Below are 57,671 nucleotides of genomic sequence, written 5' to 3'. Positions count from 1 at the left end.
GGATAATCTACTGTTTGCTTTTAAAAATTCATATCCGCAAAAAATGCTCATCCACAGAAAATCGTGCGCTGAAGTCGTATAGATAAAAGGGGATGCAAAATTGATGAGATAAGATTTAATTAAATCATTCGTTAAAATCGCCGCACCATGCGTTCCCAAAGCTTTTCCATAGGTTACAACCGTTGCTGAAACTTTTTTCTGTAGGTTAAACTCACTCACCAAACCGTTTCCAAAAACACCGAAAGCATGAGCTTCATCCACAATTAACTGAGCATTGTATTTTGCTGTGATTTCTGCAATCTCTTTCAAAGGAGCAATATCTCCGTCCATCGAATACAGGCTTTCAACAGCAACATAGCAAAGTCCGGTTTGCTTTTTCAGAATCCTTTCTAAATCTTCAATATCATTATGTCTGAATTTCAGTTTTTTAGCATTTGACATACTATACGCATCATGAACGGAACGATGAATTTTTTCATCCACAATGATGATATCATGACGGGTCGGAAGCGTTGAAAAAAGAGCCAGATTGGCATTATAGCCCGAAGAAAAAAGCAAAGCCGATTCGTATTGATGTTCTTTGGCTATACATTCTTCTGTTTCAGCAACAGTTAAACTATTTCCGCTGATCAGTCTGGAACCAGTACTTCCTTTCAGTAATTCCGGCTTTTCGTTGATTTTTTTTAATAAAATCTGCTGAAAATCTTTATTTCCTGCCAATCCCAAATAATCGTTGGAATAAAAATCCACTCCTTCTTTTTGAGATTTTAAAACCCGTAAGGTTCCGCTTTCTTTTCTTTTTTCTAAAGCTTCCTGAAAATGGCGAAAATTATTCAGCATAATTTACCTGTAAAATCTCTTTTGAAATGGCATCAATCCATTGGTTATGAAGACCTTTTTCAATTTCCAAAATAATTTCTGCGTGAATTTTCCAGTCTTCTGAAAAATCGTCCAACTGATTAATCATTTCCTCCAAATGTCCTTCTTCCTCCAAAATAATTGATTTCACCATAATTTTTGAGGTATATTTTGTCAGAATTTCCTGATAAAACGGATACAGTTCATCGGCACGAACCTCAATAGCATAGGTTACAAACAGATACGCCGCATATTTTAATTCTTCTTTACTGAGATTGAAATTCTGCTGAAGATACTTACACGCTTTAATGTCAAGAGAATGAAGATATTGTCTCGTTGCCGTTGCGGCTAAAAGTTCATTGCTATTGTACGTTTTGCACATTTCGGGATCAATTTTCAGGATCTGCTTTTTAAGATAATAAGCATGGCGATGTTCTTCCGCAGCGTGTTTTAGCTGTATTAAACTCACGTTAGTCGGATGTTCGCAAGCTGAAATTTTTCTGGCTCCTGCATTTTCCATAAAGGAAAGCGTATTCAGCCATTTTGCGTGCGTTTCATTTTGCTGAACAATTTTTTCTAAAAGACTGTACAATTCCATTCTTTTTTGTTTTGGTTCAAAAGTAGTATATTGCCGGATGGTTGTATGGTGCCAGTTTTAAGATTATGGATAGTCCGGTTAAAATTCCTTATCAGAGTTTCATAAAAATCAATAGAAATTCCGAAGTTTCTATTTATATGCAGATTTCCAATCAGCTTATTAATGCCATTCAGCGCGGTTTTTTGCCATTCGGAACCAAACTTCCGGGAACAAGAATGCTGAGCGAAATTCTGAATGTTCACAGAAACACCATTGTTTCTGTCTACGAAGAACTGTTTTCTCAGGGATGGGTGGAAAGTCTTCCCAACAAAGGGACCTTTATCATCGGAAAAGACCAGTATCAGTTTTTGGAATCGAAAAATTTACAAAAAATTCAGCTCGAAAATTATCCCAAATCAACAGGATTTACCTTCAAAACATCCAATATTTTAGATAATCCTTTTGAATATTCCAATTGTGAATACATTTTTAATGACGGAATTCCCGACATCCGCTTAACTCAGATCGATCAGCATTCCAGAATTTACAGTTCTATCTTAAAAAGAAAAGCTCATAAAATCGGACAGTACAATCAGGATGGAAGTGAATTTTTTAAAGAAAATCTTTCAAAATATTTAAATTTATCCAGAGGACTGCCTATTTCTAAAAATAACCTTCTCATCACAAGAAGCACAGAAATGAGCATTTACATTGCTTCGGAAATTCTTTTATCCGAAGGGGATATTGTTTTAGTTGCAGAACTGAGTTATTTCTCTGTGAATATGATTTTTCAAAAAGCAGGGGTGAAAATAAAAGCAGTATCCATTGACAGTGATGGAATTAACACAGAAGAAGTCAGGAAAATTTGTCAACAGCAAAAAGTGAGAATGCTGTATCTTACGCCGCATCATCATTATCCTACAACGGTTACGTTGAGCGCACAGCGCAGATTAGAGCTGCTGAATCTTGCGAATGAATTTGGCTTTATTATTCTGGAAGATGATTACGATTACGATTTTCATTATGACAAGAGTCCGCTTCTTCCGCTTGCAAGCGCAGATACGAACGGAATGGTAATTTACATCGGTTCTTTCGGAAAATCTTTAGCTCCCGGTTTTCGGACAGGATTTATTGTCGCTCCCGAAAATCTGATGTCTGAAATGAGGAAACATTTGGGAATTATCGACAGACAGGGTGATATTTTAATGGAACACGTTTTAGGAGAAATGATTGCCGAAGGAGAAATTAACCGATATCTGAAAAAATCATTAAAAATTTATCAGGAAAGAAGAGATTATTTTATTCATCTCATTCAGCAAAATTTAGGAAATTATATACAATTCGAAAAACCGTCGGGCGGACTTGCGGTCTGGGCAGAATGGCAAATTCCCATCAATTTAATGCAGCTTTCTAAAAACTGTGCGCAAAACAATTTATTTATTCCTAAAACCTTACTTTATCAGAATAAAAATCTAACCGCCATGCGTTTAGGATTTGGAAACCTCAATACCACAGAAATGGAAAAATCGGTTGAAATAGTAACGGATCATGTGAAAAAGATGCTACATTAAAGATTTTTAAATATATTGGTTAGATTTTTGAATGTAAAAAATAACAAAATTGCACCATTGAAACTTATCACATTCACAAATAAAGGCATTTATTGTCCGCAGGGAAAATTTTATATTGATCCTTGGCGACCCGTTGATTTGGCTGTCATTACTCATGGACACGCCGATCACGCACGTTGGGGAATGAAGAAATACTTGTGTCATCATTTTACCAAACCTATTCTGCACAAAAGAATCAGCGAAGATCTTGAAGTTCAGAGTGTGGAATATGGCGAAATCATCAATATCAACGGCGTAAAAGTTTCACTTCATCCTGCTGGTCATATTATCGGCTCCGCGCAGATCCGACTGGAATACAAAGGCTATGTAAGCGTTATTTCAGGAGATTATAAAGTTCAGGATGATGGACTAAGTACCCCTTTCGAACTGGTAAAATGCAATGAATTCGTTACCGAAAGCACTTTCGGACTGCCGATTTACAACTGGCTGGAAGTTCCGGATCTGAATAAAAAACTCCAGAACTGGGTTCTCAGAAATCAGGAAAATCAAAAAACTTCTGTTTTCATAGGTTATTCTCTGGGAAAAGCACAACGCGTAATGAAGGCGGTTGAAGGAATGGGAAAAATCCACGTCCACTACTCGATCGGAAAACTGAATAAAGCCTTTGAAGAAGTCGGAATCATACTTCCGGATTACGAAATTCCCGATTTCAGGGAAAGCATCAAGCACGTTGCAGGAGATATCGTGATTGTTCCGCCTGCTTTGCTGGATTCCAATGTCATCAAAAAAATTCCGGATGCCGCAACGGCAATTTGTTCCGGATGGATGCAGGTTCGCGGTGCAAGACGATGGCGGAGTGCCGATGCAGGTTTCCCGATGAGCGACCACGCCGACTGGAAAGGTTTGTTACAGGCTATAAAAGCCACTGAAGCTGAAATCGTTCACGTCACGCACGGACAAACTGAAGTTTTTTCTAAATATTTGAATGAAATCGGGATTAAATCTGATGTGGTGGAAACGCTTTACGGCGATGATGATGAGGAAGAAAAAGAGAAAGAAATTATTAAAGACTAATAATTATAGCGATGCAGGAAAGCTCCGTAGGAGCTTACTGTTAATAGAAAAATTAAAGCGCAATAAAGCGGAGCTCCGTAGGAGCGACCTGTTAATAGCCCATCATAATTAACGCCGAATTGCACGCAGCCCGGTTTGAACGGAGCTCTTTTTGTGGAGCAAAGCGGAACAAAAAAGCGGGAGTGGAAGACGAATTAAGCTGCCCAAAAAATTGTTAACATACGTTTAAAAACGCCAATTAAAATTTATGAGACATTTCGCAGAACTAATCAATGCTCTCGAAAGCACCAACAAGACCAATGCAAAAATCGATGCCATTATCGATTATTTGGAACGTGCGCCTGACGAAGATAAAGTCTGGTTCATTGCTTTGTTTACAGGCAAAAGACCCAAGCGGAATGTAAACACCAATTATATGAAAGAATGGGCTTTGGAAATCACAGAATTACCGTTCTGGCTGTTTCAGGAAAGCTACTCTTCAGTCGGAGATCTGGGCGAAACCATTTCCCTGATTCTTCCACCACCAACGGAAAAAATCGAACGTTCTTTGTCGGATTGGATGAATGATATCATCAACTTAAAAACAAAAACCGACGCTGAGAAAAAAAAATTTGTCCTGAATTCTTGGAATGGTTTGGATTACACGGAACGGCTGATTTTCAATAAATTATTGGGTGGAAGTTTCAGAATCGGGGTTTCAGATAAAACACTGATTAATGCTCTGACGAAATTTTCCGGACAGGAATCCAGCGCATTGATGCACAGTTTAATGGGAAAATGGCAGCCAACAGAAGCTTCATTTCAGGAATTAATTTCGGCTGAAAATGTAAATCCGGATAATTCAAAACCCTATCCTTTTTGTCTGGCTTATCCATTGGAGAAAGATTTGGAAGAACTCGGGAAACCCGATGAATGGCTGATTGAATACAAATGGGACGGAATCCGCGGACAGATTATCAAGCGAAATGATGAAGTTTTTATCTGGTCGAGAGGTGAAGAATTGGTGACGGAACAGTTTCCCGAAATCGCAGAAACCGTTCAGCAAATGAGCGGAAATTTTGTAATTGACGGCGAAATTCTCGCGGTAAAAGACGATAAAGTTTTAAATTTTAACGAATTACAAAAACGTCTCAATCGAAAGACATTAACAAAAAAAATGCTTTCCGAAATTCCAATCGAAGTCTTTGCGTATGATCTTTTGGAACTGGAAGGGAATGATTTGCGTGAAAAACCCATCTCCGCAAGACGTACCATGCTTGAAGAATTATTATTGAATGAAAACCCTGAAAACATCAAAATTTCCGAATCAATAGAATTTGAAAACTGGGAAGAATTAAACCAGATCAGAGAAAATTCCAGGGACATCAACAGTGAAGGTTTGATGCTGAAACAGAAAAACTCACATTATCATTCCGGAAGAAAAAAAGGCGATTGGTGGAAATGGAAAATCAGTCCTTTAACGATTGATGCCGTTCTGATTTACGCCCAAAAAGGAAGCGGAAGACGAAGCGCATACTACACCGATTATACTTTTGCCGTGAAAAATGAAGATAAACTGGTCACCATCGCCAAAGCATATTCCGGATTAACGGATAAAGAAATTATGGAAGTCAGTAAATTTGTGAATAAGAATGCCATTGAAAAATTCGGTCCTGTTCGAACGGTGAAAGCTGAACTTGTTTTTGAAATTGCTTTTGAAGGAATCGGCTTCAGCAACCGTCATAAAAGCGGCGTTGCACTGCGTTTCCCAAGAATTTTACGATGGCGGAAAGATAAAACGGTGGATGAAATTGATGATTTGGAAGAAATAAAAAAATTAATACAGTAATAAATTAATCGCAAGGAGAAACAAAATTTTTTATACTTTGCTTACTAAATGTTAAACTAAGCCGCTTCGCTTATCAAGGAAACACAATTTGCATTTCCTTGATAAGTGAAATACCATCGTGTATCTTTAAAAAGATGAATTTTATAATCCTTTGTTTGACTTTGCGATAGATAAAAACAATAATTTGAGCAACTTCGAAAATACCAACGGCTTTAAAGTCATTCAGCAAGATGGAGAAAGGATAAAACGGTAGATGAAATTGATGATCTGGAAGAAATAAAAAAATTGATACAGTAATTATAAACGCTAAGATCGCAAGGATTTTATTTAAAACTTTGAAAACATATTTCGTTCGCAAAGGCGCTTCACTCAGCCACGGCTTGTGCTATCATTTGCTGAACGAAGTGCCTTCGCGAACGAAAATATAAAGAATTAGAAATCAAAAATCTTTGCGCTCGCTGCGTTAAAACAAAAACATCATTTAAAATTTGAGCAACTTCGAAAATACCAACGGCTTCAAAGTCATTCAGCAGTGGATGGCGGATAAAGGCAATTCCCCTTTTAAATTTCAGGTCGATACGTGGCAGAAATTCGAGAACGGCTACAGCGGAATGGTCATTGCTCCGACCGGTTTCGGGAAAACATTTTCTGTTTTCTTAGCATTGTTAACCCATTTTTTAAACCATCCTGAAAAATATGGAAAAGGCTTAAAAATGATCTGGATCACACCGCTCCGATCACTTTCAAAAGACATTGCCAAAGCAATGCAGGAAGCCATTGACGAAATCGGACTGGACTGGTCTGTTGGCGTAAGAAACGGCGACACAGATCCGAAAGTACGGCAGCAACAGGTAAAAAATATGCCTGAAATTCTCGTAGTTACACCTGAAAGCTTACATCTTCTTCTCGGGCAGAAAAATCACGAACGTTTTTTTAAGGAACTGAAAACTATCGTTGTTGATGAATGGCACGAATTGCTGGGTTCAAAACGCGGGGTAATGGTAGAATTGGGAATTTCTCAACTCACAAAATATGCTCCCAAAATGAAAATCTGGGGAATTACGGCAACCATCGGAAATCTGGATGAAGCGATGGATGTTTTAATTCCTTATGACATAAAAAAAACAAAAATTACAGCCAAAGAACAGAAGAAAATTGATATTCTTCCCGTTTTTCCGGACGAAGTGGAAATTCTTCCGTGGGCAGGACATTTAGGCGCAAAATTAGCTGATAAAATCGTTCCTATCATTTTAGAATCAAAATCTACGATTGTTTTTACAAATACCCGAAGCCAGAGCGAAATGTGGTATCAGTTGTTGCTTGAAGCCTATCCCGATTTTGCAGGACAGATTGCCATTCATCACAGTTCTATTGATGCACATCTGAGAATCTGGATCGAGGAAAATCTAAGTTCCGGAAAGTTAAAAGCCGTCGTTTCTACCTCTTCTCTGGATTTGGGAATCGATTTTAAGCCGGTTGACACCGTTATTCAGATTGGTTCTGCAAAAGGCGTTGCGAGATTTTTGCAGCGTGCAGGACGAAGCGGTCACTCCCCTTTTGAAACTTCAAAAATTTACTGTGTTCCGACACATTCCTTGGAACTGATTGAAGTTGCCGCTTTAAAAGAAGCCGTAAAACAGAAAGTGATTGAGCCGAGAGATCCGCAGGTTCTGTGTTTTGATGTTTTGGTTCAGTTTTTAATGACTTTGGCGGTCGGTGACGGATTTTATCCGCAGGAAGTTTACAAAAGAATTAAAAAAGTATATGCTTTTCAGGAAATGACGGATGAAGAATGGAAAAGCATCCTCGATTTTCTTACCATCGGCGGAAGTGTGCTGAAAAGCTATGAAGAATTCCATAAAATTGTGATTCAGGAAGACGGTTTGTATAAAGTGACGTCACGAAAAATTGCCATGCTTCACCGGATGAATATGGGCGTTATCGTAAGCGATGCGATGCTGAAAGTGAAATTTATTTCCGGCGGGTATATCGGAATGGTAGAAGAATATTTTATTTCAAAACTCAAAAAAGACGAAAAATTTATTTTGGCAGGAAGAGTTCTGGAAGTCGCGATGATAAAAGATATGACGGTTTTTGTCCGCGCTGCCAAAGGAAAAGCTTTTGCACCGAGTTATCTGGGAGGAAGACTGCCTTTAAGCTCAAATTTAGGACAATTTTTAAGAGAAAAATTATCCGGAGCGCTTAATCCGAAAGCTTCAGAAAAGGAACTGAAATTTCTGAATCCTTTGCTGATGAATCAGGAAGAACGTTCTCACATCCCGAAAGAGGACGAATTTTTGGTGGAACTCATTAAAAACCGCGAAGGATTCCATCTGTTTATGTATCCGTTTGAAGGTCGGCTTGTTCACGAAGTAATGTCGGCTTTAATCGCTTACAGAATCTCCAAACTGGCTCCGATTTCCTTTTCAATGGCGATGAATGATTATGGTTTTGAACTGTTCAGCGACAAAGAAATTCCGCTGAATGACGAAAATCTCCATAAAATTCTGAGCAGGGAAAATCTGATGACGGATGTAATTTCCAGCATCAATTCAGCAGAAATGGCAAGAAGAAAATTCCGTGACATTGCGGTCATTTCCGGAATGGTGATCCAGAATTATGCAGGAAAACAGCGTTCCAACAAATCTCTGCAAAGTTCGGCAGGACTAATTTTCAAAGTTCTGGAAGATTACGATCCGAACCATTTCCTTGTTAGACAAGCTTATACAGAAGTTTTTAATGCACAATTGCAGGAACAGCGACTGGTGGAAGCCTTTAAACGGATTGAAAAATCAAAAATAATCCTGAAATTTGCCAATACTTTTACCCCGCTGAGTTTCCCGATAAAAGTGGACAGTCTGCGGCAGACGCTTTCCAGCGAAGGACTTGATGCGAGAATTCAGAAACTGATTCAGCAGGCGAAAAAAGGGAAATAAAGCTAATTGTCAATAAGTCAATTATGAATTTTACGGCGTTGTGTCATTCAGAACATAGACAGAAAGTCTACGAACGCAGTTCAGAAGTGTAGTGAAGAATCTATTTCAAATTTGAGATTCTTCCTTCGTCAGAATGACAATTACAATGCTAACGTTTTTATATCAGATGAAAATAGTAACAAAAAATATCCATATTCAGGACGAAGTCTTTACGTTAACCAATCAGAGAGCATTATTCTGGAAAAAAGAAAAAGCCTTGATCCTGTCAGATCTTCATATTGGAAAAACAGCCCATTTCCGCAAAAACGGAATTGCGCTTTCCGATCATATTTTTGAAAATGATCTGCAGCGATTGTCCGTTTTAATCGAATATTTTCAGCCCGAAAAATTTATTGTTGTCGGCGATCTGCTTCACGCAGGAGACAATTCCGGAGTAGACAAATTCTGCGAATGGAAAGCCGAGTTTCCCAACCTTGAATTTCATCTGGTAGAAGGCAATCACGACAGAATTTCGAAAAAATTAGAAGCTAAACTCTGCCTTAATTTCAGGGACGAAACCCTACACATTGATGATTTTTTATTCGTTCACGATTTTCAGAAAAAGAATGAAAAATTTCAGATTACGGGACACATTCATCCCGGATTTGTCATTAATTCTGTGGTAAAAAAAATCAAACTGCCTTGTTTTGTTGTTACGGAAAATCAATTGTTGCTTCCCGCTTTCAGTGAATTCACAGGTTTAGATACAAAAAATCTCCCTAAAAAAGGAAGATTCTATGTATTTACGGATGCTGAAATTTATGAGATTTAAAATGTTGAATCTCACACCTTATCATCATTCTGAAATATTTACGAAAACAAAATTTTATTAAACGCTTCCGAAGCCAGATGAACCTGAACCGCCCAATCGTCTGCGGCATCGCTTCCAGCATCATCGGAAATATATTTCAGGCACAGGAAAGGAATTTCTTCCTTCATCGCTATCAAAGCCAAAGGATAAGCTTCCATATCTACAATATTATAAACCGCTTCCGAATGATTCATCTCGAAACTGTCGCCGCTTCCGCAGATTCCTTCCGGAAGATCGTGTCTTTTCAAACCATATTCCAAAACGGGCGGAATTCCTGAAAGCGGGGTTTCGTACAGGCTGAAACCAAGTCCTCTCACATCCATATCGCGCTGAATAAATTTTGTACAGCACACAACATCACCTTTATGGAAACTTTTGCTTCCTGCAGATCCCAGATTAACAATCAGTTTCGGTCTTTTGCGGTAGATTTCTTTAGTTAATTCCATCGCGGCATTTACTTTTCCGATGCCTGTAATCAGTTTATTTTTATCGTTAAATACTTTTCCTGCTTCAGAATCCAAAGCAAAAACAAAAAGAGTGTCTTCAACCGAAAACTGAAGTTCGTCGTTTATTTTTATCATTTAATTAAGCTTAGATTTCACAACTGTCTGTATCACACGAAGCTCCATTGTCTGAAAGTTTTTGCAATGGAGTGACCGTTTCATCGTAAGTCTGCTGCAATGCACTGGTAAAAAGTTCAACAGGCTGAGCTCCGGAAACCGCATATTTTCCGTTCAGCACAAAAAACGGAACACCGGAAACTCCATTATTCCTCGCTTCTGTAATGTCTCTGCTAATTTCTTGATGATATTCTTCGGAAGCTAAAACTTCCTGAGCTTCTTCCTGATTAATCCCCAAAGAACCGGCAAGATTAACCAATGTTTCCACATCTCCAACATTTTTACCATCTACAAAATGAGCGATGAAAAGAGCTTCTTCCATTTCGTTTGCCTTGTTGTATTTTTTGGCTAAATGCAACAGTTTATGAGCAGAAAATGTATTGGTAATCAATGCTTTTTCAAAATTAAAATCAATTCCGGCTCCGCTTCCCATCTGTTTTACCTGCGCGATCATCTGCTGTGCCTGAGCTTCAGGGAAACCTTTCTTTTCTTTAAAATATTCGGAAGTTGTCTTTGTTTCTTTCGGGTCTAAAGTAGGATCTAACTGAAAACTCTTCCACTCTATTTCTACCTGATCTTTAAAAGGCAGATTTTCCAATGCTTTTTCAAAATTGTTTTTTCCTATATAACAGAACGGACACATCACATCCGACCAGATTTCTACTTTCATTTTCAATATATTTTTATACTGTTTTAACGCAAAGTGCGCGAAGATTTTTTTAATAGCTATTCGTTTTTAAGTTCACAGAGTCGTTTCACTTAAATAAGCAAACAGAGTTTTTTTTATTTTTAAATTCTTTTTCTCCGGTTTATTTTGTAATTAAAAACAGCAGTACAAAAATACTCAATTTACTGATGAAAAAGTATTCATATTTATTGGTTTTGCTGATGAAAGGTATTGACGGAAATATTTCATTGTTTTATAAATAATCAGGAAATTTGCTCCATGAAAATCATACCACTGAAAGAAGGAAATTTTTCTACCAATAAAACCAAAGATTTTACGCTTTTAACTGAAGAAAATAAAGACACGATTAAAGGGATCAAGATGTCGGTTACTCCTTTTTTAATCATTACAGAAAAAGATACTATTCTTCTGGACGCGGGAATCGGATGGAAAAATGAAGAGGGAAAAACGGTGATTTCAGAAATTCTGGAGAAGGAAAATGTTCAACCTGATCAGATCACTAAAGTTTTGCTTTCTCATCTTCACAAAGACCATATTGAAACCACAATTACCAGAACTGAAAACGGATTTGAACCTACTTTTCCGAATGCCGAAATCTATATACAGAAGCGTGAACTGGCTTTTGCCATGGAAAAACGGGGAAATTATTCTTTTGATTTTGATACGCTTGAAAAAATGATCGAGTTCGAAAATATTGTCTGGATGGATGAAGATAGGGGAAATATTACGGATGAAATTTCGTTTGAAGTTGTCGGAGGTCACACTCCGTTTATGCAGGTTTTCTGGATTAAAGAAGGTAATGAAACGGTTTTTTACGGAGCAGATAATCTTCCTCAACAGTCTTATTTAAAGTATCATCTTGCCTACAAAAGTGATTCCGACGGAAAAAGAGCGATGAATTTAAGAATAAAATGGGAAAAAGAAGCTATTGAAAATCATTGGAAAGTTTTACTGTACCACGATCTGGATACTGCTGTTCTGGAATTTTAAACAAAAAAAATGGTTTAAAGATCATTAAACCATTTATAAATATCCATATCGGAAGCTATGCTCAGTTTTTTCCGAAGTCTGTTTTTCCGATTCTGTATTGCCTTTGGAGTTACAAACGTGTAAGTTGCAATTTCCTTCGTTGTTAAATTAAGCTTTAAATAAATACAAAATACAAGCTCTGAATTTTTAAGGTCGGGCTGGATTGCAGATAGTTTACTGAAAAAATCCGGCTCCACCAATCTGAATTTACTCAGCAGACGAGGAGAATTTTCTTTTGCCAGTGCTAAAATTTCGTCCTGTACAAAAATCTTTTGGTTTAAATCTTCTAAATTGAATTCAGTTTTTTCGTTTTTCATAATTTTCTCATCTCTTCTAATTTCTGAGGCTTTTCCGACAAGCTTCAGCATAAATCTCTTCGTTCTCTTACCTCAGTTTTTGTGCGATGAAGCTAATTTTCTGAGGTGTTTTTAAGTCTTGAATAATCTTTACTGTTCCAATAACATATTTTTGGTTACTTTTTTTCTTTACTTATTGTATTTATGCTTAAAATAATATCGTAAAAACAACGATTAAGATTTTAACCAAAGACAAAGAAAGAAAAAATGATTAAAATTTTACATAATAAAAATACCACATACATACCACGTTATTTCTGCTGTTGCCTTATTTTTCGGGATCTTTTTCTGATATTTCAATTATCTGAGAACAAATCTAGAAGTTTTTGTCATCTTTTTTTATGATTACGATCAATACAAATGAAATACAAGGTTCATTGTCACCAATACCATTCTAAAGCAATAAAAAATATCGCTTCAGGGACGTATGAAAAAAAAGCAAAGTATAAAATGGAATTTTAAAATGTACTTAATCCCAGATTCAGTTGTTTCTGGAATTCTTCAAAATATTGCGCGAGATGGAGACCGTCTGCCAAACCGTGATGCGCTTCTATAGAAACCGGAAGAAACTTCTTTCCTTCTCTGATACTGAATTTTCCGAAGGCGATTTTAGGAATGCATTCTTTAGGATCAAAATTTGTAGGATGCAGCAGTGCGCTGAAAGATGTCCACGGAATGGATGTATGTCGGATATGATTGATAGGCAAACCATCATTGCTGATTCCCAGTCCTGTAGAATTTTGTACGTTTTTTACCTGTTCCTGAAGTCTTTCATTGAAAATATCAAAATCTTCAGAAAAATGAAAGAATGAAAATCCAAAAGTTCCGTCTTCTCTGCCAATCGTGCTTCCCACATGAACCTCATCATATAAAATCACCTCATCATTTACAATTCTCAGTTTCAGGGCATTTACAGAGTTTACGGCAATCATAGATCTGTAAAGATATGCCGCAAAAAACGACTGTTTATTTTTTTTCGCCTCATCATAAGCTTTGGTACAGTCTACTTCAGAAGTAAATCCGAAATAAGGGCTTTTCATTTTAGAAAAAAATTCGAAATGCTCCTTCCTGTTCCAGCTTTCAATATCTATAATCTTCACTACTCTATTTTTTGCAAATGTCTGTAAGTTTTATCAATTATAAAAGTTCTGAAGAAATAAATGTAGTCTGCAACGTATTTTTGTACAGGATTTGCAGTAAAAAAACAAATTATTATTTAAAGTTTGTATAAACTAATTTTAAATTTAACTTCAAAAGATTTAAAAGACTTTATTGGATTTAATTTAAGTGTTTCAAAAGTCTGCTAAGAGAGAAAATCTTTGATTTTTCTTAACTTATGTGCTCTTTTTTCATTTAGATATTCAACTTAAACAACTAAAGTGTTACAATCTTTTGCATCTTTGGCAGTAAAAAAGTTTAAACAAGTTTTTCAGTAAAACGATTGGAAATGAAAGAAAAAATAGGATTTATCGGATTAGGAAATATGGGACATCCGATGGCAAAAAATTTAGAAAAAGCAGGAATTACACTGTCGGTTTATAACAGAACGCCCGAAAAAGCGGAAGATTTTAAAGAAAAATCTGTTGTTTGCGATACCGTTGAGGATGTGATAAAAAACAGCGATATTATTTTCACCATGCTTACGAACGATGCCGCAGTGAAAGATGTTTATCAGAAAATTCTTTCACTTGATATTTCGGAAAAGCTTTTTATAGATATGAGTACGATTTCGCCTGAAATGACGGGGGAAATTTCGAGTGCGGTAAAAATAAAAGAAGCCGGTTTTATCGATGCTCCGGTTGCGGGAAGTACAAAACCTGCTGCAGAAGGAACATTACTGATTATGGCTGGTGGCGAGGAAAAAGATCTTAAAAGAGCCGAACCTTACCTGCAAAAGCTTGGAAAAACCATTAAACATTTGGGAGAAAACGGAAAAGGAATTGCCGCGAAGCTTTCGGTTAATTATTTTCTTTCAGCGATTTATCAGGGACTTGCAGAAACGGTGCTGTTTTCGGATAAACTGGGAATCGACCGTAAAGATATGCTTGAAATCATTAATGAAAGTGCAAGCGGGAGTGGCGCTACCAAAGTAAAAACGCCGCTTTTAACAGAAGAAAATTACGATCCCGCTTTTGCTTTGGATCTGATGCTGAAAGATATTCTTTTGGCTAAAAATGCAGGGGCAGATTTTCCGCTGTCTGAAGCTTTAATTAAAACCTACCAATCTGCTCATGATGAAGGTTTTGGAAAGGATGATGTGATCGGAATCATTAATTATCTGAAAAAATAATCCAACAAAAATCTTCTGAAAATATATCGTCTTCAATTATTTTTATGTTGAATTTTTCAATTGTGGTCGGGTTTTTGAATAAACAAGAGTAATTAAAATTCAGTTTTAACAGAAAATCAATCACTAAAATATAATATTATGTCAACAGAAAATCTTACCCACACAGAAGCGGTTAAAAAAATCAAGGAATTATCTGAAAATGCAAGAATCTGTATGTTTTGTACAGAACTGGATAAACTTCCGATCAATTCCCGACCAATGTCGCTTCAGGAAACCGATGACGAAGGAAATTTATGGTTCATCAGCGGAGATACAAGCAACAAAAATTTTGAAATAAGAGACGATAAAAGAGTTCAGTTATTTTTCATGAATAATTCTGATTATCAATATCTTTCGGTTTACGGAGATGCTACTATCTACAAAGACAAATCGACGATTGAAGACAAATGGTCGCCCATGGCAAAAGCATGGTTTGAGGAAGGAAAAGATGATCCGAATGTATCCATCATCCGTGTAGAACCGAAAGAAACCTATTACTGGAATACGAAAGCCGGAAAACTGGTGAGTCTTTTCAACTTTGTAGCGGCAGCGATTACAGGAAATACGACCGATAATTCTGATGGCGTTGAGGGGACAGCAAAAGTATAATTACTTTCTATACAAAAACAAAAAGCAGCTTTATGAGAGCTGCTTTTTAATTGGTATTTTTTGATTATTTTTTAATAAATTTTTTACTTTGCGAAAATTCACCGTTAATATTGGATACGGTAAACACGAGAATATAATTTCCGGGCTGTAATGATGAAAAATCTAATTTCAGCTCATTTTTACCTCTTGAAAAATTGGTTTTGTCTATTTTTTTAACAATTCTGCCGGATACATCTAAAATCTCTGCACTTACGCCGGAAGTCTGAATAAGATTAAAGCTTACTTTTGCTTCATCCGCTATAGGATTGGGCGAAATGGTAAGATTGCTGAACTGACCTCCAGTCTCAAAACTTACATCATCCACTCCCAGTGTTCCTGCTACAAAAATATTTGCGGTTGCTGTATAACCTGCTGAAGTACTTCCCGAAACGGTCATAAGTTCAGAAGCATAAGAATCACTAAAAACCATATCATTTGTGTTTGTAACAGAATTTGTTCCGCTAGTCGCATAATAAGTATTTACTGTTGTATTGATTGCATCGGGAAACGCAAGCTGGGTTGTCAGTAAAAGGTTGTTGGAAGCATCATAGATCTGCACATGGATATGTGTAGCGCGGGGAGTATACCATCCCGGATAGATAGATGTAAAGGTTACCTGTCCGTTTGCATTGGTATACTGAATACCGCGAAGCCAGGTTTGTCCAGTAGTGTTCTGTGTTCCGTCAATTCCCGGCTGTCCGGAATAAGCGGAATAATATCCTCTTTTGTTACAATGCCAGATATCTACACGGTATCCCGATCCTACTGCAAGGCAATTGTTATTGGTATTCAGAACAGTTATCGTAAGAGTAAGCGCAATACCGGTTTGTGTTCCTTCGGTAATATTTGTTCTTACTAAGGTAGAAGTACTTACACTGCTTGGTGTAGGATACGGACCTGCCGTTTCCGAAGCTGTTGCAGTACAGGATAAAAGATCCTGATTAGAAGGTTCATCCATGATGTCTTCCATAATATTCTTACCGGTGAATGCCATTAACGGAACAGATGCTCCTACGATACCGATACTTTTTAGAAAGTCTTTTCTTTTCATGCGTGTTATTTTAAAATTAGTATAATGTGCAGACAAATAAAAAAAAGAGATTAAAGGCAGATAATTCCTTCCTTTAAATTCTACTTTTTTAATTCTACAAATATATTTAAATTTATCATATTTTTAAATATTTATGAATTTTTAATATTCTTATCATAATAAAAACAATGAATAATTGAATTTTATTATTAAGAAAACCTACAATCATTGAAATTTGCAAAATTATTTTATTAATTTGTTTATCTTGTTTTTACGTCAAATTATTAATTTAAAATTAACAACTGAGCATTCACTGTTTTTTTTACAGTTAAAAATTCTTCACAAATCCTATTCCTACATTTCCTTTCTGATAGTAAGGCATCATCATTGCCTGAGATTTTTCCGGATTTCCGCCTAACAGTTTATTGATTTTCGGATAAAGCCAGTACGGGTAATGTGGTCAAAAATAGTTGGTGTTTTTCACAAAAATAATTCGTAATATTTGGCTGTTGATTGGAAGAGGAAATGAGCAATGCTGAGGAGCAACTCATCAGCAATACAATCAACGCTGTAAACAATAGTTTAGAGGATGGCTTTTGCCATCCTTTTTTTCAAATTATTGGAATAGCACTATGGCTTAAAACCTTTTACGAACAACGCTTACTGTTTTGCTTTCCAAAAAAAATCACATCCATACTTTTTGAAACTCCAACAACGATATTTTTTGAATTTTCAGCTACAAAAAAAGTTTATTGAAACAAAGTTCAATAAACTTACTGTATCATTAGTAATAATAAGCGTTGCGAAGAATTTCACCAACTATTTTTGACCATTAAACCCCAGTACGCCAGTTCGGTAGATAAAATCCCGAATCCTGCGCCACCGATTACGTCTCCGAACCAGTGTTTATCGTTCAGCATTCTGTACACTCCTGTAAAAACCGCCAGAGAATATCCTGAAATTCCCAGCAAAAGATTGTGGTCTTTATATTCCCTGAACATAAACTGCGCCGATGCAAATGCAATGGCTGTGTGTCCGGAAGGAAAAGAAAGCCTGTTGGAATGATCCGGTCTTTCTTCTTTTACGGCGTGTTTCAGCGGAATAGTGATGGCAGAAGTGATCATCATGGAAGTTCCGTAGATAATGCTTCTCTCACGGAAATTATGTTTTCCTTTTACTCCGAAAGCATTGAGTCCGTAAACCAAAACTGCGGGAGCAAACTGGGTGTAATTATCGAGTTTGATATGATCCGGCTTATGTTCGCTAATTTCGTATTGTGTGGAAGAATTCAGTGTTTTTAGTTCGTCAATACTCAGACTGGCAATTCCGTAAGAAATTAATACAGTAGGAATAATCAGTTTTTTATAGCTGAACTGATGGATCTTATCTTTAGGAAGGCTTTTCAAAACCATTACAGAATCTGCATTGTCTTTAAACTGCAGACTGTCTGTTTCCTGAGCGTAGATAGATTGAAAACTACTTACAACTAAAAACAATCCTGCAAAGAATTTTCTCATAAGACAAATGATTTAATGGTCAAAAAAATAGATTTGTATTTTCTCTCAAATATAAAGGAATTACAGATAGTACTAATTCAAAAATTTAAAACTAAGCTTAATTCTTATCCAAGCTAAATAAAAATAACCCACACAAAAATGCATGGGCTAAATTGATTATTTTAAATAAGATAATGCTTTATCCATTAACAACGATTCCTCCATTGGGATGAAAAACCTGTCCTGTAAACTGAGCTGCCTCTTTACTTGCCAGAAAAAGAAAACTGGTGGCAATTTCTTCCGGCGTAGCATTTCTTTCAAAAGGTGGCTTATTTTTATCCTCCTTTTCCTCATCAAAGGTTTCTTTGGTTAAAGGTGTTGTTACCGGTCCCGGAGCAACCGCATTCACGCGGATTCCTTTGGGTTTTGCCTGTAACGCCAAAGATCTTGTAAAAGAAACAATAGCACCTTTCGTTGCTGAATAATCCAACAATTCAGGATGTCCCTGATACGCCGCTGCCGAAGTCGTATTAATAATGGAACTCCCCTCTTTCAGATACGGAAAAACAACTTTCGTTAATAAAATCATACCGATTATATTTGAATTGAATGTTGTCCGGATATTTTTTTCTTTGAGTTCTTCGAGGCTTTTTGATGGAAACTGCGTTCCTGCATTGTTCACAAGAATATCAATCTTTCCAAATTCTGAAACCACTTTGGAGGTTACCTCTTCACAGAAGTCATAATCATTAATATCCCCTTTGAAAACAGAGCATTTTCTGCCCAGATTTTCAATTTCTGACTTTGCTTCGCGGGCATTTTTTTCATCCGAATGATAAATGATCGCAATATCTGCGCCTTCTTCAGCAAAAAGCAGAGCTACAGCTTTTCCGATTCCGCTGTCGGCTCCTGTGATAAGGACGGTTTTACTGTCTAATTTCAATTCATTCATTATTTTAAAATTAAAAGCTGATTGATCTCACTTTTAAAACAGCCTAAAATAAATTCGGTATAGTACAACTGAGCATTCAGTGCCTGTGTTTTCGGGTGAAGTTCCAGTTTTTTAGTCAGTACAATTTCTCCTTTGTACGAGAAAGAAAAGTAGGCAAAAATCTTATACGAGGAATTACGGATCGGCGTACAATATCCCGTTGTCGCAATAGACCAGTCGGATTCGAAAAATTTGGCGACATTTAAAGCCATTGTTTCTGCAATATTTTCCGACACGCAGTCGCATTCTTCGGCTTCGGCCTGATCTACGTTCAGCAGTCTTACTTTTTCGGGTAAAGTGTAGGTGGTCATTCCGCCTTTATAAAACAATGATGCATTGGGCATTTGTGAAAAGGCAAGCTGTAAACAGCCGGAGGTAACGCTCTCTACCACAGAAATGGTTTCATCAGCGGTAATGAGCGACTGACTGATGTAATCTAAGAGGTTTTTTTGAAATTCCATAATCTTTACTATTTTAAGTGGTTGTGGTGTATAATATTTCTGTTTGTACAGATTAAAATTTATGCATTTCTTTCAGCTTCAAGCTCCCATACTCTGTGGTTGGCAATGGCTTCCGTAAATTTATGGTCGGGATCAGAATCTTCCCAGTTTACAATGGCAGGATCTTCATGCTTTTTCACTGCGACATTGCTGCTTTTATAAATTACTTCTGTGCCTTCCCCAAAATAAATTGCTTTGCAATGTTGATATGCTTCATTGATGAACTGTAACACTTTGTGTTTGTTTTCTGCGTTCATAAGCTCTTTGGCTGCCTCTTCTCCCGCTCCGATAAACAAGGCATCAAAACATACGCTTGCCGTGCTTGTAAGAGAATGTTTCGGTGTTAAAGCATCTCCTTTGTCTGTCTTTACCGGAGCCAAACTTGGTGCGATAATTTCTACAACTGCATTCTGATCTTCCAGTTTATTTTTTAAATCATTTATAATGCCAAAATCTGCTCCACTGGCAACAATAAAGCCTATTTTTCTTCCCTGTATGGTATTTTTTACAGTATTTGCCATACTCAAGGCTTCAGAAGCTCTTGTATGGGCTTCTCTTTCCTCACTTTGCAGGTCTGCAGGGTTGCTGTCTGCCGGAAGACTCTGGTTTGGAAATTCCAGTTCTTTTACCTCAACGCCAACTTTTGAAGCAACGGTCTGCGCCAGAGATTTATCAATAAAATTAAGCTGTCCGACCACTCTTTCCCGAATTTCCGGAATGGTAACTTTCGACAGTTCAAAAATCAGGGCGTTCTGAAGGTGTGTTTTTTCATAATCGGACTGGCTGTTGTAAAATAATTTTGCCTGAGAATAATGATCTACAAAACTTTCGCTTCTGGCTCTTATTTTTGTCCCTGAAACTCTTTCCTGATGTGAGGCAAATCCTCCTTCCGACATCATTGCCTGAAAAGGACATCCTCCTCCGATAGAATTGGGTTCGTAGCTTACTTTTCCTTTTACGATCTGCTGTCTCATGTGTCCGTCGCGCTGGTTGTTGTGAACGGGATTTACAGATCTGTTGATCGGAATTTCATGGAAATTGGGCGAACCTAATCTTGAAAGCTGTGTATCTGTGTAGGAAAATAGCCTTCCCTGCAAAAGAGGATCGTTGGAAAAATCGATCCCCGGAACCAGATGTCCCGGATGAAAAGCCACCTGCTCTGTTTCTGCAAAGAAATTATCCGGATTTCTGTTTAATGTTAAGGTCCCGAAAATCTCTACCGGAACTTCTTCTTCTGGAATAATTTTCGTAGGATCGAGAAGATCAAAATCAAATTTATCTTCGTCTTCTTCGGGAATTAATTGTACTCCGAAATCCCATTCCGGAAAATTACCGCTTTCGATAGATTCCCAAAGATCTCTTTTGTGAAAATCCGGATCTACTCCCGAAATTTTCTGTGCTTCGTCCCAGGCTACGGAATGAACGCCGAGTTTTGGCTTGAAATGAAATTTTACAAAATGGGCTTTTCCTTCATCGTTAATAAATCTGAAGGTATGAACGCCAAAACCTTCCATTCTGCTGAAACTTCTCGGGATGGCTCTGTCGCTCATCACCCACATAATCATGTGCATACTTTCGGGCATCAGAGAAATAAAATCCCAGAAAGTATCATGCGCAGAAGCAGCCTGAGGAATTTCATTGTGCGGTTCCGGCTTTACGGCATGTACAAGATCCGGAAATTTAATGGCATCCTGAATGAAAAAAACTGGTATATTGTTTCCTACGAGATCGTAGTTTCCTTCTTCTGTGTAAAATTTTATGGCAAAGCCTCTTACGTCCCGAGCTAAATCTGTACTTCCTTTGCTTCCTGCAACGGTAGAAAATCTTACGAAAACCGGCGTTTCTCTGTCTGTTTCTGTTAAAAATTTAGCTTTTGTATATTGTTTAAGACTTTTCTTCAGCCTAAAAACGCCATGCGCTCCTGATCCGCGTGCATGAACAATTCTTTCAGGAATTCTTTCATGATCAAAGTGGGTAATTTTTTCTCTCAGAATAAAATCTTCCAGTAAAGTGGCTCCTCTTTCTCCTGCTGTAAGGGAATTCTGGTTATCATTTATTTTAAGTCCCTGATTGGTTGTAAGTTTTGTATCGTCATTTGATGTGGTGTGCGACGCGAGCTGATCCAGCTTATCATTCGTCGTTTTTTTGTCTTTCATAATTTTACTATTTTGTGGTTTATCTTTTTCAAGATGGCTTGTGTGTATCTTTAGAAGTTTCTTTTAGTTCTTCCTTTTTCATTTGGTCTGAAGCATCCATCAGTGCATTTTCAGCAAAATAAATGTCTTTTATTGCTGAAATAAAGAACCTGTGAAGCGAAGAATTCTCCATTTCATTTTCATTCACAGCATTATTTTCTGTCTGTCTGCTTTTTTCCGACGCAGATGATGGATCTGCGGCGTTACTTTTATCTTTATTATCTGTGGTTTTGGCTACCATGATTTTTTTGGTGTTTGATGTTCATTAAAGATTACCTCTCTGCATAATCACAAATAAAGAGGTAATCCGGAAGAGTATTATGAGTTAAACATTCCCCCTAATCCTGATCGGATAAAGTTCAGGCTCCTGCTATTTTCTTATGTTGAATTTGATTTAAAGTATTTACAAGATCCGCTTTGAAAGTGTGATCTGTAAATATCCAAAGTAATGTAAGTGAAACAGATAATAAATCTACGACTGAAAATGTATCGTTTTTATGACTTCAGTCATATTGATCTGATTAATATAAAATTTTTCGGCTTTCTATTTTTAAACTGCCTTCTTTTTCCATTTTTTTCAGGGTTCTGATCACCGTTTCTACGCGTAATCCGGTAAGATTGGCAATCTGCTGTCTTGTAAGATCTACATGAAAACACTGTTCGCAGTCTCCTTCATGATAACTTTTAAGATAATCCAGCAGACCTTTCAGCCTTACAGCAGGATTCTGGGAAGACATATTCTGCAGCATGATCGCTTTAAAATACAATCTTTGTGAAAGGCAGGAATTCATTTCTAAAGAAATTTTCGGATTTTTTTCTAAAAGTTCCATGAAGTTTTTCTTTGCAAGCCTTATGATTTCTACATCCGTCATACAGATTGAATTCATTACATAGAATTTTTCCAGAAAAAGCATCGGATCTCCAAAACTCTGTTTTTCTCCTAAAATATTATGAATAAACTCTTTGCCTTCTTCATTATAGCTGTTCTGCTTTACTTTTCCTTTTACAATCTGATAGTAATAAAAGGCATTGTCTCCTTCTTTATAGATAATTTCCTTTGCTTTATAAAATCTATCTTCTGCTCCGAATGTATATAATAATTCAGGATCAATATTCATGCAGCTTATAGTTTTCATATTTTTAGAATTTTAACAATTCTTCTACAAAAAAAAGACCACAAATTCTATATTTAATACAATATTTTCCGTTTTCTGATTTTTACAGTCTGTTTTCTCTCATGAACTTACTCGTTTAGACGGGAGTTTCCAGTAAGATCAGCCATCTGTTGTCTCATAAACGGTGCTGAGTTTAACCTTTCCTCTGATGAGGTGATGATAATAATTGGGATGGCTTACTTCGGTAAATCTGCTTTCCGAAGGTTTGTAGTCTTTGATACTGGCTCCTACCGAATGCAAAATTTCTTCTTTAATAATCATATAAATTATTTTTAACATTTCTTTAATTATAAAGCATTCTCAGTAGGAATAAAATTGGAAATACATTTTATATATGCAAAAATCGCACCCAAAATTTATTTACGTTTAAAGAATACTCAATAAAAAATATTGTCTTCAAAATAAAAATTCATTACTCAAGTTAAACCCGCTTCTTAATCTGAAAACGGGTTTTTCATTTAATTATGTGAAATTTATTTTGCCGTTTTTGTACTGTCTGCATTCTTTCCTGCGGAACGTACCGTTGTACTGTCTGCCAAAGGAATGGAATCATTAGACATTGTTGTGGTTGCATTAACAGAAGAATCCGTTATCGTGGCAGAATCATAGCCGGAATCGGAATCGGAAGTTGTTGAGTTTTCTTTTTTCTGACAACTCCATACAAGAAGCCCAAGAAGGGCAATTGACAGGATACATTTCATAATATTATATTTTAAGTGGTGTGATCTTTCAAAAATAGGATAATATTATGTTAAGTGTTTATGACCTTGGTCATAACAAAAATGCATACTCAAACAGAGATCTGAGAATGATTATAAATTAACCTAAGTTCAGGATAAGATAAATTTAAATAATTGATTTATAGAATTATATTAATTTATCGCAAAGAAAAACAAAAGATTTTTTTTAATTATTGAAAGTGGGTAAGCTAAACAAAGGCACTTCGTTTATTTAAAAAAGACGAAAATGGTATTACTTTGATAAGTTTTACGCCTTTGTACATCTTAAAAGCTGAATTCCTAATAATTGAATCTCTTTGTTTAACCTTGCGGTTAAGAAGACTTATCCCGAACTCAGGTTAAACTAAGAGATATTTTGGAGATTATTTGCTGTCCGGAACGAAGTTTTTTCTTGCGAGTTCTTTTCTAACGCGGCTCAGACTTTCCGGAGTAATGCCAAGATAAGAGGCGATCATCCACTGTGGAACTCTCAGCAACAGATCCGGATACATTTTAATGAATTTCATATAGCGCTCTTCCGCAGTTTCTGCAAGAAGGGAATTGATTCTATCCTGAAGACTTTTAATATGTTTCTGAAGAAGAATATCGCTTTTTTCGAGGCTGTCGGGGAATTCTCCGATCAGTTTGTTGATGAAATCCGGATGCAGCAGAAGCACTTCCGAATCTTCTACGGCTTCAATATAGTAAACAGATTTTTCATTAAAATAAAGACTGCTTCGGTCTGAAGTAAGCCAGCTTTCCGGCGCAAACTGAATAATGTGTTCTTTCCCGTTTTTATCGATGGAATACATTTTCAAAAGTCCTTTTTCTACAAAATAAATATATCTGCAGACTTCCCCGTATTGTAAAAGGAACTGATTTTTCTGCACTTTTTTTACTTCATAATGCAGACTGCACATATTCACTTTTTCTAAAGGAACATTTAAAACTCTTGCTAAATAATTATTGATATTCGTCATTATATAATTTGGTCTACCGATATACTCTGGTGTGAAGCGTTATTAATGGCTTTTCCGTTTTCTATCACAATCAGTTGCGGACTCTGGTGCGTTACTCCCAAATCTTCTGCAATCTTATTGGAAATCGGTCTGTGAGCCAACAAATCTAAGTAATATAAATCTATTTTCTGATCCAGATTTTCTATTTCTTTTTCAAAATTTCTCAACACGGTTTTGCTGATGAAGCAACTTGTTGAATGCTTGAATATTGCAATCCTGTGCTGAAAAGAACTTTCAACGGCTTTCTGAAGGTCTTCCTCGGATTCTATCTTTTTCCAGAACGATTTCTGCTCCGAAGCGTCTTCTTTTCCGCCAAATATTTTATCAAAAAAACTCATGTACTAAATTGTTTTAAGTGATGATCCAGATGTTTATATTCTAAAAATCCCCAGTCTTTTTCTTTCATCCGTCCGAAAAGCTCATGATGACGGGGTAAATTTCCGTTTTCAAAATTAATACGGTAATCGCATAGTGTTTTCAGAAGGTTCTTTTTTTCTGCATCAAAATCACACTCAAAATTAACAATAAGTTTTTGAAAAGTCGGCATATTTCGGGGAATTCCGTTATTAAAAATTTGCATTTCTATTTTTGTGAAAATTCCTATCCCGCGAAAAAGCATATTCACCGGAGGAAGCTGTAATTTTTTCTGCGGAATCAACAGTACATCACTGCAATGCCTCATCATCTGACTGACAGTCATTTTTCCCCATTTTTTTGGCGAATTTTCTTTCAGGCATGAAATTCTGTTTATAATTTCCTTAAAATCTTCAGGATTATGGAGACTTTTCTTTACCAACCTTTTTCTTTCTTCAGATTTTCGATGTGCGTAAAATGATGATTACAGTGCCATGCGTACAGCGCAAGATAACTTCTCAAATTATAGTTTTTATTGTGTTCCGGATGATGAAAAGTTCTTTCAAACTGTTTGTTGGTCATGCTTTTCAGTAAAACAGTCCATCTCTGGTGTGTTCCTTTCAGCATTCTCATGGCAGGTTTTACCGGCATCGTAAGACTGTCCTGAAGTTCTGCCCATTTTGCTTCGTCATAAGGCCTTATCGTCGGATTTTCTTCCGTAAGAGCGAGTTTCAGGCGCGTAAAACTGTTGATATGACTGTCTGCCAAATGATTAACAACCTGTCTCACCGTCCATCCTCCTTCCCTGTATTGGGTATCCAACTGTTCATCACTGAAATGTTCTATAAGATTTTTAAGTCTTCCCGGAAAATCTTTAATGACTTTGATATATTCATCAAGCTTAATGTCGCAGATATTTTCAGATTCCTGAAACTGTCCTATCGGATATTTCTTTTGTTCTAAGGTGTTCATCTTTATTTATAGTTTTTAATACGCTAAACAGAATAACAGCGTCTTTATCTTTTAAGTAGTATAACATTCTGTTTTTATAATTGTCCTCTCTTGAGAAAATCATAAAATGATGGTGATATTGTTTTAATTCCAGATCTTCAAACAAAATTTCTGTCTTATTAAATCTGATTCTGTCTTCAGCAATTTCAATTCCTGAAACACTGAATTTTTCTTTATTCTTAAATTTTAAATAATAATTACTTGTAATATCTCGAATAAACTTATCCCACAATTCATCAATAATATCGCAATATAACTGATGCTTTTCGGCTAATTTTCTTCTGTAAAAAAGCTTGAAATTAATTTTAAGTTCCCTTCCCGATTTATTTTGGATAAAAATTAAATATTCTCTGCCAATATAAAACTTCAAACCTCTTATAAAATGAATACCATAGCGAATTCCGGCAATATCTTCCTTGTTAATAATCGTAAATAAATCATTGTTTTGATCTTTATTTTCAAATTTTATACAATTATCGTCAATAATTAATGATCTTTTCCGGTTATCCAACAATCCGCGAACAATGGTAAATTCTTTCATAAATGCCGATTTTTCTGAAATTATTGTTCAGACTTTTTTTGAATATTAGTTTTTGTAAATTTATTAAAATTTAAAGAAAATTGAATATGAAAAAGAATTAACCAATGAAAATCTTTGATTTTCTTCTTATGCGATCTTTTGCAGTAAAATCCCTCTGTCATTCTGAATGGAATTTTTCGCAGCATTATGCAATGAAGAATCTCTTAAAACGTTATGATTTGAAATCTTTCGGCTTCACTTCATTGCGCTCAAAATGACAAATAAGACAAAAGATTTGGGTCTTTATTAAAAGTTAACAAGCGTAAGAAGAAATGAGCACAACATTTTTTAAAAATCTTTGATCTTTTACTTTTGAGCACTTTTATTGTCTTGAACTTAGCTTTGTCATTCGCTTTTGTGGTTAAATAAAAAAAGCCTCAATTTTAAAATTGAAGCCCTGTATTTTATTAATAACCGTGCAGATTAACATCCTCCGTTCTCTGTAGAGTCACTTTCCTTCCCATTTTCTTTTGGATTACCCGGAAATGCTGCAATTCGTCATCCGTTAAAATAGTAATCGCCGTTCCCTTTTCATTGGCACGTCCTGTTCTTCCGATTCTGTGAATGTAATCCAAAGGCGAACGCGGCAATTCGTAATTAATGACGCATGGCAAAGATTCTATGTGGATTCCACGACCGATCAGGTCTGTTGCAACCAAAATCTGAGCTCCGTTCGATTTAAATTCTTCCAGATTATTTCTTCGTGCTCCCTGCGATTTCTGACTGTGAATGGCAACCGCTTTTATTTTGTTTTTCTTTAATTTTTCAACCAGATTATCTGCTGCCCTTGTTGAAGAGACGAAAATCAAAGCTTTCTCCACCTTTTTTTCTTTGATTAAATAGCGTAAAAACGGCCCTTTATTTTCCGGAGCCACATGATAAGCCAACTGTTCGATATTGTCTATTTCAACTTCCTCTTTTTTAATCTCAACAATCGTCGGATTGATGGATAAACGCTCTTTCATCTCAGAAACTTTATCATTCAAAGTGGCAGAAAACAAAGTTGTCTGTCTGGCAACAGGCATCATTGCGAAAAGCTTATTCATCTCTTCACCAAAGCCTAATTGAAACATTTTATCCGCCTCATCAATCACCAGATGCTGAATTCCGGAAATGCTCAACGCATTATGATCGATCAGATCCAATAAACGACCGGGCGTAGCGATGAGAACTTCAACCCCGAATAATCCTTTCATCTGCGGATTGATGGAAACACCGCCATAAACTGCCATGGTACGAACTTCACGCTTCAAATTGTCTGTAAAAGCCCTGAAAACCTCATCAATCTGAATCGCCAGTTCACGGGTAGGAACTAATATAAGAACCTGAACATTACGGTCTTTTTTAACCTCCGTGTTTTGCAGTTTTTCTAAAATAGGCATCACAAAACAAGCTGTCTTTCCCGAACCGGTCTGTGCAATTCCCATCAGATCTTTTCCCTGCAAAATAACGGGAACAGCCTGCTCTTGAATGGGGAAAGGTTTCAGATACCCCAGTTTTTTAACGGAACGAATAATATTGTGCGATAATCCTAAAGATTCAAATGACATAAAAAATTTAATTTTTGCAAAGATAAGTTATTAGAATTTGGTTTTACGCTTATTTGTTGGCAATCCCAAACACGCAAGGATTTATCTACGATAAAAACAGTTGAAAATTATTGATGTTCTTGCCACTAAAAACGACATAACTGTTAAAAACAGGTAGCAACTTTGCGATTACCAAAAATAAATCAATCCTCTGTCAAAAAATTATTAAACGAAATGCCGATTTGTCCGATAATTCTGTTTTGGACAATTTTTTGAAGCTAAGAATTCGTAGATTTATCAAAAATTTCGAGATTTTAAATATGAAAAAAGCGTTAATAATCGTAGATGTGCAGAATGATTTTTGTGAAGGCGGAGCTTTGGCAGTTCCGGGAGCTAATGAAGTAATTCCTTACATCAATGCTCTGATGGAAGAAAACGAATACGATCAGATAGTACTTACCCAAGACTGGCATCCTGCAGATCATAAAAGTTTTGCCAGCAATAATGGCAGAAAAGTAGGCGAAAGCATTATTTTAAATGGGGTTCCGCAGTTTATGTGGCCGGATCACTGTATTCAGGGAACTTTCGGGGCAGAATTCCATAAAGATCTTAACAGAGAGAAAGTAACCCACATCGTACAAAAGGGTAAAAATGTAGAAATCGACAGCTATAGCGGTTTTCAGGACAATAATCATTTCATGAAAACAGGTCTGGACGATTTTTTAAAGTTTCATGACATCCAGTTGGTGGAAATCGTAGGTCTTGCTATGGATTACTGCGTAAAATATACCTGCACCGATGCTGTGGCCAATGGTTATGTAACCTGTCTTCACTTCAACGGAACACGTGCCGTAAATGTAAAGCCGGATAATGGAAGAGATGCCATTTATGATATGATTCAGAAAGGGGTTACGGTTTTAGGTTAGTTTTTAAATACAAATTGCACGAATGCTTTTTCACAAATAGTACAATTTAATATTAAACTTAATAATGAAGTTGTTTAAAGTAAAAGAGTTTACTCCTTTAGGAGCAGAATCTGTGTAGAAATAAGAATAAATCCGTCAATCAATCCATAGGATTGATATCTTAAATACGATACATTTTCTAAAGATAGCGTTCCTACGGAACGCAGAATGCCTTGCGAATATGGTGTCTACACAGATAAAACTCTATAGAGTTTTCTACCATTTTACTTTAAACAACTTTAATATAACTATCGCAAAGACGCAAAATATTCTTTAAATACGGTCTTTTCTTAAGGCGCAAAAATTTTATATACGATAAAATTAAGCATTAATCCTTCTTGAAAAGCGTCTTAAAGATTGGAGAACGAATAAAAATCTTGTGTCTTTGCGCTTTCTAACAAGAATATTTTAGTGATACAAAAGTTTAAATAAACTCATTGTGCTATTTGTGAAAAAGCATTCGTGGCATTCGTGTTAAAGCAAAAAAAAGACGCTGAAAAAAATTCAACGTCTTTTTATTTTTAGCTTAAAATTTACTTCAAAATTAAAGCATTTTAAGATTATTCACTTCCTGCTCTGTAAGGATTCTCCAGTGTCCTCGCTTGATGTTTTTCTTCGTTAATCCGGCAAACATTACTCGGTCTAAGGCTTCCACTTCATATCCTAATCTCTGGAAAATTCTTCTGATAACACGGTTCCATCCAATGTGGATTTCGATTCCCACTTCATTTTTCGGTTTTCCTTCAATGAATGAAATCTGATCTACTTCGGCAACTCCTTCATCCAGACGGATTCCTTCCGCGATAAGCTTCATGTCCTCGTGCGTAAGCTTTTTATCCAATGTTACATGATAAATTTTCTTTGCATCAAAAGACGGGTGCGTTAATTTCTTCGTCATGTGACCATCGTTCGTTAAAAGAATAACACCTGTTGTAGAACGGTCTAATCTTCCTACCGGAAAAACTCTGTACGGTGAAGCGTTTGCTACAAGATCCATTACTGTTTTTCTGGCTTTGTCGTCTTTTGTAGTAGAAATATACCCTTTCGGTTTGTTAAGAAGAACGTAAACCGGTTTTTCAGGGGTAATATTCTGTCCGTCGAAAACCACTTTATCCGTTTTCTGAACCTGATATCCCATTTCTGTTACCACTTTTCCGTTCACTTCCACCAGACCTTGCGTGATCAGCTCATCGGCTTCTCTCCTGCTGCAGATTCCGGAATTGGCGATGTATTTATTCAGACGAATCGTGTCTTTATGTACATCTTTCTCAATTTTATTCAGTCTTCTCTTCTGTACAAAAGATTTATTCTTATCTTCTCTGTTTTCTGTTCCGGGTCTTCTTCCGTATTTCAGGCTGCCTCTTTCGTATTTATCTCTTGTATCAAAAGTATTGGTTCTGCTTCCGCCTCTTTTCGGTGCAGATTTTCCGAAAGATTTTTTTTCTTCCCCTGAACTGGTTATGAAAGGTTCTTTTTCTGTCTTCCCGTATTTCTTATCCATTCTGTCCTGATAGCTCGTACCGCTTCTCTTCGAGTCTGAATTTCTTTCTCCTGCTTTCGGGAAAGATTTTTTAAAAGGTTTTGATTCTGAAGAATTTCCAGATCTGGAAGCACGAGAATTATCAGAATTTTTCTTAGTTGAAATTCTTGGTCTCTTTGGTCGTTCTGAATTATTGTTATCTCTGCTCATTCTAAAAATTTCTGCAAAGATAGTATATTTAATAACGAGTTAAAAATTAAGAATCATAACTTTGCAATATAGTTTTACATTTAACCCTACAGAAAATCTGAAAATGATAACAATATTAAACGATAATTTTTCTCAATTAAACGACTTCTTACACGAAAAATCTTTCAGCAAAATCTTTATTCTGGTTGATGAAAATACGCATGAATATTGTCTCCCAATCCTTTTAGGAAATATGGAAACGGATCTTGGCTTTGAAATTCTGGAGATTGAAGCAGGTGAAGAAATGAAGAATATACAGACGGCGAACCAGCTTTGGGAAATTCTCACAGAAATGCAGGCAGACCGAAAAGCTCTGGTTATTAATCTCGGCGGCGGCGTTATTACGGATATGGGCGGTTTTGTAGCGTCTACTTATAAAAGAGGAATTCAGTTTATTAATATTCCGACGACACTTTTATCGATGTGTGATGCTTCCATCGGGGGAAAAACAGGGATCGATCTGATGCATTATAAAAACATGGTGGGAACTTTTACTTTTCCTGAGAAAATCTTTGTTTATCCTAAATTTCTTGAAACCCTTCCCTTCAAAGAATTAAGAAGCGGATTTGCCGAAATGCTGAAACACGGATTAATTGCCGATAAATCTCACTGGGAAAATCTCACCCAAATTAATAAACTGGATATTGAAGGCGTAATTCCGCATATTCAGACGTCGATGGATATTAAACAGAATGTTGTTCAGGAAGATTTTCACGAGAAAAATATCAGGAAAACGCTCAATTTCGGTCATACGATCGGTCATGCCGTAGAAAGCCTGTGCTTAAGTCAGGGTAACCCTATTCTTCATGGCGAGGCAGTTGCTATGGGAATGATTACGGAAGCGCATCTTGCTTATCTTGAAGGTTTAATTTCTGAAGAAGACACTATGATTATTATCGAAAGCATTCAAAAATATTATCCTTACCTTGATATCAGCGATTTCAAAGACGAAGATATTTTCGGTCTTTTACTTAATGACAAGAAAAATGCTGACAGTAAAATTAATTTTTCCCTGCTTACCGAAATCGGAGCGTGTAATTTCGATCATCAGTGCAGCCTGAAAAACATCACGGCTTCTTTAGATTTTTACAGAAAACTGAATGATGTTTCTCTTTAATTTCTGAAAATTCTGATAAAAACCTAACTTATTTTAAGCATAATTCAGAATTTAGATTATTTCTAAACAAATGTTTAATTGAAAAATTAAATTTCTGAAAACCAAAATATTAAAATAAAATCCGTTTGTTTTTACAGGCGGATTTCTATATGACATTTATCATAATTTATTTTTTGGCAAGCAATTTGAAAGATACTCTCCGTCAAACTGAAAAATTGACAGTAGTAAAATTTAAAATTAGAAATAGTAAAAATTAAAAAATTAAAGTTATGAAAAAGTTAATTTTAGGAGTAGCACTTACAGCTGGTTCATTAGCATTCGCTCAGACAACAGGTTCATCTTCAAGCCCGGTAAGATTTGGTATCAAAGGTGGGATGAACGTAGCTTCTCTTTCTAAAGATGCAAGTCTTGAAGATCAAAAATCTAAAATCGGATTTAACGCAGGTGTTTTTGCAAACATTCCTTTAGCAAGTTCATTCAGTGTTCAGCCGGAGGTTTTATATTCTCAGTACGGAGCTAAAGTAAAAAGCACAGACGAATTTACTGCATTAGGTACAACAACTAGAAACGTTGAGTCTTTTTCAACTCACTTAGATTACATCGCTGTACCGGTAATGTTCCAGTATAACTTTGTTCCAAACTTTTACGTTGAAGCAGGTCCGGAATTCGGATTCCTGGTAAGCGCAAAAAATAAAGGAGACAGAACTACAACAGTAACCAATGCTTCAGGAACAACAACTTCTTCTGCAAGCTATACAGATGATATCAATAAAGACAACCTGAACACATTTAACTTCGGTATCGGTTTAGGAGCAGGATATTATTTCACAGATAACCTTGGTATTACTGCAAGATACGTTGCGGGTGTAACAGACGTTGCTAAAGACAGACCAAGCGGTTCTGATGCAACAAGAAACAACACATTCCAGGTTGGTTTAGCTTACAAATTCTAAGAAGCTGATTCAGTAAAAACAATTTTGATTTCAATACATAAAAAGGTCAGGTTTCATCATGAAGCCTGACCTTTTGATTGGATAATAAAATACCATTCAATACATAATAATTCACTCTAAAAATTGTGAATTATTAACATTTCAATATCGGAAAATCCTTTATTTGGCAAGCATTTTGTAAAATAACTGTTACCTGAATGAAAATTTCAGGAAACAAAAAAGTAGTAAAATTTAAATGTAAAATTATGAAAAAGTTATTTCTAGCAATGGCAGTAACAGGAGGAGTATTTGTGTTTGCACAGGAAGTAAAAACAACAGCTACCCCACCGGTGAAAATGAAGGAGCCTGTAAGATTTGGTATTAAAGGAGCGGCAACCGCTTCCCAATTCAGCGAACAGGAACTTACAGCCAAAAACCAGAAAATAGGATTTAATGCAGGTGTTTTCGTAAATGTACCATTATCTGAAAAGTTTGCATTACAGCCGGAAGTTTTATACAACCAGATGGGTGCAAAAAGTGTACTTTCCGATTCGGAAGTTACCACAGGAACTACAACGGTAAGAACAAAGCAGGATTACAGTACTACGCTGAACTACATTTCCGTACCGGTAATGCTTCAGATGAAACCTACCGATAATTTTTATGTAGAAGCAGGTCCGGAAGTAAGTTATTTTGTAGACGGTAAAAACAAAGGTGAACAGACTATTGCCACAACCACTGCGGGAACAACCACTACACAGACTTTATCAGCTTCAGAAAGCATTAACAAAGACGATATTAAAAAGTTCAATTTAGGTTTTGGAGTCGGTCTGGGATATTATTTCACCCGTAATCTGGGCATTAATGCGAGATATGTAAACAGTCTTACCCACATTTACAACAATTCTGATGCAGTAACCGATGCTCAGAAAAATGTAAACACAAACAGATCATTTCAGTTAGGGCTGAACTATAAGTTTTAAATAAAAAACAATTTTTGATTTCATAACAAAGATCAGGTTTCATCATGAGGCCTGATCTTTTTCTTTTTATTAAATTTGCAGCACTTTAATAATAAACATTCATAAAAATTAATAGACTATGAAAAAGATTTTTCTAGGACTTGCGATTACAGCAGGTACATTTTCATTCGCACAGGAAAAAGCAGCAGCTTCAGCTTCACCGGTAAAATTCGGAGTAAAAGCGGGACTTAACGTATCTTCTATTAACGATAACGATTCTAAGGCAAAAGCAGGATTCTACGGAGGTTTCTTTGCAAACATTCCTGTAGCAAGTTCTTTCAGCGTACAGCCGGAAGTTTTGTATAACGGAATGGGTGCTAAAGACAAAACTTATTCTTCTGTAAAGCTTAATCTGGATTATATTTCAGTTCCTGTAATGGTACAGTACAATGTTCTTCCGGATTTATATGTTGAAGCTGGTCCTCAATTCAGTTTTGCAATCAGCCAAAAATTAAAAGGTGACGGAGGTTCTGTAGATGTAGATCAGGCTTTCAAAGGTTTTGATCTTGGTTTAGGTCTTGGAGCAGGTTATTATTTTGAGCAGAAATTCGGAATTACGGCAAGATATGTTGCAGGACTTACGGATATCGCAGAAAACAATACAGGTGATGCAGTAAGAAACGGCGTTTTCCAGTTTGGTGTAGCGTATAAATTCTAAGTAACTTAAACACAATAAAAAATGTCAGACTTAAAAATTTAAGTCTGACATTTTCTTTTTTATGGAAATATTTTAATTGAATAATTCTACTTCCTCTCCTTTTCCTACAGGATATTCTTCCGTGAAACACCCGAAACAGTGATTGGCAGAGCCTAAAATTTCTTTCAGATTTTCAACGCTTAAGAATTCAAGAGAATCTACTCCTAAGTAATCTCTAAGTTCTTCCGTAGACATATTGGCAGAAATCAGATCGTCTTTCGACGGCGTATCGATTCCCAGATAACAAGGAGCGATAATCGGCGGAGAAACGCTTCTGAAATGAATTTCCTTCACTCCTGCATCTTTAAGAATCTTAACGAGTCTTTTTGAAGTGGTTCCACGTACAATGGAATCATCAATAATCACTACTCTTTTATCTTTAATCTCGGAAATAATCGGATTTAATTTCAGGTTCACTACCCTTTCTCTCATTTCCTGAGTCGGTACAATGAAACTTCTTCCGATGTATCTGTTTTTAATTAAAACCGGACGGAAAGGAATTCCCGAAGCCTTGGAAAAACCAATGGCAGCCGGAACTCCGGAATCCGGAACTCCAATCACAACATCTGCTTCCACGGGAGCCTGATGCCAGATTTTTTCTCCTGATTTTTCCCTGATTTCGTACACATTAATATTTTCTAAAGTAGAATCGGGTCTTGCAAAATAAATATATTCAAAAGAACAGATTCTCTGCTTTCCTTTTTCTTCATCCACCATGTAAGAATGAAGTTTTCCGGGTTCGTTTTCATTGGTATAAATAATTTCTCCCGGTAAAATATCTCGCACGTATTGCGCTCCTACTGCATCTAAAGCCACAGATTCTGAAGCTACCACGTAAGAATTTTCATTAATTGCTCCCAAAACCAAAGGACGGATTCCGTTGAAATCTCTGAACGCAAAGAATTTATTTCTCGTCATCCCGACAACCGAATAAGCACCTTCAATTTTTTCCATGGTTGCTTTAATGGCTCCTCGAAGTCCCAAATCAAGATTTTTCTGAATCAATCTTAAAATAACCTCAGAATCGGACGTTGCTCTGAACACAACTCCTTCTGCTTCCAGTTCTGTTTTCAGTTCTTTGGCATTGGTTAAGTTACCGTTGTGTGCAATCGAAAGAATAATCTGGTCGTATTCGTTTTTCGCGAAAAACGGCTGAAAATTATATTTCTTTTTGTCTCCTGCAGTCGTATAACGCGTGTGTCCGATCGCAGAATTTCCCATAAAAGTTTCAGGATCGTTGATCTCTTTATAAACATCCAAAACCAGACCTTCATCTTTCATATTGGTAATTTTTCCGTTTTTAAGAACAGAAATACCACAAGCTTCCTGACCTCTGTGCTGTAATGCAAAAAGACCGAACTGTGAAAGAGAAAACGTATCCAGATCATTATCAGAATACATTCCGAAGATTCCGCACTCCTCGTTCGGAGCGTCTAATTTTTCTTCTTCCTGCGTTCTGAAGAGATTTCTTCCGTAGGTTTGGGTTTCAAATTGTTTTAAATATTCACTTTTATGAATGTCTAAACTTTTCATTTCTATTTTTTCTAAATTTTGATGGTGGAAGCCGGGAGCTCGAAGTCTGAAATTCACAACAAAACCATTGCCTATTCAGATAAACTTCCAGCTTCCAACTTCTGGCTTCTGCCTTCTGCCTTAGTAATTATTTAGCAAGTACCGTTTTCAGTCTGTTATAGATCTCAACGTAAGCTTCTGTAACTTCACCAAGATCTCTTCTGAATCTGTCCTTATCCAGCTTCTTCATCGTATCTTTGTCCCAAAGTCTGCACGTATCCGGAGAAATTTCGTCTGCAAGGATTATCTCGCCGTCTGCCGTTTTTCCTAATTCAATTTTGAAATCTACTAAGATGATGTTCATTTTATCGAAAAGATCGATTAAGATTTCATTGATGTCTGAAGTTAATTCATACATTTCATCAAGCTCCTCATACGTTGCAGCTCCTAAGAATACTGCGTGGTGATCGTTAATTAGCGGATCTCCCAATTCGTCTTTTTTGTAGCAGATATCGAAGATGGTAACCGGAGATTTAATTCCTTCTTCCACTCCCAGTCTCTGCGCCATACTTCCTGCCGAATAGTTTCTTACCACCATTTCCAAAGGAATGATGGATACTTTTCTTACCAACTGCTCTCTTTCGTTCAGTTGTTTAATGAAATGAGTCTTAATCCCTTTTTCATTCAGATATTCAAAAATAAGAGTCGTGATCGCGTTGTTCATCTCTCCTTTAAGATCTACGGATCCTCTTTTCTGAGCATTAAATGCAGTGGCATCGTCTTTGAAACGTACCACTACTTCATTAGGATTATCGGTTGCAAAAACCTGTTTTGCCTTACCTTCGTACAACATTTCTTTCTTTTCCATTTTCTAAAATTACTTTTATTAGATTTATATTACTTAATTAAAATTCCTGTTAAAACTGCCATTCCAAAGCTCAGAAGGGTTCCGATGAGAACGTATTCGGTTAACTTTCTCTGCTTTGCCTGAGCAAGATCACTGAATCTGAAAACAGATTTTGCAGCAACCATAAAACCTACGCCTTCCCAATGATTAACTACAATAAAGGTGAAAACCAATAAACGTTCTAAGATCCCGATATATTTTCCGGCACTCGATAAAGATTCGGTTTGTATGTTATTCTGAGTTTCGGGAACCGGAGTCCACGAAGACAATAATATCTTGATAAAAATGGAAGCCGGTGTCGTTAAAAACAAAGCTGCCATGATGATTTTTAAAATTTCCTGATTTTTTAAAAAGTCAAAATTAAATTCATTGAAATAAAAGGAAACTCCTGCGATCACCACAATATGCAAAGCCTGATCGATAAAAAACCATGATTTTTTAGATTTTACGGTCTGAAAACTAAGCTTCGCAGCATCTATAATGAAATGTGAAGCTCCAACCAGAACGGCGATCCACCAAAATTCGGTATTCCAGAGGAAAATAAAACTCAGAATGGTGTGGATGAGAACATGAAGGTACAAATATCTGCTTTTCAGTTTTTTGCTTTCCTTCTCTGCAACCCATGAATTTGGCTGAAGAATAAAGTCTCCAAATAAATGCGCCAATATGAGCTGAATAAAAACCATGCTTACAGTTCGGATATTTTTTTTCTGAAATATTGATTGGTTTCTACGATCAGTTCATAGTTTGCACGCTTCAGTCTCTGGCTTACAGAAGATTGTGAGATGGCAAACTTTTTCGCAAGATCTTCCTGCGTGATGTCTTTATTCATAATCATCTCATGAATAATTTCTGCATTGGCAACCGTCCAGGAATCAAAATCCTTAGAAGACCATTTCAGCAGAATATTAAGGTCCCGGTCTACGGAATCATTAGATGTTTTAATGGAAACGGTATGTCCGTCATTTTTAAGATCGTTCAACAGTCTTCCGGAATGTACATAAGCCGTTCCGTTGGATTCGGTGATTTTTTCAGATGAAAAATTTTCCTCACCAATACCAATGGCAATTCTTACGTCTAAATTTTCCTGACTTTTTATAAGTGATTTTATAGCGAGAAAACGCCAGAATACTTCATCTATCTTACATTTGAACTGAAATTCGTCTCCTCTGTAGATTTCCCATGTACCGGGAGCGCTTCCCCAATGTTCGAGAAGATTTTTAAGCTTGGTGATCCAAACCTCTGTTTCCGCGTGCTGCGAATTTATAATATCTCCGGTAATGACCGCTATCATTCTGCAAATATAAGCATTATTACTTATAAATAAAAAATATAAGCAGAAACACTTATAGATAATGATTATTAGTGATTCTGCTTATATCTATACCTTATAGTTGACTGCATTTTTCAATCTCTAACAGAAAATTTAAGAAATTGACCAGCAAAAAAGTAAAAACATACTGAAAATGTGTACAGAAATAAGATTTCAAAGAATAAAAATAATTTTACTAAAAAGATTATTTTAAATCAAAAAGTAACTTTTGTGTTCTGTTGTCATGATTTTATTCAAAAAAAATAAATTTTCCTCCGATAAAAGTGAAGAACTAAAAAAAATATTTCGAATATATTGTTTCAAACTGAATTTTGGATTATTATTAGATTAATTTGAAGTAATTTAAATTTTTAACTTAATTATTTAAATATTTAATAACATATTCCAATTAAAAACACCATATAAATAAAATAAAACGTATTTTAGTAATGTTATCAGAATGTATTTAAAAAAAACACGAATGAAGTTTAACCTTTAAATGCAACTATCATGAAAACTAAAATGCTCTTAATGGCGCTTTGTTTTTCCTGCTTTGTATTTTCGCAAAGCCAGTATCAAACAGAGATAAGCAGCCAATCTAATGACGCTGAAGTACTGGCAAACAATACTGTAAGCTTTGACAGTTCGGATCTTGAACTATCCGGAAAAGACGGCACCAATCTACAGGAAACATTTCTTTATTTTAACGATATTACACTCCCGTCTGATGCGGTTGTAAATAATGTTTATCTGATTTTTTACGGCGATGAAGTAAGTACGAATTCTACAACATTGAAAATTACCGGAGAAATAGGCAGCTCACTTCCCTATCCTGCTTCAACAGCTTCCTCTACTGGTCTGAATTTAAAATCCCGAAATTATTCCTCCAATTTTGTTGAATGGATTACGAATGGATGTCAGGCTAATCAGAAATATCAGTCGCCGGATCTTAAGAATATTTTCAGCGAAATGTTCCCGGGAACAATTAATGGTGCAAATATCTCTTTTCGAATTAAAGGAAATGCACAGGGAGATTTTACAGTAAAATCTTTTTCGGGAGGTATAGGTTACAGACCGAAGCTCGTTATACTTTATACAACCAATACCACTACCATTTCGGCAACAATTACATCCGGTACAAACGATGCGGAACAAATTCTTACAACCGGAAATGTAAATCTTGGAGAAGCCGCGCTGGAACTCGGCGGAAAATCGGGAACATCACCGCAGATTACAGGTTTAAGATTTGAAAACATTCAGATTCCGCCTGCTGCAGAAATTACCAATGCCTACATAGAATTGTATTCTTACGGCACGAGTCCCAATAATGCTGAACTTACCTTCCGTACAGAACTGGGAAATTCTGCGGCTTACACAACGGCTGTAAATCATATTTCTACACGAAACTACAGTTTGCGGAAAGTAAAATGGATCACTGTTCCATGGAGTGTTGCGAATGTAAAATATAAAACAGCAGATCTTAAAGAAATAATTGATGAAGCAAGGCTTAGCGGATGGCAATCCGGACAGCCAATTGCTTTTAAAATTGAAGGAAACGAAGGAAACGCAACCGTATGGTCTAGAGAAGCAAGTTCAACTTACCAGCCCAGATTAGTCATAGAATATAAAAACAACGGTTCTGGTCCGGCAGTAGGCGCGATTCCTTTAGAGGAAACATTTAAAACCTATATCATTAAAAATGAAAATGATGCAGAACAAATACTTCCTACAGGAAATATGGATCTGGGAAGCGGAATTCTTGAACTTGGCGGAAAATACGGAGCAACTCCGCAAACCACGGGTTTAAGGTTCGAAAACATCCAGATTCCTTCAGGCGCATATATCCAGGATGCATATTTAGAATTTTACGCTTATGGCAACAATACAACAAATGCAAAAATTAAAATCTATACAGAAAACACAAACTCTCAGATCTATACTTCGGCATTACAGGACATTACGAAAAGAGATTATTCAACAATTTTTATTGACTGGAATACAGGAACCTGGATTTCCAATACCAAATACCGCACTCCTAACTTAAGAAATATAATAGACGAGATCCGAATGAACGGATGGAGTTCCGGAAATTCACTTGCATTTAAAATAGAATCGGAGTCGGGAGGAGCTGCGGTGTACTCCAAAAACGGTTCTCTCTCTTATCAGCCTCGTCTTGTCATTGAGTACCTTAACAACAATGCAGGATCAAAAATCGAAGGAATAGAAACAGATCCCGCCAACATGACGCAGCTTTACATCAATGAAATATCCTCCGAAGGAACATTGGTTCAGAGCGAAGACTGGATTGAACTTTACAACGCACACGATTATCCTGTATATTTCGCCAACCAGAACAGCGGTGTTTATCTTTCGGATAAAAACGGAAACAGAACTTTAAGCGAATTAAGAAACGTTTATATTCCGGCAAAAGGATATGGAATATTCATCGCAGACAGCGATCCCGCAAAAGGAAGCAATCATCTGAATTTCGGGCTCAGTTCTGATGGCGAAACCCTTTATCTGTCCAGAAAAGTAAATGGAAATCTTATCGAACAGGATGTTTTACCGTTCACCTCCATTCCTTTCAACCAGTCTTTGGGAAGAATATCAGACGGAAACGGAACATTCGTAAACTTTATAACACCCACCTACAAAGCATCTAATAATGGCGGAAAAAGACGACTGGATCTCACTTTCAGTAAAGAGAGAGGTGTGTATTCAGAAGGTTTTGATCTTTCTGTTCCTGTACAGACAGGCACAACGGTTCGTTATACTTTAGACGGCAAAACTCCTTCTGCAACCATCGGAACAGTGTACACTGCTCCGATAGTAATCAACAAAACTTCTGTAGTGAAATTCTATGCTTATGATGCCAATGGAAATAATTCCGGAGTGGTTGCACATACGTATATTCTCAAAAACAACTATGCCAATGAAAATACTTCAGGCGGTTATAACCAATGGATATATAAATCCAATATTACAGCGGATGAATATGCACAGGCAATTGGCGAAGTGCCTGTTGTTTCTATTTCAATGAATTCTGAACCTACGGCAACATGGACGGAGGCTTCCGTAGAATATATAGATAATAATGTATACGCCGGAAGAAAAAATTTCTTCAGCAATTCTATGACGAAAAGATTCGGACAGGAAAGTTTAGGGTTTTATAATCCAAACATAAAATTTAAATTTAATTCTGATTCCGGAGTTAAAAAAGCAAAGTATCCGTTTTTCGACTCTTATCCTAATGATGCTTTTGAGGTTCCGGAAAAAACGCAGACCATTGAATTAAAACAAGGGCAGGATAACGCTTCCAGAAATGTTTTCAATTTAGGGTTTATGCGGTACAGTGAAAAAGTTTCTATGGAACTTCAGAAAGAAATGGGAAAATACGCCCTGAATACACGCTTCATCCATCTTTTCATTAATGGTAAATATCGTGGTTTAAAAACAATGCGCAATGATTTCAATACCAATAATCTTGAAGAAACTTTTGGGGATGATGATGATAACTACACAAAGGTGAATCTGCAGGATGGCTATTTTACCAACGGAATTGTAGAGACAGGAGATGGAAATCAGGCGATATGGGATAACATCAGAAATTTAGCTTCTGCCAAAAAATTTCAGGAGTTTAAAAAATTTGTAGATGTTGATGATCTTATCAAATTCCAGATTATGTTTATGTTTACCGATACCGAAAACGAAGCCGTTGCAATTACCCATAATGATCCGAACATCATGAAAGCCAAGTTCATGATTAACGATACAGACGGCTCTTTCTTCGGAGGAATTACTTACTCTTCGGCAGACACAGCCATGCCTGCAAGATCATTTGCCGGAGGCGGCGGCAATTATAAATACAAATGGATTCTTAATGAAAGCAAAAATGGTCCCGGAGGAATTTTCGGACAGTTTATGGGATCCAACACCAATGCTGCAACAGGGAATTTAGAATTTAAGACATTGGTAAAAGATGCCGTTCTGAAATACATCGGATCTGCCTCCGGAAATTTCGCAGGAGCTTCAGTAGCGCCATTATCCGTACTTCGGGTACAGCAGAAAATACAGTCTGTGATGATTGAGCTGGACAGGCTTTATAAATTAGACGCAGCATACATGGGATACACCTCAAATGTTTACAGCCAGTGGAAAAATATAGACGGACCAAGAATTATTGCACAGGTTCCGGAAAGGGTTTCGTTCAGTTTACAGAAATGGATGGAATATAATATGGCGCATACTCTTAACGCTGCCGATATTCCTACCGCCGGAATAATTAAAACAACAGAAACTATTAAAATGGTTAATCCCAATGCAAACACCCAGCTTTATTATACAACAAACGGAACAGATCCTATGGGAAATGACGGTACTATATCTTCCGCGGCATTATTGTACAATGGAGAATTTAATTTACCAACAGGAACTTATGCCGTCGTAACCCGTCCGTTCACCACCAATAACTGGGGACCAAAATTCTCAAAAACGATAAAAATTGAAGAATTTAATGAAGGCAAATTCATGATTACAGGAATCAATTACAAACCGCAATCTATCAGTGATGCAGAATTTATTTTAATTTCAAATCCCGGAGGCTCAGAAATCGATGTTTCCGGATATACTATTTCCGATGCAGTTAGTTATACATTTCCACAAGGTTTCAAAATAGCACAAAACCAAACCATTATGCTTGCAAAAAATCCGGCTCTCATTTCTGGGTTTGATTTAATAAATAAATATCAGTGGACAAGTGGAAGCCTTAGTAATTCAGGAGAACCGATTACCTTTAAAGATGCATCCGGAAATATTATGGATTATGTGTATTATGGAGTAAATTCTCCCTGGCCAACTCAGGCAAACGGTTTAGGTTCTTATCTTAAACTGATCTCTGAAGATATGGACAACAGTCTGCCGGAAAGCTGGAAGGATGATTCTCTTCTAAATCCTGCCTCCAGATTATACGCTCAGAAAGAAAATTCACAAAAGAAATCTCCCCATGACATTTCTGCTGAAAATTTAAAAGAGATTAAAGTTTATCCTAATCCAATGAAAGAAAAACTATTGGTAATCTTAAACGAAAAATCTACCGTTTCTGTTTACAATATAGCCGGTCAAACCATCAAAACGCAGGTTTTAGAAGCAGGAACAAATACCATTAATGTTTCCGGGCTTTCTTCTGGCGGATATATAATTAGAATTCAGGGAGAAAAAGAAAACAAAACTTTTAAAATGATTAAAGAATAGAATTTTTGAAAATAACAAAAAAACAGCCTTCAGATTTTACCGAAGGCTGTTTTCTTTGCTTAAAACATTACATTATTTTTTGATAAACTGATAGATTTTATCATCAATTTTCAACAAATAGGTTCCTGTAGACAAATTTTGAACAGAAATGCCTTTTTTGTTCTTAAATGGATTTTGTTCAGTGTAAATCACTTTCCCTGAAAGATCTAAAATCTGTGCTGTTTTTATATATTCTGTTTTTCCACTTACAAAAACATAATCGTTCACAGGATTCGGATAAATTTTAAATTCATTATTCTGTGCAAGAATCGCTTCTGCCGTTGCCAAGGTTCCTAAACTCTGGCAGTAATTACTTGCGTAAGAATCCCATTCCGAAATAGTAAACGTCGTTGTCGGCTGCGCGATATTGGATTTTCTATATAAAGACACATTCCCTAAAACCGAAGAATTATTTGTTCCCGAAACTCCAATCGCATCAACGGTTGAAGATTTATATCTCAGTTCAAGATACTGGCTTCCGGAATACGTCATCTGCGGAGCCGCCGTTACAAACTTTGCCTGATTGATCGTGTAACAGGAGAAATTGGCATCCGGATTCAACACCACAAAAGTTTCGTTATTCTGAACAATTCCTTCCAGTTCATAAGGATCTACAAAATAATAATTTGCTCCGCTGCTAAACTGAATAGACAATCTGTAATCACTTAAATTTACAGGGTGTCCTGTTTTATTGGTGATTTCGATTCCTTTATTATTTGAAGTCCCTTCAAGATATTTTGTTACCATTAAATCTTTGGCATATACATCTGAAGCTAATGTTGTTGCAGAAGCTGTATTGCTGTCTGAAGAAAGCAGATAACCATTATCGTAGGCTTTTACAGTAAAATTATAAGCTGTAGAAGGAGTAAGATGATCTACTGTAAATGTTGTTCCCTTAGTAGATCCCACCAAAGTTCCGTTCTGGTAAATCTTATACCCTATAACATCCGTACTTGTACTCGGAGTCCAGCTCAGTGTCGTAAAATAAGCACTGTTTTGTGTTACCGTTACGTTTGTAGGAGTCTGTGGCGCCACCGCATCGGGAGTCTGTCCCCAAATCGTATTTACCCACGAAGGATTATCAATAAAAGGATTTCTGTTTTTCTGGATTGCATAAACAGCATTATTCCTGTCGATTTCCCTTTGCGAAACAGGATCTTGCTGATGCCACTGAAGCAGCATCGCAATGTAAGCAGAATCAAAAGCCCTTTCTTCCGTTCCGTCCAGAGGATTGGTATCCGAAGCCGGATTGGCGTTATTATTAAAATTAAACGTTCCTAATTTGCCTTCGTACCGTACTGCAAAATACAGCAGACTTCTCGCAACATCCCCTTTAAATTCATTAATCGGCTCATATACCCTTCCGGTATAAGTAACTCCCGGAATAGCACAGTTCCCTATTCTTGAACTGTTGGTAAATGTATAATAGATCGTAGAACCCACAATTCCGTAAGGATAATTGCTTCTCAACTGATTGATTCTTGCATCCGTAGGAACCACATAAAACAGATCGGAATACATCGGATAATTGCTGTAAAAAGTACTTTGCGGCATCATATGTTCACGATTCCAGCCCTGTCCTTCCGCAGAAGCACTTCCGATAATATTTGCCGTTGTATATTCATATGCATCCGGACCGGTAGGAATTTCAGAATACATATCAAGCAGAATCGTTGTATTGCTTGGTCCGTAATCGTAATATTTATCTAAATCTGTCTGATTATAATAATTGGTAAGATCACCATAATGCCAGTTTATATTTTTCGCCGAAATGATATCATGAAGCTTTGATTTTAAGGCGTAACCCGTCAAACCCGTCGTTCCGTCGTAATATCCTGCAGGAGCCTGAGCTGCGAAATACGATGAAATCAGAATAATAGGCAGTAGAATTTTTTTCATGCTTTAAAAATTGGGTGGCTAAAATAGTAAATTAATCTGCTTAAAGTTCGGAAAATTTTATTAAAATATCATTAATTTTAAGAATATAAAAAATTGAAAACTAGATTTTTGCAGTTACCGCCTTATGTCATAAATAATTTTTTTGGGCGTTACGGCAATTTAATTATCTTTGGGAACTAACTATTATCTATATAAATACAGATATCTATATGAATACAGAGACTATTGACAACATCAAAATGATAGCGGAAACGGCAAGAGAATTTGCTGAAAAGAATATCAGACCTAATATTATGGAGTGGGACGAAAGCCAGACTTTCCCTAAAGATTTATTTCATGAGTTAGGAGAAATGGGGTTCATGGGAATCGTTATTCCGGAACAGTACGGAGGTTCAGGTCTTGGTTATCATGAATATGTAACGATTTTGGACGAGATTTCACAGGTAGACCCATCCATCGGTCTTTCTGTGGCAGCACACAATTCACTTTGTACCAACCACATTTATGAATTCGGAAACGAAGAGCAGAGAAACAAATGGCTTCCTCAGTTGGCTTCCGGTAAAGTAATCGGAGCTTGGGGACTTACAGAGCACAATACAGGTTCAGATTCAGGAGGAATGTCTACCACTGCAGTGAAGGATGGAGACGAATGGATCATTAACGGAGCTAAAAACTTCATTACCCACGCTATTTCAGGAGACATCGCTGTTGTAATGACGAGAACAGGAGAAAAAGGAGCTAAAAATAATTCTACCGCTTTCGTTTTAGAAAAAGGAATGCCCGGTTTTTCTTCCGGTAAAAAAGAAAACAAACTGGGAATGAGAGCTTCTGAAACCGCTGAATTAATCTTTGATAACGTTCGTGTACCGGATTCTCACAGATTAGGCGAAGTAGGTGAAGGTTTCAAACAGGCAATGAAAATACTGGACGGAGGAAGAATTTCTATCGCCGCTTTAAGTTTAGGAACAGCAAGAGGAGCTTACAAAGCAGCTTTAAAGTATGCTAAAGAAAGACAGCAGTTCGGAAAATCCATTTCAGAATTTCAGGCAGTTAACTTCATGTTGGCAGACATGGCAACAGAAATTGATGCAGCAGAACTGTTGATCCAAAGAGCTTCAACGTTGAAAAATGCTAAGCAAAAAATGACAAAAGAAGGAGCAATGGCAAAACTATATGCTTCTGAAGCCTGCGTAAGAATTTCAAACAATGCAGTACAGATTTTCGGAGGATACGGATATACAAAAGATTTCCCGGTAGAAAAATTCTACAGAGATTCTAAACTTTGCACCATCGGAGAAGGAACTTCCGAGATCCAGAGACTGGTTATCGGAAGAGATATTACAAAATAAATTTTAACTAAATTATTTCAAAAAAACATCCACAAATGATTAAACAGGCATTATTAGGTGAATTTTTGCATGAAGCAGAAAATACCCGCAAACTTTTACAGGCCATTCCGGACAGCGCTTTGGATTATAAACCGTCTGAAATTAACTGGACAACAGCCGAACTGGCTTCGCACGTAGCAGAAGTTTATAATTGGTATGACGCGACATTCAATCAGGATGTATTCGATATGGGAACCTATCAATACGACAAAGGCGATATTTCCAAAGCAGAAAATATTGTTGCCAAATTTGAAGAAAATGTTGCGAAAGCCCAGAAAGCCATTGAAAGTTGGGACGAAAACACCATGATGAACGAATGGAGAATGGAAACGGGAGGAAATTCAATCTTTCCGCCAATGCCGAAAATACAGGTAATCCGCTCGTTTCTGTATAATCATTTGTATCATCACCGCGGAGAACTTGTGGTTTATTTAAGATCTACAGGAAACAAAGTTCCGGGACTGTACGGACCGACTGCAGATGATCAGTTTTAAAAATTAGAATTATCCGATTAATAATTCAATAGCATCCGTATTTTGCGGGTGCTATTTTCTTTTTTTGAGAAATTCACCAAATATTGACATTTAATGTATCGCATAATTATTTAAACGAATTATCTAAATTTTTCTTAAAAAATTTTATTTTTCATAACATATTTTTTATTAGCTTTGATATTCCACAATCAAATAGAAAACTTGTATGAGAAAACAACTATTGGTGATTGGAATGCTTGCATCAGGTATTTCATTCGCTCAGACCGACCGACTTTGGTCTGAAACGTCAGGAAAATCAGCTACTGAAATTTTTGAAAACAAATTAACTATTAACAATCCGAAAATCTACAGTCTGGATATTAATGGTTTAAAAAATGCTCTTGCAAAAGCTCCCAAAAGACTAGCTGCAGGAGAAAAGTCTGAAATTATTATCTCGTTCCCGAATTCTGAGGGAAAAATGGAAAATTTTAAAGTAAGAGAAAATTCTAATTTCGATCCTCAACTGGCAGCAAAATATCCGGACATCAAATCGTATATCGGTGAAGGATTAGGAGACTCCGGTTCCACTGTTTATTTTAGCGTTTCGCCTCTGGGATTGTCATCGATGGAAATTTATGGAGATAAATCAGCGGTTTTCATCGAGCCTTATTCAAAAGATCTTTCAACCTATGTTGTTTATAAAAAATCTGATAAAAAAGACGATTTAAGCAAGTTTGAATGTACCGTAATCGACGTTGCGCAAAAAGGCGTTGCAAACACAACTAATCTGGTTGCAAGACCAAATGCCGATGATGCAAAACTGAGAACATTCAGGTTAGCACTTTCCTGTACCGGAGAATACGCAACGTATTTCGGAGGAACAAAAGCCAATGCTTTAGCAGCAATGAACAACACAATGACCCGCGTAAACGGAGTTTTTGAAAAAGATTTTGCAGCGAGAATGGTTTTAATCGCAAATAACGATTCAGTAATCTATACCAATGCTTCTACAGACCCTTATTCTCCTGCTTCCAGCTTAAGCAACTGGAACTCACAGCTTCAGTCTACATTAACTTCGGTTATTGGTGAAGCAAATTATGACGTCGGTCACTTATTCGGAGCTTCCGGAGGTGGTGGAAATGCAGGATGCATCGGCTGCGTTTGCACCAATGGCTCCAAAGGAAGCGGTTATACTTCTCCGGCAGATGCAATTCCTTCAGGAGATAACTTCGATATCGACTATGTAGCGCACGAATTAGGGCATCAGTTCGGCGGAAACCACACCTTCTCTATGAATAACGAGGGAACAGGAGCCAATATGGAGCCGGGTTCAGGATCAACCATCATGGGATATGCGGGAATTACTTCTCAGGATATTCAGCCGCATTCGGATGCTTTCTTCCACGCAATCAGTATTCAGCAGATTACCAATAATATCAAAGCTAAAACCTGCCCTACAAGCACAAGTACAGGAAATTCTATTCCTACGGCAAACGCAGGTTTAGATTATACCATTCCGAAAGGAACACCGTTTATGTTAACAGGAGCCGGAACAGATGCAAACGGAGATTCTTTAACGTACATCTGGGAACAAATGGACAATGCATCCTCTTCACAAACCGGAGCAAGTTCTGCGGCAAGTGCTACAAAAGCAACCGGTCCTACTTTCAGATCTTGGACGCCACAAACTACCCCGGTAAGATACTTCCCAAGAATGGCTTCAGTTCTGGCAGGAGCTACCACAACAGCAGGATCTGAGATTACTGTTGAAGCACTATCCAATGTTGCAAGAACGTACAATTTCAGATTTACAGTTCGCGACAACAGAGCCGGAGGTTCAGGAAATAACTCGGATGATGCAGTGATCACGGTAAACGGAACAGCAGGACCTTTCAGCGTAAGTTCCCAGAATACCGCAACAACCGTTACAGGAGGAACTTCCCAAACCGTAACATGGAATGTGGCAGGAACCACAGCGAATGGTGTAAATGCAGCCAACGTAGATATTCTTTGGTCTACGGACGGAGGAAATACATGGACTACTCTGTTGGCAGGAACTCCAAACGACGGAACACAGGCGGTAACGATCCCGAATACGTCTACCACAACAGGAAGAATCATGGTAAAAGGTTCCAACCACATTTTCTTTGATGTGAATAATGCCAACATTACGGTAAATGCAGGTTCCGGAACTTCCGATACGACTGCTCCTACCGCTCCTACTCTTGCGGCTTCCGGAACAACTTCTACAAGTACCAATCTTTCATGGTCAGGAGCAACAGATAATGTAGGGGTTACAGGCTATGATGTTTATCAGGGAACTTCATTAATTGGTTCCACAGCATCAACTTCCTACACAGTATCCAGTTTATCTCCTTCTACTACATACAGCTTCACTGTTAGAGCTAAAGATGCAGCAGGAAATGCTTCGGTTTCCAGCAACACGGTTTCTGTAACCACTTTAGCAGGTACAGCGGTTTCTTACTGTTCTGCTTCAGCGAACAATACTGCAGATGAAAGAATAGGAAACGTAACGTTCGGAAGCATTAACAATACTTCAACAGGAACGGCAGGTTACGAAAACTTCACTTCAGTTTCTACGAATGTAACAAGAGGTTCTGCTTACTCACTTTCCATTACCCCGGTTTGGACATCAACCAAATATAATGAAGCTTATGCTGTTTATATTGATTATAACAGAGACGGAGATTTCGCAGACAGCGGAGAATTGGCTTGGTCTAAAACAGGATCTACCACAAGTCCGGTAACAGGATCTATCACGATTCCTTCAACAGCGACTGTAGGAACTACAAGAATGAGAGTGATGATGCAGTACAGCTCTGTACCTACATCTTCTTGTGGAACGTATACGTACGGTCAGGTAGAAGACTATACTTTAAATATTGTATCATCAGGAAGAGGAAATATTTTAGATACAAAAGATATGATTACAGATATCCGAGTGTATCCGAATCCTGCAAAAGATATTTTAAATATTTCAAATACAACGAACGAAGAGTATAAAATCTTCGACATGGGTGGAAAACTAATCAATTCAGGAAAACTTGAAAGAGGCGCGGTAAATGTAAGCGATCTTATTAAAGGTGCTTACATGATCCAGATTGGAGAAGTCTCTAAGAGATTCATTAAAAACTAATTGCTTCACTCAATTAAACTTTGAGGTAAAAGGCTGTCCGCAAACGGACAGTCTTTTTTGTTTCTGATTTTCGTGTTTCGAAATATAAGATGCAGGTCTTCTTTTATGTCTTATCATACTAAACACAACGATTATTTAAAATTTATTTTCAACCGCAAAATGATATACTTTCACTATCTGCATAAATTCCAAATAGGATTAACATTTAAACACAAATCCCACAAATATTTTCACCAATATTCACAATCATTGAAAATCTGAGAGATTTGTGAAAGAAAAAATCATAATCTATTTCTGGGCTCTTGAGATTCTTCACTCCACTTTTGAACTATGTTCGTAGACTTTCAGTCTATGTTTAGAATGATATCATTGCATAAAAAAACCTAAGTCCCAATTCTTAAAATCTAAAACCCAATTGTTATCTTTGCGTAAATAAAAAATATACATGGATAAAATTGATAGTCTGAACCAGGTAGCAGAATTCCACACCACTTTTAAAGCCCCTATTTTAGATACCCCTCAAATTCCTTCACCGGAAAGATGCAACCTGAGAGTTGAACTTCTTCAGGAAGAACTGAACGAACTGAAACAGGCAATTGCAGACAATAATATCGTAGAAATTGCAGATGCTTTATGCGATTTGCAGTATGTTTTAAGTGGAGCGGTTCTGGAATTCGGACTTGGCAGCAAATTTGTAGAGTTGTTCAACGAAGTTCAGCGTTCCAATATGTCGAAAGCCTGCGATAATGAAGAACAGGCACAGGAAACCGTTGAATTTTACAAAGCAAAAGACGTAGAATCATTTTATGAAAAATCCGGCGAGAAGTTTAATGTGTACAGACAGGCAGATCATAAAGTCCTGAAAAACAAATACTACTCTCCTGCCGATTTAAAGACAATTATTGAAAAATAGTATGAAAAAATTTATTACGAATTGTATGGCTGTTTCAGCTCTATTCATGGCAACACAACAGCTTACTGCACAGAAAGTGGTTGTAGGACGTGAAGTTGAAACCACTGCCGACGGAAAAATGCTTTTGGGAAATCAGCTTAAAAGTAAATTTCTTGAAGCTCCGTATTCCGACTGGTATGTGAAAGAGCATGATGAATATGCTTTGGATCAGAAAGCCATCGGTGAACTTAAAAAAGGAAAGATCAACACGTATAACATTACCGTTTTCATGGGAACATGGTGCGAAGATTCTCACAGAGATTTTCCGAGACTCATGAAAATCCTTGAAGAGGTAAAATATCCGGAAGGCAAACTTACCATTATTGCCGTAAACCGTAAAAAGGAATCCCCGAACGGAGAAGAAAGTCTTTTCAACATCCAGAAAGTTCCTACGATTATTGTTGAGAAATACGGAAAAGAATTGGGAAGAATTATCGAAATGCCTACATCAGGATATATCGAAAGAGATTTGGTAGAGATTCTGAAAAAAGATGACAGTTCTGTAATTAAAGAAATTTTTGGTAAATAAGGTTTGAGAAATAGTAAAGTTTTAATATCGTTTTTGGCGGGAGCTGCACTGGTAACGGTTTTGTTTTTCAGTTTAAAGTCATGCTTTAGTCTTAGTGAAAAAACCGAGAAATCAGATTATTATATTCTGACCAATCAGATTTCGAAGATGAATAAAATGGTCGTACTTGAGCAGAACACTTCTTCCATTCAGAAAACCAAAATGGGCTATGAATTTTTAGGCAAAGAAGTTTCCAGCAACAGCATCATTACCTACACCAAAACGAACGCTCAGGTTTCTTATGATCTTAACAAGATGAAAATGGAGGTAGATTCGATCAATAAAAAATTAGTGATTACCGAACTGCCCGATGCAGACATCAGAATTACGCCAAGTGTGGAAATCCAGTCGATGGACGATTCTTTTTTCAACAGAATTTCCGAAAAAGACATTAAAAACGTAACGCAGAAAGCGAAAGATACCGCTGTAAAATCCATCGATCAGAACAAGCTGAGAACGGAAGGAAGACAACAGCTCATGGAAAATCTTAATAATATTTTTGTTTTGGCAAAGGCTTTGAATTATACCATAGAAGACCAGACCGGAAAGCTGGGCATTTTAGGACTATAAAATTCAAAAGCTATGCATTCAGAAGAAAAAGAAAAACAGGAATCTGCAAATTCTGCGGAAACCAAAAAGCAAAATCAGGATTTCCCCGACATTCCTGCTTCATCAGAAAAGACAAATCCGTCCGATGTAGATAAGGAAGATGTTCAGAAATCTTCTCAAAACAACAAATCCGGAAAAACGGATAATACAGACGAAAAATAAAAAGGTTCTGCTCACTGAGCAGAACCTTTTTTAGAAAAAAACACAAATAAAAGTCAAATATGTAATATGAACTACAACGGTCAATCTGCTCCGCTTGTCAACTACCGTAACTATTTGGCTGTTGACTTACGGAAGCAAAACTGACATATTTTTCAATGATTATCTATTATTAATCATAATTTTAACACAAAGTTCGCAAGAGTATTTTAAATACTAAGTGGTTTTAAGATATACAAAGGCGTAAAACTTATTAAAGTAATACCATTTTTGTCTTTTTTAAATAAACGAAGTGCCTTTGTTTACCATACAAACTTTCAATAAGTAAAAAAAATCTTTTGTTTTTCTTTGCGATAAATTGATATAATACTATAAATCAATTATTTAAATTTATTTCTTATCCCGAACTGAGGTTATGATTAATTACAGACAATTAATATCTTTTTAAACAATAGTTGATTTTCCGAGCTTCACATTTTCAAAATTGTAATACGATTTCTCGGAATATTTAATATAATCTGCGATAAAACTTCCCACTTCGCTTGTAGAATAAGGCTGTTCAGAATTCAGATCTATCGTAACGTATTTATTCTCAATGGCATATTCTACAGATTGTCTCAATTTTTCCGCTGCCTGTTCAAGCTGTAAATAATCCAGCATCATTGCCGTACTTAAAATAGAAGCAACAGGATTTGCAATTCCTTTTCCTTTTGCCTGCGGATAAGAACCGTGAATAGGCTCAAACAAAGCATTTTCATTTCCAACGGAAGCCGAAGGAAGCAAACCGATAGAACCGCCGATTACACTTGCTTCATCCGAAATAATATCTCCGAACATATTTTCGGTGACAATTACATCAAAATGTTTCGGATTTAAAATTAACTGCATCGCCGCATTATCTACAAACATAAAATCAAGTGCTACATCAGGATATTCTGCCGCAATTTCTTTACAGACCTTTCTCCATAATCTTGAAGTATCCAAAACGTTCGCTTTATCAATTAAAGTTAACTTTTTTCTTCTTTTCTGAGCCTCCTGAAAAGCCATATGAACAATAGGTGCGATTTCATCACGGTTATATTTGCAGATATCATACGCATAACCCGCTTCCTCATCCGTAAATTTTTCGCCAAAATAAATTCCGCTCACCAGTTCCCTGAAAATCTGAATATCCGTTCCTTCAATAATTTCCCTTTTCAAAGGACTTTTCTCAATTAAAGAAGTATACGTTTTCAAAGGCCGGATATTCGCAAAAAGCCCCAATTCTTTACGAAGTTTCAACAACCCCTGTTCCGGACGTACTTTGGCATCCGGATTATTATCGAAAGAAGGATCTCCGATCGCCCCGAAAAGCACCGCATCAGATGCTTTACAGATCTCCAGTGTTTCATCCGGCAAAGGATTTCCTGTCTTATAAATCGCTTCCGCCCCCATCAATCCGTATTTAAAATCAAACTGATACTGGAATGCTTCCGCAATGGAATCTAAAATTTTAATACTTTCTGCAACCACTTCCGGCCCGATTCCGTCTCCCGGAAGCACTGCAATTTTAAAATTAGTTTTCATACACTTTTTGTGTTTTTAGTTCGAATTGTTCGATCGCCTGTTTTCTGCTGATTAAAAAATCAATATCATCATACCCATTCAGCAGACATATTTTTTTATAAGAATCTATTTCAAAACCTTCCGTTTTATTATTGAAAGTAATCGTTTGTTTTTCAACATCCACCAAAATTTCTTTTTCAGGATTTTCAGTAATTTCCTCTAAAATTTCTTTTAAAAATTCCTCAGAAACTTTTACAGGCAATAATCCGTTGTTCAAAGCATTGCCCTTAAAAATATCAGCAAAAAAGCTTGAAACAACCACCTTAAAGCCATAATCCGTTAAAGACCATGCAGCGTGTTCCCGACTGCTTCCGCAACCGAAATTATTTCCCGCAACCAGAATTTCACCGCTGTATTTTGCGTTATTCAGGACAAAATCAGGATTCGGTTCATTCGTATGAACATCGTATCTCCAGTCTCTGAAAAGATTTTCGCCAAAACCTTTTTTATCAATACTCTTTAAAAATCTCGCCGGAATAATCTGATCCGTATCTATATTTTCTACAGGCAAAGGAATTGCTCTGGATTGTATAATGACTAATTTTTGCATTTTTTCGAGCCAAAATAGTTTTAATTATTATTTTTTTCTTTTTCAGGAGCTATTTCCCGCTATCCACTCATACTCCTCGCTCCCTTGCTTTTGCCTTCGCTTGCTCCGGGGTAACCGTTTCTATCGGGGCTAAAAAGTGAACGGTTAATTTCACTTTGTGAGTCAATAGTCAATTTCTAAAATTCACTATTCACTATTGACAATTCACTTTTAAACTTATGTGCTCTTTTCTCTATTTAAGTATTAAGCTTAAAAAACTAAAGTGTTTAAATCTTTTGCGTCTTTTGTGGTAAAAAAGTTTAGACAAGTTTTAAGCAAAACTCCTCTCCATCAGTTTTCAAAGACGGAAATTCTTCCTTCCACAGCAACTTTTGCAGCCGTTAACGGACTTGCAAGAATTGTTCTCGCACCTTGTCCCTGTCTTCCCTCAAAATTTCTGTTCGAAGTAGAAACGCAATATTCCCCTTCCGGAATTTTATCGTCATTCATCGCTAAACACGCCGAACATCCCGGTTGTCTGATCTGGAAACCCGCTTCATTAAAAACCGTATCTAAACCTTCTTCAAAAATCTGTTTGGCAACCTGTTGAGAACCCGGAACAAGCCATGCATGAACATGATCCGACTTCCTTTTTCCTTTAACATAATTTGCCGCAGAGCGGAAATCTTCAATTCTCGCATTCGTACAGCTTCCGATAAAGACATAATTCACTTTAATATCAGAAAGAGCCTGTCCCGCTTTTAAACCCATGTATTTTAAAGCCTTCTCTTCAGATTCGTTCTGAGGATTCGGGATATTCTGACTGATGGAAATTCCCATTCCCGGATTGGTTCCATAGGTTACCATCGGATAAATTTCCGAAGCATCGAAAGAAAATTCAGCATCAAAAACTGCTCCTTCATCGGTTTTCAAAGTTTTCCAGTATTCCATTTTTTCTTCCCATTCCTCGCCTTTCGGTGCGAAAGTTCTTCCTTTTACGTACTCAAAAGTTGTTTCATCGGGAGCTATCATTCCTCCGCGAGCGCCCATTTCAATGCTCATATTACAAACCGTCATTCTGCCTTCCATCGACATTTCTTCGAAAACATTTCCGGCATATTCGCAGAAATACCCTGTTCCGCCGTCAGTTCCCACTTTTGAAATAATGTACAAAATCACATCTTTGGGCTGAACATTTTTATTTAACTTACCATTTACGGTAATTCTCATCGATTTTGGCTTATTCAGCAACAGACACTGGCTCGCAAAAACCTGCGCTACCTGACTTGTTCCGATTCCGAAAGCAATTGAACCGAAAGCGCCGTGCGTAGAAGTATGGCTGTCTCCGCAAACAATGCTCATTCCCGGCTGTGTAACGCCTAATTCCGGAGCAATGATGTGAACAATTCCCTGATATTGGTGTCCCAAACCATACAATTCTATGTTGTTTTTCTTACAGTTTTCCGTTAACTGCTCCACCTGATTTCTGGATGATGCATCGCGAATCGGCTGATCCTGATCCAAAGTCGGAACATTATGATCCGCAGTTGCCACAATCTGTTTCGGTCTGAAAACTTCCAGATTTCTGGCTTCCAGTTCCGCAAAAGCCTGTGGACTGGTTACTTCGTGGATGAGATGTTTATCAATATAAATAATCTGAGGTCCGTACGGAATCGTCTCTACAACGTGCGCATCCCAGACTTTATCAAACAGTGTTTTTTTTGTATTCATTCTAATTTATGTAATGGAGAATCAATTCTGTTACCCTATTTTTCTTGTCACTTTTTCGATCATTGAACTTAAATCGTCATTATTGACTTCTTTTTTACCGTCAGCAATTTTCAAAAACTCCTGATACAGAAAATCCAGTTCATTTTTAGTAACTTCAAAACCAATATGTTTAAATCTGTATGCCAAAGCAGAACGTCCGCTTCTTGCTGTTAAAACAATGGTAGAAGCATTCACGCCCACTTCCGCAGGATCAATAATTTCGTAAGTTTCCCTGTTTTTAATCACTCCGTCCTGATGAATTCCGGAACTGTGCGCAAAAGCATTCGCTCCCACAATCGCTTTGTTCGGCTGAACCGGCATTCCCATCAATTCAGAAACCAAAACACTCATAGGATTGAGCATTTTGGACTGAACGTCAGTATATAACTCTAAATATGGATGCTGTTTTAAAATCATCACCACTTCTTCCAGCGCCGTATTTCCGGCTCTTTCTCCCAATCCGTTAATGGTGCATTCTATCTGTCTCGCTCCGTTGATGACTCCTGCAATAGAATTGGCGGTTGCCATTCCGAGATCGTTGTGGCAGTGACAGGATAAGATCACGCGATCAATTCCTTTTACATTTTCTTTCAGGTACTTTATTTTTGCGCCATACTCTTCGGGAAGACAATATCCCGTTGTGTCCGGAATATTAAGCACGGTTGCCCCTGCTTTTATCACTTCTTCGCAAACTCTTGCCAGATAATCATTGTCTGTTCTTCCTGCATCTTCCGCATAAAATTCCACGTCTTCCACATACGATTTGGCATATTTTACAGCCTGAACCGCTCTTTCAACAATATCTTCCCTGTTTGAATTGAATTTAAATCTGATATGAGAATCCGAAGTTCCGATTCCGGTATGAATTCTCGGTCTTTTGGCGTATTTTAATGCTTCGGCTGCGGTATCAATATCTTTCTGATTGGCTCTCGTCAATCCACAGACTTTCGCATTTTTCACTAATTTTGAAATCTCCGAAACCGAATGAAAATCTCCGGGACTGGAAATCGGGAAACCGGCTTCAATAACATCCACTCCCAGTTCATCCAGTTTTTCGGCTATAATTAATTTTTGCTCGGTATTTAACTTACAGCCGGGAACCTGCTCTCCATCACGC

At 36.9% G+C, this 57,671-nt stretch carries 52 protein-coding genes (2 of these 52 only partly in view); 21 read left to right on the top strand and 31 right to left on the bottom strand.

From position 1 onward, the window contains the following. Both B0E34_RS13420 and B0E34_RS13415 read right to left on the bottom strand, forming a co-directional pair. Positions 1-840, bottom strand: the 5' portion of a protein-coding gene (locus B0E34_RS13420; RefSeq protein ID WP_087710177.1) for an aminotransferase class I/II-fold pyridoxal phosphate-dependent enzyme. It extends 270 nt beyond the left edge of the window; the window shows 840 of its 1,110 coding nt (coding positions 1-840); the start codon lies at positions 838-840; the stop codon falls past the left edge of the window. After that, the gene (locus B0E34_RS13415; RefSeq protein WP_185117459.1) at positions 830-1,456 is read right to left on the bottom strand and encodes a hypothetical protein; all 627 of its coding nucleotides are present in this window, start codon (positions 1,454-1,456) and stop codon (positions 830-832) included. The genes B0E34_RS13420 and B0E34_RS13415 overlap by 11 nt, the downstream gene beginning before the upstream one ends. A gap of 65 nt (positions 1,457-1,521) precedes the next feature. Here B0E34_RS13415 and B0E34_RS13410 point away from each other — a divergent pair, with 65 nt between their 5' ends. The 5 genes from B0E34_RS13410 (at position 1,522) to pdeM (ending at position 9,655) form a co-directional block, all read left to right on the top strand. Beyond that, complete coding sequence (locus B0E34_RS13410; protein ID WP_087710175.1) at positions 1,522-3,006, top strand: aminotransferase-like domain-containing protein; 1,485 nt, start codon at positions 1,522-1,524, stop codon at positions 3,004-3,006. A gap of 57 nt (positions 3,007-3,063) precedes the next feature. Then, positions 3,064-4,080, top strand: a complete 1,017-nt coding sequence (locus tag B0E34_RS13405) for a ligase-associated DNA damage response exonuclease (RefSeq protein ID WP_087710574.1) — start codon at positions 3,064-3,066, stop codon at positions 4,078-4,080. 247 nt (positions 4,081-4,327) lie between these two features. Continuing rightward, positions 4,328-5,908 (top strand): ATP-dependent DNA ligase, encoded by a 1,581-nt coding sequence (locus B0E34_RS13400; protein WP_087710173.1) that lies wholly within the window; start codon positions 4,328-4,330, stop codon positions 5,906-5,908. A gap of 488 nt (positions 5,909-6,396) precedes the next feature. Beyond that, positions 6,397-8,844 (top strand): ligase-associated DNA damage response DEXH box helicase, encoded by a 2,448-nt coding sequence (locus B0E34_RS13395; protein ID WP_087710172.1) that lies wholly within the window; start codon positions 6,397-6,399, stop codon positions 8,842-8,844. A gap of 166 nt (positions 8,845-9,010) precedes the next feature. Then, positions 9,011-9,655 carry a ligase-associated DNA damage response endonuclease PdeM gene (gene pdeM, locus B0E34_RS13390; protein WP_087710572.1) on the top strand — a complete coding sequence of 215 codons (645 nt, stop codon included), beginning with the start codon at positions 9,011-9,013 and terminating at the stop codon, positions 9,653-9,655. Between the two features lie 38 nt (positions 9,656-9,693). On the opposite strand, the gene B0E34_RS13385 is transcribed toward pdeM, so the two are convergent. After that, positions 9,694-10,275 carry a 5'-methylthioadenosine/S-adenosylhomocysteine nucleosidase family protein gene (locus tag B0E34_RS13385; RefSeq protein ID WP_087710170.1) on the bottom strand — a complete coding sequence of 194 codons (582 nt, stop codon included), beginning with the start codon at positions 10,273-10,275 and terminating at the stop codon, positions 9,694-9,696. A gap of 10 nt (positions 10,276-10,285) precedes the next feature. Continuing rightward, entirely contained in the window at positions 10,286-10,984 is a 699-nt protein-coding gene (locus tag B0E34_RS13380) for a DsbA family oxidoreductase (protein ID WP_087710168.1), read from the bottom strand. A gap of 276 nt (positions 10,985-11,260) precedes the next feature. Here B0E34_RS13380 and B0E34_RS13375 point away from each other — a divergent pair, with 276 nt between their 5' ends. Beyond that, on the top strand, positions 11,261-11,992 hold the full coding sequence (locus B0E34_RS13375) for an MBL fold metallo-hydrolase (RefSeq protein WP_087710167.1): 732 nt from the start codon (positions 11,261-11,263) through the stop codon (positions 11,990-11,992). A 14-nt stretch (positions 11,993-12,006) separates the two neighbouring features. Here the strand turns inward: B0E34_RS13375 and B0E34_RS13370 are convergent, their stop codons facing one another. Together B0E34_RS13370 and B0E34_RS13365 are read right to left on the bottom strand one after the other, a co-directional pair. Next, on the bottom strand, positions 12,007-12,399 hold the full coding sequence (locus tag B0E34_RS13370) for a helix-turn-helix transcriptional regulator (protein WP_087710165.1): 393 nt from the start codon (positions 12,397-12,399) through the stop codon (positions 12,007-12,009). A gap of 446 nt (positions 12,400-12,845) precedes the next feature. Next, entirely contained in the window at positions 12,846-13,487 is a 642-nt protein-coding gene (locus B0E34_RS13365; protein WP_087710163.1) for a chloramphenicol acetyltransferase, read from the bottom strand. A 347-nt stretch (positions 13,488-13,834) separates the two neighbouring features. On the opposite strand from B0E34_RS13365, the gene B0E34_RS13360 reads away from it, so the two are divergent. Both B0E34_RS13360 and B0E34_RS13355 read left to right on the top strand, forming a co-directional pair. Next, on the top strand, positions 13,835-14,677 hold the full coding sequence (locus tag B0E34_RS13360) for an NAD(P)-dependent oxidoreductase (RefSeq protein WP_087710162.1): 843 nt from the start codon (positions 13,835-13,837) through the stop codon (positions 14,675-14,677). A gap of 138 nt (positions 14,678-14,815) precedes the next feature. Next, a complete protein-coding gene (locus B0E34_RS13355) occupies positions 14,816-15,325 on the top strand; it encodes a pyridoxamine 5'-phosphate oxidase family protein (RefSeq protein WP_087710160.1) in 510 nt (169 codons plus the stop codon). Between the two features lie 64 nt (positions 15,326-15,389). On the opposite strand, the gene B0E34_RS13350 is transcribed toward B0E34_RS13355, so the two are convergent. The 15 genes from B0E34_RS13350 to B0E34_RS13280 all read right to left on the bottom strand — a co-directional run bounded on the left by B0E34_RS13350 (position 15,390) and on the right by B0E34_RS13280 (position 27,984). Then, positions 15,390-16,415: a T9SS type A sorting domain-containing protein gene (locus tag B0E34_RS13350; protein WP_165762988.1), complete on the bottom strand. Its 1,026-nt coding sequence runs from the start codon at positions 16,413-16,415 to the stop codon at positions 15,390-15,392. Positions 16,416-17,206: 791 nt separating this feature from the next. Next, a complete protein-coding gene (locus B0E34_RS13340; protein WP_228423080.1) occupies positions 17,207-17,911 on the bottom strand; it encodes a phosphatase PAP2 family protein in 705 nt (234 codons plus the stop codon). Positions 17,912-18,089: 178 nt separating this feature from the next. Further along, entirely contained in the window at positions 18,090-18,842 is a 753-nt protein-coding gene (locus B0E34_RS13335; RefSeq protein ID WP_228423079.1) for an SDR family oxidoreductase, read from the bottom strand. Next, positions 18,842-19,342, bottom strand: coding sequence for a CinA family protein (locus B0E34_RS13330; protein ID WP_076390227.1), 501 nt, complete (start codon positions 19,340-19,342; stop codon positions 18,842-18,844). Before B0E34_RS13330 ends, B0E34_RS13335 begins: the two co-directional genes overlap by 1 nt. 59 nt (positions 19,343-19,401) lie before the next feature. Further along, positions 19,402-21,537, bottom strand: coding sequence for a catalase (locus B0E34_RS13325; RefSeq protein WP_087710154.1), 2,136 nt, complete (start codon positions 21,535-21,537; stop codon positions 19,402-19,404). Between the two features lie 28 nt (positions 21,538-21,565). Then, positions 21,566-21,817: a ferritin family protein gene (locus B0E34_RS13320; protein ID WP_087710152.1), complete on the bottom strand. Its 252-nt coding sequence runs from the start codon at positions 21,815-21,817 to the stop codon at positions 21,566-21,568. A 280-nt stretch (positions 21,818-22,097) separates the two neighbouring features. Beyond that, the gene (locus B0E34_RS13315) at positions 22,098-22,712 is read right to left on the bottom strand and encodes a Crp/Fnr family transcriptional regulator (RefSeq protein WP_228423078.1); all 615 of its coding nucleotides are present in this window, start codon (positions 22,710-22,712) and stop codon (positions 22,098-22,100) included. Positions 22,713-22,850: 138 nt separating this feature from the next. Then, entirely contained in the window at positions 22,851-23,012 is a 162-nt protein-coding gene (locus tag B0E34_RS21350; protein ID WP_165762987.1) for a hypothetical protein, read from the bottom strand. A 212-nt stretch (positions 23,013-23,224) separates the two neighbouring features. Further along, positions 23,225-23,452 (bottom strand): hypothetical protein, encoded by a 228-nt coding sequence (locus tag B0E34_RS13310; RefSeq protein WP_087710150.1) that lies wholly within the window; start codon positions 23,450-23,452, stop codon positions 23,225-23,227. Between the two features lie 401 nt (positions 23,453-23,853). Continuing rightward, positions 23,854-24,450, bottom strand: coding sequence for a Crp/Fnr family transcriptional regulator (locus tag B0E34_RS13305; RefSeq protein ID WP_076390232.1), 597 nt, complete (start codon positions 24,448-24,450; stop codon positions 23,854-23,856). Beyond that, entirely contained in the window at positions 24,450-24,827 is a 378-nt protein-coding gene (gene ytxJ / locus B0E34_RS13300; protein ID WP_087710148.1) for a bacillithiol system redox-active protein YtxJ, read from the bottom strand. Before ytxJ ends, B0E34_RS13305 begins: the two co-directional genes overlap by 1 nt. After that, on the bottom strand, positions 24,824-25,285 hold the full coding sequence (locus B0E34_RS13295; RefSeq protein ID WP_228423077.1) for a DUF1569 domain-containing protein: 462 nt from the start codon (positions 25,283-25,285) through the stop codon (positions 24,824-24,826). Before B0E34_RS13295 ends, ytxJ begins: the two co-directional genes overlap by 4 nt. After that, positions 25,279-25,815 carry a YfiT family bacillithiol transferase gene (locus B0E34_RS13290; protein ID WP_087710147.1) on the bottom strand — a complete coding sequence of 179 codons (537 nt, stop codon included), beginning with the start codon at positions 25,813-25,815 and terminating at the stop codon, positions 25,279-25,281. Before B0E34_RS13290 ends, B0E34_RS13295 begins: the two co-directional genes overlap by 7 nt. After that, positions 25,763-26,395, bottom strand: a complete 633-nt coding sequence (locus B0E34_RS13285) for a hypothetical protein (protein ID WP_087710145.1) — start codon at positions 26,393-26,395, stop codon at positions 25,763-25,765. The genes B0E34_RS13290 and B0E34_RS13285 overlap by 53 nt, the downstream gene beginning before the upstream one ends. A gap of 446 nt (positions 26,396-26,841) precedes the next feature. Continuing rightward, entirely contained in the window at positions 26,842-27,984 is a 1,143-nt protein-coding gene (locus B0E34_RS13280) for a DEAD/DEAH box helicase (RefSeq protein ID WP_076390236.1), read from the bottom strand. A gap of 299 nt (positions 27,985-28,283) precedes the next feature. Between B0E34_RS13280 and pncA the strand changes: the two genes are divergently transcribed. Beyond that, the gene (gene pncA / locus B0E34_RS13275; protein ID WP_087710143.1) at positions 28,284-28,889 is read left to right on the top strand and encodes a bifunctional nicotinamidase/pyrazinamidase; all 606 of its coding nucleotides are present in this window, start codon (positions 28,284-28,286) and stop codon (positions 28,887-28,889) included. A 583-nt stretch (positions 28,890-29,472) separates the two neighbouring features. Here pncA and B0E34_RS13270 read toward each other — a convergent pair. Further along, complete coding sequence (locus B0E34_RS13270) at positions 29,473-30,618, bottom strand: pseudouridine synthase (protein ID WP_228423076.1); 1,146 nt, start codon at positions 30,616-30,618, stop codon at positions 29,473-29,475. Positions 30,619-30,721: 103 nt separating this feature from the next. Between B0E34_RS13270 and aroB the strand changes: the two genes are divergently transcribed. From aroB to B0E34_RS13250, 4 genes are all read left to right on the top strand, one after another. Beyond that, complete coding sequence (gene aroB, locus B0E34_RS13265) at positions 30,722-31,774, top strand: 3-dehydroquinate synthase (RefSeq protein WP_087710141.1); 1,053 nt, start codon at positions 30,722-30,724, stop codon at positions 31,772-31,774. A gap of 269 nt (positions 31,775-32,043) precedes the next feature. Next, the gene (locus tag B0E34_RS13260) at positions 32,044-32,727 is read left to right on the top strand and encodes a porin family protein (RefSeq protein ID WP_087710139.1); all 684 of its coding nucleotides are present in this window, start codon (positions 32,044-32,046) and stop codon (positions 32,725-32,727) included. Between the two features lie 245 nt (positions 32,728-32,972). Then, positions 32,973-33,689 carry a porin family protein gene (locus B0E34_RS13255; protein WP_087710562.1) on the top strand — a complete coding sequence of 239 codons (717 nt, stop codon included), beginning with the start codon at positions 32,973-32,975 and terminating at the stop codon, positions 33,687-33,689. A gap of 118 nt (positions 33,690-33,807) precedes the next feature. Beyond that, positions 33,808-34,386, top strand: coding sequence for a porin family protein (locus B0E34_RS13250; RefSeq protein ID WP_087710138.1), 579 nt, complete (start codon positions 33,808-33,810; stop codon positions 34,384-34,386). A gap of 72 nt (positions 34,387-34,458) precedes the next feature. On the opposite strand, the gene purF is transcribed toward B0E34_RS13250, so the two are convergent. The 4 genes from purF to B0E34_RS13230 form a co-directional block, all read right to left on the bottom strand. Further along, on the bottom strand, positions 34,459-35,958 hold the full coding sequence (gene purF, locus B0E34_RS13245) for an amidophosphoribosyltransferase (protein WP_087710136.1): 1,500 nt from the start codon (positions 35,956-35,958) through the stop codon (positions 34,459-34,461). Between the two features lie 127 nt (positions 35,959-36,085). Further along, entirely contained in the window at positions 36,086-36,805 is a 720-nt protein-coding gene (purC, locus tag B0E34_RS13240; protein WP_076390242.1) for a phosphoribosylaminoimidazolesuccinocarboxamide synthase, read from the bottom strand. 29 nt (positions 36,806-36,834) lie between these two features. Beyond that, complete coding sequence (locus B0E34_RS13235) at positions 36,835-37,530, bottom strand: DUF3307 domain-containing protein (protein WP_087710134.1); 696 nt, start codon at positions 37,528-37,530, stop codon at positions 36,835-36,837. A 2-nt stretch (positions 37,531-37,532) separates the two neighbouring features. Further along, positions 37,533-38,138: a SatD family protein gene (locus B0E34_RS13230; protein ID WP_076390244.1), complete on the bottom strand. Its 606-nt coding sequence runs from the start codon at positions 38,136-38,138 to the stop codon at positions 37,533-37,535. A 528-nt stretch (positions 38,139-38,666) separates the two neighbouring features. On the opposite strand from B0E34_RS13230, the gene B0E34_RS13225 reads away from it, so the two are divergent. Continuing rightward, complete coding sequence (locus tag B0E34_RS13225; protein ID WP_087710132.1) at positions 38,667-43,406, top strand: lamin tail domain-containing protein; 4,740 nt, start codon at positions 38,667-38,669, stop codon at positions 43,404-43,406. A 72-nt stretch (positions 43,407-43,478) separates the two neighbouring features. On the opposite strand, the gene B0E34_RS13220 is transcribed toward B0E34_RS13225, so the two are convergent. After that, positions 43,479-45,344, bottom strand: coding sequence for an endonuclease (locus B0E34_RS13220; protein WP_087710130.1), 1,866 nt, complete (start codon positions 45,342-45,344; stop codon positions 43,479-43,481). A gap of 209 nt (positions 45,345-45,553) precedes the next feature. On the opposite strand from B0E34_RS13220, the gene B0E34_RS13215 reads away from it, so the two are divergent. The 7 genes from B0E34_RS13215 (at position 45,554) to B0E34_RS13185 (ending at position 52,653) form a co-directional block, all read left to right on the top strand. Beyond that, positions 45,554-46,693: an acyl-CoA dehydrogenase family protein gene (locus tag B0E34_RS13215; protein ID WP_076390246.1), complete on the top strand. Its 1,140-nt coding sequence runs from the start codon at positions 45,554-45,556 to the stop codon at positions 46,691-46,693. Positions 46,694-46,728: 35 nt separating this feature from the next. Further along, complete coding sequence (locus B0E34_RS13210; protein ID WP_087710128.1) at positions 46,729-47,226, top strand: DinB family protein; 498 nt, start codon at positions 46,729-46,731, stop codon at positions 47,224-47,226. A 205-nt stretch (positions 47,227-47,431) separates the two neighbouring features. Then, on the top strand, positions 47,432-50,362 hold the full coding sequence (locus tag B0E34_RS13205; RefSeq protein ID WP_087710126.1) for a zinc-dependent metalloprotease: 2,931 nt from the start codon (positions 47,432-47,434) through the stop codon (positions 50,360-50,362). 445 nt (positions 50,363-50,807) lie between these two features. Next, on the top strand, positions 50,808-51,275 hold the full coding sequence (locus B0E34_RS13200) for a pyrophosphohydrolase domain-containing protein (protein WP_087710124.1): 468 nt from the start codon (positions 50,808-50,810) through the stop codon (positions 51,273-51,275). A 1-nt stretch (position 51,276) separates the two neighbouring features. Then, a complete protein-coding gene (locus B0E34_RS13195; RefSeq protein WP_087710122.1) occupies positions 51,277-51,843 on the top strand; it encodes a TlpA family protein disulfide reductase in 567 nt (188 codons plus the stop codon). Positions 51,844-51,846: 3 nt separating this feature from the next. Continuing rightward, positions 51,847-52,452 (top strand): DUF4230 domain-containing protein, encoded by a 606-nt coding sequence (locus B0E34_RS13190; RefSeq protein ID WP_087710120.1) that lies wholly within the window; start codon positions 51,847-51,849, stop codon positions 52,450-52,452. A gap of 12 nt (positions 52,453-52,464) precedes the next feature. Continuing rightward, positions 52,465-52,653: a hypothetical protein gene (locus tag B0E34_RS13185; protein ID WP_087710119.1), complete on the top strand. Its 189-nt coding sequence runs from the start codon at positions 52,465-52,467 to the stop codon at positions 52,651-52,653. 441 nt (positions 52,654-53,094) lie between these two features. Here B0E34_RS13185 and leuB read toward each other — a convergent pair whose 3' ends face one another. The 4 genes from leuB to B0E34_RS13165 all read right to left on the bottom strand — a co-directional run. Next, positions 53,095-54,216 (bottom strand): 3-isopropylmalate dehydrogenase, encoded by a 1,122-nt coding sequence (leuB, locus tag B0E34_RS13180; protein ID WP_087710117.1) that lies wholly within the window; start codon positions 54,214-54,216, stop codon positions 53,095-53,097. Beyond that, positions 54,206-54,805, bottom strand: coding sequence for a 3-isopropylmalate dehydratase small subunit (gene leuD, locus B0E34_RS13175; RefSeq protein ID WP_087710115.1), 600 nt, complete (start codon positions 54,803-54,805; stop codon positions 54,206-54,208). Before leuD ends, leuB begins: the two co-directional genes overlap by 11 nt. Before the next feature lie 330 nt (positions 54,806-55,135). After that, the gene (leuC, locus tag B0E34_RS13170) at positions 55,136-56,515 is read right to left on the bottom strand and encodes a 3-isopropylmalate dehydratase large subunit (protein WP_087710113.1); all 1,380 of its coding nucleotides are present in this window, start codon (positions 56,513-56,515) and stop codon (positions 55,136-55,138) included. Between the two features lie 30 nt (positions 56,516-56,545). After that, positions 56,546-57,671 carry the 3' portion of a 2-isopropylmalate synthase gene (locus B0E34_RS13165; RefSeq protein ID WP_087710112.1) on the bottom strand. The gene runs 38 nt beyond the window's last position, so 1,126 of the gene's 1,164 nt are visible here — the last part of the coding sequence; its start codon lies off the right edge, out of view — the gene reads right to left on this strand; it ends in the stop codon at positions 56,546-56,548.

Source organism: Chryseobacterium mucoviscidosis, assembly GCF_002177115.1.
In the GTDB taxonomy this organism is placed as follows: domain Bacteria; phylum Bacteroidota; class Bacteroidia; order Flavobacteriales; family Weeksellaceae; genus Chryseobacterium; species Chryseobacterium mucoviscidosis.
This window is presented reverse-complemented; position numbering and strand designations above follow the sequence as displayed.

What these genes read in the sequence shown, in the direction of transcription:
- B0E34_RS13415 (WP_185117459.1), bottom strand. Translation starts at nt 1,456, where the DNA reads ATGGAATTGTACAGTCTTTTAGAAAAAATTGTTCAGCAAAATGAAACG.
- B0E34_RS13410 (WP_087710175.1), top strand. Translation starts at nt 1,522, where the DNA reads ATGGATAGTCCGGTTAAAATTCCTTATCAGAGTTTCATAAAAATCAAT.
- B0E34_RS13400 (WP_087710173.1), top strand. Translation starts at nt 4,328, where the DNA reads ATGAGACATTTCGCAGAACTAATCAATGCTCTCGAAAGCACCAACAAG.
- pdeM (WP_087710572.1), top strand. Translation starts at nt 9,011, where the DNA reads ATGAAAATAGTAACAAAAAATATCCATATTCAGGACGAAGTCTTTACG.
- B0E34_RS13385 (WP_087710170.1), bottom strand. Translation starts at nt 10,275, where the DNA reads ATGATAAAAATAAACGACGAACTTCAGTTTTCGGTTGAAGACACTCTT.
- B0E34_RS13380 (WP_087710168.1), bottom strand. Translation starts at nt 10,984, where the DNA reads ATGAAAGTAGAAATCTGGTCGGATGTGATGTGTCCGTTCTGTTATATA.
- B0E34_RS13375 (WP_087710167.1), top strand. Translation starts at nt 11,261, where the DNA reads ATGAAAATCATACCACTGAAAGAAGGAAATTTTTCTACCAATAAAACC.
- B0E34_RS13370 (WP_087710165.1), bottom strand. Translation starts at nt 12,399, where the DNA reads ATGCTGAAGCTTGTCGGAAAAGCCTCAGAAATTAGAAGAGATGAGAAA.
- B0E34_RS13360 (WP_087710162.1), top strand. Translation starts at nt 13,835, where the DNA reads ATGAAAGAAAAAATAGGATTTATCGGATTAGGAAATATGGGACATCCG.
- B0E34_RS13355 (WP_087710160.1), top strand. Translation starts at nt 14,816, where the DNA reads ATGTCAACAGAAAATCTTACCCACACAGAAGCGGTTAAAAAAATCAAG.
- B0E34_RS13350 (WP_165762988.1), bottom strand. Translation starts at nt 16,415, where the DNA reads ATGAAAAGAAAAGACTTTCTAAAAAGTATCGGTATCGTAGGAGCATCT.
- B0E34_RS13340 (WP_228423080.1), bottom strand. Translation starts at nt 17,911, where the DNA reads ATGAGAAAATTCTTTGCAGGATTGTTTTTAGTTGTAAGTAGTTTTCAA.
- B0E34_RS13335 (WP_228423079.1), bottom strand. Translation starts at nt 18,842, where the DNA reads ATGAATGAATTGAAATTAGACAGTAAAACCGTCCTTATCACAGGAGCC.
- B0E34_RS13330 (WP_076390227.1), bottom strand. Translation starts at nt 19,342, where the DNA reads ATGGAATTTCAAAAAAACCTCTTAGATTACATCAGTCAGTCGCTCATT.
- B0E34_RS13325 (WP_087710154.1), bottom strand. Translation starts at nt 21,537, where the DNA reads ATGAAAGACAAAAAAACGACGAATGATAAGCTGGATCAGCTCGCGTCG.
- B0E34_RS13320 (WP_087710152.1), bottom strand. Translation starts at nt 21,817, where the DNA reads ATGGTAGCCAAAACCACAGATAATAAAGATAAAAGTAACGCCGCAGAT.
- B0E34_RS13315 (WP_228423078.1), bottom strand. Translation starts at nt 22,712, where the DNA reads ATGAAAACTATAAGCTGCATGAATATTGATCCTGAATTATTATATACA.
- B0E34_RS21350 (WP_165762987.1), bottom strand. Translation starts at nt 23,012, where the DNA reads ATGATTATTAAAGAAGAAATTTTGCATTCGGTAGGAGCCAGTATCAAA.
- B0E34_RS13310 (WP_087710150.1), bottom strand. Translation starts at nt 23,452, where the DNA reads ATGAAATGTATCCTGTCAATTGCCCTTCTTGGGCTTCTTGTATGGAGT.
- B0E34_RS13305 (WP_076390232.1), bottom strand. Translation starts at nt 24,450, where the DNA reads ATGACGAATATCAATAATTATTTAGCAAGAGTTTTAAATGTTCCTTTA.
- ytxJ (WP_087710148.1), bottom strand. Translation starts at nt 24,827, where the DNA reads ATGAGTTTTTTTGATAAAATATTTGGCGGAAAAGAAGACGCTTCGGAG.
- B0E34_RS13290 (WP_087710147.1), bottom strand. Translation starts at nt 25,815, where the DNA reads ATGAACACCTTAGAACAAAAGAAATATCCGATAGGACAGTTTCAGGAA.
- B0E34_RS13285 (WP_087710145.1), bottom strand. Translation starts at nt 26,395, where the DNA reads ATGAAAGAATTTACCATTGTTCGCGGATTGTTGGATAACCGGAAAAGA.
- B0E34_RS13280 (WP_076390236.1), bottom strand. Translation starts at nt 27,984, where the DNA reads ATGTCATTTGAATCTTTAGGATTATCGCACAATATTATTCGTTCCGTT.
- pncA (WP_087710143.1), top strand. Translation starts at nt 28,284, where the DNA reads ATGAAAAAAGCGTTAATAATCGTAGATGTGCAGAATGATTTTTGTGAA.
- B0E34_RS13270 (WP_228423076.1), bottom strand. Translation starts at nt 30,618, where the DNA reads ATGAGCAGAGATAACAATAATTCAGAACGACCAAAGAGACCAAGAATT.
- aroB (WP_087710141.1), top strand. Translation starts at nt 30,722, where the DNA reads ATGATAACAATATTAAACGATAATTTTTCTCAATTAAACGACTTCTTA.
- B0E34_RS13260 (WP_087710139.1), top strand. Translation starts at nt 32,044, where the DNA reads ATGAAAAAGTTAATTTTAGGAGTAGCACTTACAGCTGGTTCATTAGCA.
- B0E34_RS13255 (WP_087710562.1), top strand. Translation starts at nt 32,973, where the DNA reads ATGAAAAAGTTATTTCTAGCAATGGCAGTAACAGGAGGAGTATTTGTG.
- B0E34_RS13250 (WP_087710138.1), top strand. Translation starts at nt 33,808, where the DNA reads ATGAAAAAGATTTTTCTAGGACTTGCGATTACAGCAGGTACATTTTCA.
- purF (WP_087710136.1), bottom strand. Translation starts at nt 35,958, where the DNA reads ATGAAAAGTTTAGACATTCATAAAAGTGAATATTTAAAACAATTTGAA.
- purC (WP_076390242.1), bottom strand. Translation starts at nt 36,805, where the DNA reads ATGGAAAAGAAAGAAATGTTGTACGAAGGTAAGGCAAAACAGGTTTTT.
- B0E34_RS13235 (WP_087710134.1), bottom strand. Translation starts at nt 37,530, where the DNA reads ATGGTTTTTATTCAGCTCATATTGGCGCATTTATTTGGAGACTTTATT.
- B0E34_RS13230 (WP_076390244.1), bottom strand. Translation starts at nt 38,138, where the DNA reads ATGATAGCGGTCATTACCGGAGATATTATAAATTCGCAGCACGCGGAA.
- B0E34_RS13225 (WP_087710132.1), top strand. Translation starts at nt 38,667, where the DNA reads ATGAAAACTAAAATGCTCTTAATGGCGCTTTGTTTTTCCTGCTTTGTA.
- B0E34_RS13220 (WP_087710130.1), bottom strand. Translation starts at nt 45,344, where the DNA reads ATGAAAAAAATTCTACTGCCTATTATTCTGATTTCATCGTATTTCGCA.
- B0E34_RS13215 (WP_076390246.1), top strand. Translation starts at nt 45,554, where the DNA reads ATGAATACAGAGACTATTGACAACATCAAAATGATAGCGGAAACGGCA.
- B0E34_RS13210 (WP_087710128.1), top strand. Translation starts at nt 46,729, where the DNA reads ATGATTAAACAGGCATTATTAGGTGAATTTTTGCATGAAGCAGAAAAT.
- B0E34_RS13205 (WP_087710126.1), top strand. Translation starts at nt 47,432, where the DNA reads ATGAGAAAACAACTATTGGTGATTGGAATGCTTGCATCAGGTATTTCA.
- B0E34_RS13200 (WP_087710124.1), top strand. Translation starts at nt 50,808, where the DNA reads ATGGATAAAATTGATAGTCTGAACCAGGTAGCAGAATTCCACACCACT.
- B0E34_RS13195 (WP_087710122.1), top strand. Translation starts at nt 51,277, where the DNA reads ATGAAAAAATTTATTACGAATTGTATGGCTGTTTCAGCTCTATTCATG.
- B0E34_RS13185 (WP_087710119.1), top strand. Translation starts at nt 52,465, where the DNA reads ATGCATTCAGAAGAAAAAGAAAAACAGGAATCTGCAAATTCTGCGGAA.
- leuB (WP_087710117.1), bottom strand. Translation starts at nt 54,216, where the DNA reads ATGAAAACTAATTTTAAAATTGCAGTGCTTCCGGGAGACGGAATCGGG.
- leuD (WP_087710115.1), bottom strand. Translation starts at nt 54,805, where the DNA reads ATGCAAAAATTAGTCATTATACAATCCAGAGCAATTCCTTTGCCTGTA.
- leuC (WP_087710113.1), bottom strand. Translation starts at nt 56,515, where the DNA reads ATGAATACAAAAAAAACACTGTTTGATAAAGTCTGGGATGCGCACGTT.